We start from the raw sequence: 56223 nt of genomic DNA on the forward strand, positions 1-56223 counted from the left end.
GGCTGCGGCAGCGCCGGCTGCCAGGCCGGCGGCTGCACCGGCACCGGCGGCGCCCACGACGGGCAGCGCGGACGTCGCCGACGTCGACTTGTCCTCCGCGGCGCTGGAGCCAATGACGCTGGTGGCCGCTGTGGGGACGTCGACGGGGGCCGTGATGGGCCCGGTGGCTGCCTCGAAAAGCAGCATGCCCGGTACGGCTGCGTGTGCGGCGGCGATATCACCGTTGCGGATGGCCTCGGCCGCCTCGGACAGCTTGATGGCGTCGGCCGGGCGGTTCTTCGGATCCTTGGCCAGCATGGACATCAGCAGGGCGCGGACGGGCCTGGGCAGTGTGTCCGGCAGCGGCGGAGGCGCGTCGTTGACCTGGGCCAGCGCGATGGCGATCTGGGATTCCCCGGAGAACGGCCGGTGGCCCGTGAGGCACTCGTAGCCGATCACGCCGAGGGAGTAGATGTCCGAGGCTCCAGTGGCAGTCTGCCCCGTGGCCTGTTCGGGTGCCAGGTACTGGGCGGTGCCCATCACCTGGCCGGTCTGGGTCAGCGGAACCTGGTCGGCCAGGCGGGCGATGCCGAAGTCGGTGACCTTGACGCGGCCGTCGGGGGTGATGAGCAGGTTCCCCGGCTTGACGTCGCGGTGCACGAGGCCCTGCGCGTGCGCGACGGCCAGGGCCCGCGCCGTCTGCGCGATCATCGAAAGCGTGCGGTCCGGGGACAGCACCTGTTCGTGCTCGATGATGCTGCTCAGCGGCTGCCCCGGAACCAGTTCCATGACCAGGTAGGCGGAACCCTCTTCCTCGCCGTAATCGAAAACGTTGGCGATGCCCACGTGGTTCAGCAGGGCGGTATGGCGTGCCTCGGCGCGGAAGCGCTGCAGGAATCCGGGGTCGCCCGTGTATTCCTCCTTGAGCACCTTGATGGCGACGATGCGGCCAAGGATCAGGTCTTTGGCTTTCCAGACTTCTCCCATGCCGCCGATCGCAATGCGCGTGGTCAGCTGGAATCTGCCGCCGAGGGTGATTCCCGAAGTAGGCCTCACTTATTCAACACCGCCTCAAAAATCTTCTTCGCGTTCGGACTGGTTAGATTTGCGCCAGTGGTGATGTCTACGCCTTCCATGACGATGGTGACGGCCACTTGCGGGTCATTTGCCGGGGCGAACCCGGTAAACCAAGAATTGTTCAGGCCGTTGCCGAGTTCTGCGGTACCGGTCTTGCCGGCCACCTGGACACCGGGCACGGCCGCACGGTGTGCGATGCCGTCGTCGACGACGCTGACCATCCACTCGTTGACCTGCCGTGCGATCTCCGGACTCGTGGCGGTGCGCAGGGCCTGGGGTTTCGGTTCGCTGATCGTCCGCAGGTCAGGGGCGCGTACGGCCTTGATCAGGTTCGGCTGCATCTGTACTCCGTCGTTGGCGATCGCCGCCGTCATGGTGTTGATCTGCAGCGGTGTGGCGCGGACGTCGCGCTGGCCGATCGAGGACTGCGCCAGCCCGGCGTCGTCCAGCGGTTCGCTCGGGAAGAAGCTTGGGGCGCTGTCCAGCTTGAGCTGGTCGCCGAAGTCCTGGCCGAAGCCGAATTTCTCCGCCTCGTCCCCGATGGCCTTCTGCCCCAGGTCCAGTGCGATACTGGCGAACGGTGTGTTGCAGGACTGCTGCAGGGCAAACGCGAACGACGCCGTCGTGCGCGTGTAGCAGTTGCCGCCCGCGTAGTTGGGCAGCTTGTAGTCGATGCCCGGGAAGGACATCTCGGCCGGGTTGGGCAGGTCGCTGTCCTTGTTGTACTTGCCCGATTTCAGCGCCGCAGATGTGTCAATGAGCTTGAACACCGATCCCGGTGCCAGCAACTCGCCCGTGGGTCCAGAGACGTTCTGGTTCAGGTTGATCCCGGGGACCTGGTTCAGCTCGGTGTAATTGGCCTGTTCGGCGGCCGGGTCCTGGGTGGCAATCAGGTTGGGGTCATAGGACGGTTTGGACACCATGGCCAGGACCGCGCCGGTCTTCGGGTTGGTGACCACGATGTGCCCGCGAATGCCGTCCGGGATGAGGTCGTAGGCAAGCTTCTGGAGTTTGGGGTCCAGGGTCAGCTCCACGGACGCGCCCTTGGGCTGGTTGCCGAGGAACAACTGGCCCACCCGGTCCAGGAACTGCTGGTCCGAACTGCCGGCCAGGACATCGTTCATCGACTTCTCGAGTCCGGTGAGGCCGTAGTTCTTGGAGAAGTAGCCGGTGACGCCCGCGTAGAGCTCGGGCTGGGAGTAGGTCCGCTGGAATTTGCAGCTCTCCGTGGCGGGCACGGACTCTGCCACCGGGGTGCCGCCGACAATGATCGCACCGCGGTCGTTGCAGTAGTTCTGCAGGATGGCGCGCCTGTTCCAGGCGTTGGCCTTAAGCTCGTCGGCGCCAACCACCTGCACATAGCTGAGCGCGCCGAAGACCAGCACGAACATCGCGATGGCGGCAATCCATGAATTGCGGATGGCCTGGTTCACAGCTGTTTCACCGCCTCGGTGGGTGCGTCGGGACTGTTTCGGGGATCCGGCGCCGGTTTGGCAGGCAGCACGGGGAAGTTCTTGCGCGCACCGGGTTCCTGGCCGGGCGGCAGTGGCGTTGTATCCACCGGGCCGCGCGCGGAGTGCGAAATCATGAGCAGCAGACCCACAATGATCCAGTTCGCCAGGAGCGAGGACCCGCCGGCGGCGAGGAACGGCGTCGTAAGTCCGGTCAGCGGGATCAGGCGCGTCACGCCGCCGATCACCACAAAGCACTGCAGCGCGATCGCGAAGGAGAGCCCGGTGGCGAGCAGTTTGCCGAACGCGTCGCGGGTGCCCAGCGCGGCGCGGAAGCCCCGGGTGAACAGCAGCAGGTACATCAGGACGATCGCGAAGACGCCGATCAGGCCCAGCTCCTCACCAAAGGAGGCAATGATCATGTCGCTGTTGGCGAAGGGGACGAGGTTGGGCCGGCCCTGGCCGAGGCCGGTGCCGACCAGTCCGCCGTTGGCCATGCCGAACAAGCCCTCGACAATTTGAAGGCTGCCGCCGAACTGCCGGCCGTAGACCTCATCGGTGAACGCGTTGAGCCAGCCGTCGATCCGCAGGGCCACGTGCGAGAACACGCGGGCAGCGACGAAGCCGCCGACGGCAATCAACACAAGGCCGATGATCACCCAGCTGATGCGGCTCGTGGCGACGTAGATCATGACGAGGAACAGGCCGAAGAACAGGATCGAGGATCCGAGGTCACGCTGGAAGACCAGCACGCCGATGCTCACGAGCCAGGCGGTGATCATGGGGCCCATGTCCTTGAACCGTGGGAACTGCACCGGGCCGATCTTGCGGCCAGCCAGCAGGATCAGGTCCCGGTTCGACGACAGATAGCCGGCAAAGAAGATGGCCAGCGTGATCTTGGCGATTTCACCCGGCTGGAAGGTCATGGAACCGATCTTGATCCAGACGCTGGCACCCAGGACCTCTCCGGCGGAGATGCCGGGAACCAGCGGCAGGATGAGGAGCACGGCGCTGATGGCCAGGGAGATATAGGTGAAGCGGCGCAGGATCCGGTGGTCCTTGAGGAACCAAATGACCGCGATCGCGACCGCCATGGCCACCAGGGTCCAGCGCAGCTGGTTGTTGCCGGTGTCTTCGCCTACCCTGTCCAGCCGGTGGATCATGGCCAGGCCCAGCCCGTTAAGGGCGACCACGAGCGGAAGTATTACCGGGTCGGCATATTTTGCGCGGAGCCGCAGCACCACATGGAAGGCGAGGGCGGCCAACGCCAGGAGTCCGGACTGAAACCAGAAGTCGGTGTCGAACGCTTTTTGCCGGTCCACGCCCACGAGCGCCTGGGCACCAATCCCTACGGCGAGGGCGAGGACCAGGAGGACCAGCTCCACGTTTCGTCGTGGCCTGGGCACGGGGTCGATGGGTGTCATTTGGCCCCCTCGCAATTCGTAGTCGGGGTGGCGGATGGCGACGGCTTGGCCGCTCCAGGGGAGGCTGTGGCACTTGGCGACGCCGTGGAGCCCGGCTTGGCCGTGTTGCCGGGGGAGGGGGTGGCGCCGGCGGCCGTCGCTGCGGGGGACGGGGTGAGGCATTCATCGGCCGGGGCGGTCGTGCCGGTGCGTTCCAGGTTTTTGACGATTCGCTGCGCGTCGTAGAGGTCGCGGGCGGGCACAGTCAGGCGCACCCGCTGCTGCGAAAATTCGGGAAGGTCGGACATCTTGATATCGGTTACCGCTTCGAGAGTGGAAAGCTGGATGGGCCCGAGACGCTGGGAGACGCCGTTGAAGATGGCCACATGCTGATCGTGTTCGCCGATGTAGTAGCGCGTCTGGGTCCAGGCGTAGCCAAGCCAGAGTCCGACGGCGAGCAGCGCGACGATCGCGGYGGCAATGGATACGGTGAGCCACCGGCGCGGCCGTCCGGCGGGCCTGAAGTCGTCGGCCTCCTCGCGGTCCTGTTCGGACTTGTGCGTGAGGACCGTGGCCGCGCGGCGGGCCACGGTGCGTCCGGCGATGGAAGGAATGGAACCTGATTCCGCCGCTGCGGCGGCGGCCCCGACAAGTTCGTGCGGGCGCATGGAGAGTTCTTCCCGCAGGACTTCGGCCGAGAGATGTTCACCCAGATGCGGGTCGGTGGTGGTCTCGGGCTCCTTGCCCTCGGCAGCCTTCTGTGCGGCGGCGCCCGGCGGCTTGCCGTCGGCCGGGGACCCTGGGGCGGGGTCGGCCGGCGGCGGCCCTGAGGCTCCTGCCGCGGTGGCCAGCGCGGCGGACCCGGTGTCTTGGGCGGAGTTGTCCTTCTTTACGGACCCGCCGGGGGTTTTCGCGGCACCAACGGTGCTGCCGGCCAGGGACCCGGCCAGGGTTCCGGCCGGGGCCGCGGGCGCTGACGTCCCGGCGGCCGCTGCGGGCGCGGGCACGACGTCGACGGCGGCGGTCCGGACGTCATCACGGGTCGGCTCGGCAATGTCGAGTACCACCACGGTCACGTTGTCCGGGGCGCCGGCCTCCAGCGTGAGTTCAACCAGCAGTTCGGCGCATTCGCCCAGGTCCTTCGTCTCCCGGACGGTGCGCTCCACGACGTGGCCGGCCACATAGTTCAGGCCGTCCGAGCAGAGCAGCCATCGTTCCCCGGCCTGGACAGCCAGTGTGTCAAGATCCAGCTCCGGGCTGGCATCGACGTCCCCCAGCACGCGCATGAGGACGTTCTTGTGCGGATGCGTTTCGGCCTCTTCGGGGCGGAGCCGGCCCTCATCGATGAGCCGCTGGACAAAGGTGTGGTCGACGCTGACCTGTTCGAACTCGCCGTCACGCAGCCGGTAGGCCCGGGAGTCGCCGATGTGGGCGAAGTGGAGCTTTCCTTCGGCGAGGAGCAGGGCCGTGACCGTGGTACCCATCCCGGCAAGCTTGGGATTCATGTGGACCAGTTCGGACAGCAGGGAGTTGGCCGTCTGGATTTCGTCGGCGAGGACGGTGCCGGGGTCGCCGTCGTAGTCGTCATGGTCCAGATGGATCATGTCCAGGACGGTCGCGGCAGAGGCGACGTCGCCGCCGGCATGGCCACCCATGCCGTCGGCAACGACGGCGAGGTGCCGGCCGACGTAGGCGGAGTCGTCATTCTTGGCGCGTATGCGGCCGACGTCTGAGCGCGCGGCGTAGCGCATGATCAGCGGCCGCTTCGGGGCAGTTGTCTTGCCTTCGGCCCTGTCTGCGGGAAATTCCGGGGCAGCCACGGCTACGGCCTCAATTCGATGACCGTCTTGCCGATTCTCACGGGGACGCCCAGCTCCACCGGGAGGGCCCGGGTCAGCTGCTGGTCTGCCAGATACGTGCCATTAGTGGAGCCGAGGTCCTCGATGAACCAGCGGCTGCCCTGCGGGAACAGGCGGGCATGGCGGCCCGAGGCGTAGTCGTCCTCCAGGACCAGGGTGGCTTCCTGTGCCCGGCCCAGGAGGATGGGGCTCGCCGCGAGGGCGATGGTGGTGCCCTTCAACGGTCCCTCGGTCACGATCAGCTGGCGGGCCTGCTGTTTGACGGGGGCCGGCGGCGGTTCGGCAAGGGAAGGATTCTTGCGCACCTGGCGTGCCGTGGGGGCACCGGCCGCCGCCTTGCGGCCGATCATCAGGTCGCGGCGCATGGCCGAGACAATACTGAAGATCAGCACCCACAGGAGGATGAGGAACCCGAAACGCAGGGCCGTGATGGTCAATTCGCTCATGCGCGGCCGCCTGGGTGGGCGGGCAGTAGGCGGAAGATGATTTTGGTTCGTCCCATCATGATCGTGGCGCCGTCAGCAAGCTCCGAACTGCCTACGATCTTTTGGCCGTTGACGTAGCTGCCGTTCGTGGAGCCGAGATCGATCGCCTGAGCCGTGCCAGGCCCAGTCCGGATTTCCAGGTGGCGGCGCGAAACGCCGGTGTCGTCAATAAGGATGTCTGCTTCGGAGGACCGTCCGAGGACGATTGAGGGCGCGTTCAGCGAATAGCGCTGGCCGTCGATGTCCAGTACAGGCTGAAGCTGTGCAGGCTGGCGTGTCGGAGCCGCGGGTACATTGCCGTGAATGCCCGGCTGAGCCGGGACGGAAGGGGCGGAGGCTTTCTCGGTCCGCGAGGTGATGTCGAAATTCCCGGCGCGGTGCTCCTCATCGCGGCGGAAACTGATCCGGACCGGGCCCTGGAGGGTGTACCCCTGGCTGCGGACATGGTTGATGACGACGTCGCACAGCTCCTCCGCGAGCGGTGTGCCCCATTCCTGGGCGCGCTGGAAGTCATCGCTGCTGAGGAGTACGTCAAAAACGTTAGGGGCCAGGGTGCGTCCCGCGGCAATCGTGATGGCCTTGTTGTCCACCTCGGTGCGGAGGCGGCTCGCGATCTCGACAGGCTCAACCTGGGCGCGGGAACCGGTGGAGAAGACTCCGCGGACGGCCTTTTCGATGCCGCGCTCGACTTTGTCCAGCAATCCCATGGTCCTTCTCCTTTCCTGGTGGCTGCGGGGCAGCGTTCGTTCCGGAACTCGGTTTCCAACTTTTGCGAGCCCGCGCTCAGCGGACACTCCTACATCAGATACTACTGGGCGTGTCTGGGAATGGCCTCAACGGACGCCGCCGGGGCGACGTCAAAATGAGTGCCCGCCGCGCCCTGACGTGCGCGGACACCGCCGCCGGGACGGCCGCGGCGGGGTCCCCGCGTGACGCCCGGCGGCGGGGCAAACGTGGCCGGCAAACGACCCCAATCAGTGGGCTCTGGGGCTCGATTGGTGTTTTCCGGCAGTTGTCCGTTATGCTTGATCTCGCTGCTTTTGCGAGGTTGGCGGTCCGGGAAACCGGCCCTATCCGAGTGGAAGAAGTTGCGCGCGAGTGGCGGAACGGCAGACGCGCTGGCTTCAGGTGCCAGTGTCCGAAAGGGCGTGGGGGTTCAAATCCCCCCTCGCGCACGCAATCGAAAGAACCCCGGTCTTGGACCGGGGTTCTTTTGTTTAACCCACGCGGGAGAACCGGTGTCGGGGTTTTCCGGTTTCCCCACATTCGAAGGCTTCCTCCGGCGTGTTGCGCCGACCCGCCGGTGTGGTGCGGCGCCGGTCTGTCAAAAGTGGGGAAACTCCGCGGTGGACTACTGCTGCTGGACCGCTAGGCTGCCCGCAGCGCCCCGAGCCCGGCGAGAAGTGCCTCAAGTCCCAGCCGGAAAGCGACGTCGGCCGGTTTCTCATGGCCTTCCCCGGCCAGCCGCTGGACGGCGGCGGTGAAATGCGGTGTCGACGCGGCCATGGTGCCGGAATCGAAGATGTCCGCGGGTGCCGTGACGTCGTAGGCGGAGCCAAAGATGAACGATTCGATCGCGACAATGGCCGGGACAATGCGCTCCTGCGGAAAGCCTGCGCGGCTGAAACCGGCACTGACGGCCTCGTACATGGCCAGTGTCTTGGGCGCGTCGGTCACGGGCAGTACGGCAATGACGGGAATCAGCGGGGTGTGCTTGGAAAATACATCGCGGTAGCTCCAGGCCCAATCCCTCACGGCCTGTTCCCAGTCCCCGGCCTCGAAGGCGGTGACGTCCACGAACGAGGTCAAGTGGTCCTGGACGAGGACCAGCACGTCCCGTTTGGACGAGACATGGTTGTACAGCGCCGAGGGAGCCACGTTGAGGGTCCGCGCCAGGGCAGCCATGGTGAACCCGTCGTAGCCGCTCTTGCCAATCAGCTCCAGGGCCGCCACGGTGATGCCGTGCTGGTCCAGCACGGCCGCGGCGGGCCGTCCCGCGCGGCGGCGGGGCCCGGCGGTGGGGCCGTGCGCATCGGCGGGGGCGCTGGTTGCTGCCGTCATTCCGGCCCTTTCTTCTCTGCTTGGCTTCTCGGTTTGGCTGGCGGGTTGGGGGTGAGCCCGTTCTGCCCCTACTTTACGGGCGAAATTCATTAGGCGGAGGGTCTTCCCCGAAGCGTGTGGACCGTCTATCATTCTAAATGAACGTCATTCATTTTGTGGTCCGCATCACTCTAGCGGCCACGGGGAGGAACATCATGCTGGAACTTGACCGCGACGTCGTCATCGTAGGAGCCGGCCCGTCAGGCTTGACCGCCGCCCGCGAGCTGAAAAAGGCCGGACTCAGTGTGGCGGTGCTCGAGGCGCGGGACCGCGTGGGCGGCCGGACCTGGACCGACACGGTTGACGGGGCCATCCTCGAGATCGGCGGCCAGTGGGTCTCGCCGGACCAGACCGGGCTCCTGGGGCTCCTGGATGAGCTCGGACTGCAGACCTATTCCCGCTACCGCGACGGCGAATCCGTCTACATTGGCGCGGACGGCAAGCGCACCCTGTACACCGGTGACACCTTCCCGGTCAGCGAAACCACCGCCGTCGAAATGGACAAGCTCACGGCATTGCTGGACTCCCTGGCCGCGGAGATGGCTCCCGAGGAGCCGTGGGCCCACCCCCAGGCCCGCGAGCTGGACACCATCTCCTTTCACCACTGGCTGCGGCAGAACTCAACAGATGAGGAAGCCTGCAACAACATCGGCCTGTTCATCGCCGGCGGCATGCTGACCAAACCGGCCCACGCCTTCTCCGCCCTGCAGGCCGTCCTCATGGCTGCCTCGGCGGGGTCCTTCACCAACCTCACGGATGAGGACTTCATCCTGGACAAGCGGGTTGTCGGCGGGATGCAGCAGGTTTCGCTGCTGCAGGCCGCGGAACTGGGCGACGACGTCGTCCTCGGCAGCCCGGTCCGCACCATCAACTGGGCCGATGACGCGAGCGGCGGCTACCGTGTCACTGCTGTCTCCGACCGGGCCACGGTGAACGCACGTTTCGTCATCATGGCCGTGCCGCCGAACCTCTACACCCGGGTGTCCTTCAACCCGCCGTTGCCCCGCCGCCAGCACCAGATGCACCAGCACCAGTCACTTGGCCTGGTCATCAAGGTCCACGCCGTCTACAGCAGCCCGTTCTGGCGCGAAGACGGCCTGTCCGGAACCGCCTTCGGCGCCGGCGCCATTGTGCAGGAGGTCTACGACAACACCAACCACGAGGACCCGCGCGGCACGCTGGTGGGCTTTGTCTCGGATGAGAAGGCCGACGCCATGTTCGAGCTCAGCGCGGAGGACCGCCGTCGCGCCATCCTCGAGTCGATTGCGTCCTTCCTCGGCGAAAAGGCCCTGGAACCCGAGGTCTACTACGAGTCCGACTGGGGTTCGGAGGAATGGACCCGGGGGGCTTACGCCGCCAGCTACGACCTTGGCGGACTGCACCGCTACGGCAAGGACCAGCTGACGCCGGTCGGGCCGATCTACTGGTCCTGCTCGGATCTTGCGGCCGAGGGCTACCAGCATGTTGACGGCGCCGTCCGGATGGGGCAGCTCACGGCGGCCCGGATCGTCGCTGCTGCGGACCGCGCGTCCGTCGCCTCTTAGAAAATCCCAACAATTCAGTTGAATGCAGTCCAGATCAGTTAGGAGAGCGGCCAGATGCGTTACGTAGTGGGGTATTCAGCCAATGCCAGGGGCCATGATGCGGTCAATCTGGCCGTCTCCCTGGCGCTCGGGCGTGGAGCGAGCCTGGACCTTGTGCTGGTGGTGCCCGAAGTGCAGCAGTCCGGGCACGCCCTCGCACCGAAGGCGGGCTTCGAAAATCTGCTCACCGAGCAGGCCCAGGAGTGGCTCGACCAGGCCCTGGCGCTGGTTCCATCCAGTGTCCCGGCGCAGGCCCACATCCGCAGCCATGATTCCGACGCGCACGCACTGATCGAGGCGGCCGAGGAACTGGGCGCGGACATGCTCATCATCGGGGCCACCAGCACCGGGCTCTTCAAACGGTTCACGATCGGGTCGGTGGCCAGTGCACTGCTCCACGCCTCGCCCGTTCCGGTGGCCCTGGCACCGCACGGCTACCACCGCCAGGAGGCCTTGACCCGGATCAGCTGCGGGCTCGGAACCCGGGCCGGCGCGGAGAAGCTGCTCGAATTCGCCCTGGGCATGGCGGCGAACCGGGACGTGCCGCTGCGCGTGGTGTCGCTTCTGGCTCTCGACGGCGATGCGGCCGATTCAGCCGACGCGGCCCGGGAGTATGCGGCCAAGTGCCTTGCCGACGCACTGGCTGCCGGCGGGCCGGCAGTCCCGGGGGAGGCGAAGGCAGAGGTCCCGGGGGAGGCCAAGACGGAAGCGCAGGTAGAGGCGAAGACGGAAATCGTCGTCGCCCACGGGCGCAGCATCGAGGAAGCCGTGGACCGCCTGGACTGGGAAGACGGCGAGGTCCTGTTGATCGGATCCAGCCGGCTTGCCAAGGGCCGCTCCATCTTCCTCGGCAGCACAGCGGGCCGCATTCTGCGCGCCCTGCCGGTGCCGATGATCGTGGTCCCCAGCGACTATGAACTCAAGCACCTCAATCATTCAGCGTCGAGTGACACCCCCCGAGAGGCACAACAATGAGCGCAGACCATGCGATGTCCAAGCCGTCGCAGACAGGACAGCAGACAGGACAGCACACCGGATCGCAGACCGAACAGCAGCACGGACTGAGTGAAAAGGGCCTGAAAGCCGGATCGGTGGGGCTCATTGGCGCCGTCGTCATCGGCATTTCCTGTATCGCCCCGGCATACACCCTCACGGCCGCCCTGGGTCCCACCGTGGCCGAGGTCGGCGTGCAACTGCCGGCGATCTTCCTGGTGGGCTTTGTCCCCATGCTGCTGGTGGCCTTCGGCTACCGGGAGCTGAACAACGCAATGCCCGACGCCGGGACCTCCTTCACCTGGGCCTCGCGTGCGTTCGGACCCTGGATTGGCTGGATGGGCGGCTGGGGACTCATCGCCGCCACCATCATCGTGCTCTCGAACCTGGCCGCCGTCGCGGTGGACTTCTTCTACCTCATGCTGGCGCAGATCTTCGGCAATCCCGAACTCGCCGACCTCACTACCAACCTGCCGCTGAATATCGCGACCACGCTGGTGTTTATCGCCCTCGCGTGCTGGATCTCCTACCGCGGCATGGAAACCACCAAGACCGTCCAGTACGTTCTCGTGGGATTTCAGTTGCTGGTCCTCGCCTGGTTCTCGGTCTCAGCGTTCAGCCATGTCGCCAACGGAACCGCCTTTGACGCCACGGCCATCTCCCCGGACTGGTTTAACCCGTTCGCCGTGGGATCCTTCTCCGCCTTCGCCGCCGGCGTTTCGCTGTCCATCTTCATCTACTGGGGCTGGGACGTCACGCTGACCATGAACGAGGAGACCAAGAACCCGGAGAAAACGCCGGGACGTGCCGCCACCATCACCGTGCTGGTCATCGTGATCATCTACATGACGGTTGCACTGGCCACGCTGAGCTACGCCGGCGTCGGCGACACGGGGCTGGGCGCCGGAAATCCGGAGAACCAGGGCAGTATCTTCGCCGTCCTGGCGGGACCGGTGATGGGCCCGTTCGCCATCCTGATGTCCCTGGCCATCCTGAGCAGCTCCGCCGCGTCCCTGCAGTCCACATTTGTCTCGCCGGCGCGCACCCTGCTGTCCATGGGCCATTACCGGGCGCTGCCGCAGAAGTTCGGCAGGATCAGCCCCACATACAAGTCGCCGAGCTATGCCACGATCGCCTCGGCCGTCGCGGCCGCCGCGTTCTATGTCATCACCCGGACCACGTCGGAAAACGCACTGTGGGACACCATCACGGCCCTGGGCATGATGATCTGCTTCTACTACGGCATCACCGCGTTGGCCTGTGTCTGGTTTTTCCGCGCCGAGGCGTTCAGCGGAGCGAGGGCCTTCTTCTTCAAGTTCCTCGCGCCACTCCTGGGCGGCGTCATCCTGCTGGTCATGTTCGTCAAGACCGCCTACGACTCCATGGATCCCGCGTACGGATCAGGGTCGTCGATCGGCGGTGTGGGGCTGGTCTTCATCCTGGGCATGGGCGTCATCCTGCTGGGCGTGGTGCTCATGCTGGTCATGGCCAAGCTCCGCCCCGAGTTCTTCAGGGGCCAGGTCCTGACCCGCGGGCACTGAGCCCACTGCCGGTTCAGGGAAGATCCCGGGAAGGTCTCCGGCCGGCAGCCATTGGAAAGTAAGCACACTTACCAATAGGCTGTCCGGAGGGGGACCTTCCTCCGTCGGAACCAGAACGAGGTGAGAGCATGTCGGATGCCGAAAGCATCAGCAAGGTCACGGACATCATCAACGATTCGCACATCGGAATGTTCACCACCATCAATGAGGCAGGCGCGCTCGTCAGCCGGCCACTGGCCGTCCAGGAGGTCAAGGACGACGGCGACATGTGGTTTTTCACGTCGGCGACCACCTCTCAGGTGGCCCACATCCGCGCCAACCCGGCGGTAAACGTCTCCTTCGGCAAGCGCACCGAGTGGGTTTCGGTGGCCGGGACCGCTGAAGTGGTCACTGACCGGCAACTGATCCACGACATGTGGAATCAGGTGGTGGAGGCCTGGTTCCCGGACGGCCCGGACACCCCTGAGGTGGTCCTGCTCCACGTCGACTCGGACTCCGCCGAGTACTGGACCAGCCCGGGCGGCACGGCGGCGACCGTGTTGCAGTGGATCAAGTCCAAGGTGACCAACAGCCGGATGAGCGTCGGCGACAGCGGCACGGTCGAGCTGTAGCGCGCTGAACCGCGCCACCGTCCGGTCTCACCGGTGGATATAGCCGCTTGATATCACCGCTCCGTATGATCGCTCAGTATCACCGCTCTGGGCCGATGACGGCCGGTCGGGACCGGACTGCTCCTAGTCAGTGATTTTCAGGCCGGTGCCCCAGTTAAAGGTTGGATACGCAGGGCTAACCTGCAGCGCCATGACCAGCAGCATGAAGCCCTCGAGTTCGCGGGCGTGGCGCAGTCCGCCCACCTGGAGCGGACGCAGCCCGGCGGCTTCGGCGAAGACCGCAACCTCGTTGCGGGCCTCTTCGGAGTCCGAGGCGATGAAGACATCCATCGGCTGGCCACCGGCTTCCCCGGACCCGAGCGGGCCGGCGAAGGTGGTGTTGAAGGCTTTCACCACCCGTGCGCCCGGGAGCAGTGCGGCGATTTCCTCCGCCGCCGACGTCCCCGGGTCGACCACCAGCGAGTCGAAGGTTTCGGTGTCAATCGGATTGCTGATGTCCACCACCGTCTTGCCGCTGAGCGTGTCGCCGAAATGCGTGGCAACTTCCTTGGCCGGGCCGAAGTACAGCGCGAGGATGACGATGTCGCCCTCGGGAACCTCGCTCAGGCCGCCGGAGTTGGGGGTGCCGCCAAGTTCAGCAGCGAGCTTGGCGGCATTCTCCGGCGTCCGGTCCAGGATCTGGACGGAGCGCCCGGCGGCGACAGCCCGGGTCCCGATCGCCCGTGCCATGTTGCCGCTGCCGATGATCGTGATGTCAGTCATGATGGAACCTTTCCAAGGTGGCCGCGAACTGCCGGATCGGCAATTCCGGGGAATCAGCCGTGCGCGTGGTCCGGGCCACGCGGCCCGGCGGCGCTGACGCCGGCCGCGCGTTCGGCGGCAGCCAGGGCATGTTCCAGCCGTTCCACGGCCGGGGCGTAGGCGGCATCGGTGCAGGCGCGGTCCGTACGGCCGCCGAGGCCCTCGGCGGCCTTGATCGCCCGGATCAGTGCCGCGGTTTCCGGTTGCCGGGTATCGCTCATCGCGGGATAGTCAATCGAGAATCCCGGATCCAGTTCGTACCGCTGCCACCGGGCGAGGGCGCTCCGGTGCCGTGCGGCGGCCGCCTCGTTCAAGAGCCGGGTTTCCCGGCTGGCCCGGCGGGTTTCCTGCCGGCGGAGCAGCCGGGGTGCCGCAGCCACGGCCGCCAGGGCAGCTCCCGCGGCCAGCATCCCGAGGGCCAGTCCGGCCCAGGGCCATGTGGAGGAGGCCAGGACGATGGCGGGGACAATGACGGCGAGTCCGGCGAATGCGTCCCAAAACGCGCCGTCCGCGCCTTCGGAAGGCCCGTCGTCGGCCGCCAGGTGCTTGCGGGCGAAATAGACCGCGGCGAACGCTGCCCCGGCAACCAAAATGGCGAGGGCCAGGAACTGCCAGGCCGCGAGGGCGCCGGATAGTGAAAGCGTCATTGCACACCTCCCCGGAACGGTCCCGGGCGGGCGCTGTTCCGCTAGTTCCATTGGAATCCCTGGCGGCGGGGCCGTCAATGCCTGCCGGGCCGGGGCAATGCCCGGCGCCAGCGTGGACGCAAACCCGGGCGCCAAGGCCCCGTGCGGAGGCCGCGTCGCGGTTCCTACGCCGAGCCTCCCGGCGTAGCCTAGGGGCCATGCGACTGAAAATGTGCAGTATCCACGTCAAGGATCCAGCCTCGGCCCATGAGTTCTACACCGGCACGCTGGGCTTCGAAACGCTGATGGCCATGCCGGAGCACAACCTCTACATCATCAAGGATCCGGATGGTGACGGAGGCGCCGGACTGCTGCTGGAACCCAGTGACAACCCGATCGGAGCGGCCTACATGAACGGTCTTCACGACGCCGGAATTCCCGCAATCGTCTTTGGCGTGCCGGACGTGCGCGTCGAATACGACCGGCTGGCGGCCAAGGGCGTGATGTTCCAGGGGGAACCGTCCGAAGGGCCCGGCGGAACCAGTGTGGTGTTGGATGACGGCTGCGGGAACTTCGTGCAGCTGCACCAGGACTAGATGCCGGACCACCGCGCCCTGACTCTGCCTAACGGCTCGTCTTGTCCTTGTCCGGGTGCTCGTCGCCGATATGGCCCGGCGCGTTGGCGGCCAGGACCCGCGCCACGAAGGAGGCATACTCCTCCATGTAGTGGCGCAGCAACCCGGCCGTAGCCTCGTCCTTGACCTCGCCGTCCTCGCCGTAGGCCTCCGGGACGAAGCGGATGTACGCCTCCGGCGCATTCAGCTGCGGCGCGTCGAGGAAGCTCAGCACGCTGCGGAACGAGGACTGCATCACGGCCGTCCCAATGCCGCCGGGGGAGGCGCCGATGATCCCGGTGGGCTTGCGGGCGAAGGAGTTGGTGCCCCAGGGCCGGGATCCCCAGTCGATGGCGTTTTTGAGCGCTCCGGGGATGGACCGGTTGTATTCGGGCGAGACGAACAGGATGCCGTCGGAAGCCGAGATGGCATCTTTGAGGGCCTGCCCAACRGGTGGGAARGCGGCATCAAAATCCGGGCTGTACAACGGCARATCCCTGATGGGGATCTCCGTGAACTCCARTTCCGCAGGYGCAAGCCGRATCAGCGCCCTGGACAAAGTGCGGTTGATCGAATTGCTCGAGAGGCTCCCGACAAAATATCCGATCTTGAAGSCCACTGCCTTGTTCCTTCCCGATACGCCGCCGGTGGCAGGTGAATTGGGATACGGAGGGGATCGGACCGGCGGCCCCGACCCATTCCGCGAGCGTAGTCCTGTGTCCGCGGGATGAAAAGTGGCGCCGGGAGAAAGCGCGTGCCGCTATTCGGCCTTGGCGCGGGCTTTCTTGGCGTCCTTCTTGGCGGCCTCGTCCTTGACCCGCTGGGCCTCGGCGCGGACGGCGGCGTGGGTGGCGCGCTCGGCCACCAGCCAGGCCGGGGGAGCCTGGAGCAGTGCGGTGATTTCCGCCGTCGTCAGCGCTTCCTCAACACCACCGCGGGCCAGGCCGGCGATGGAGACGTTGAGCTTCTGCGCCACCACGGGGCGCGGGTGCGGGCCGTTGCGGCGCAGTTCCGCGAGCCACTCCGGCGGGTTGGCCTGGAGATCGGCAAAATCAGCGCGGGTGATGGTTGAATCCTGGAACTCCTGGGGTGTCGCCGGCAGGTAGATGCCAAGCTTCTTGGCAACGGTGGCCGGTTTCATGGACTGGGAGTTTGCAGAGGTCATAGTCCAAGGGTATCTGCCGGGATGCCCGCAGGGCACCAACCCAGTACCAACTCAGTACCAACCCAGCACGGTGCCGCCATCGCGGCGGACCGCCGCGCCACCCCGGGCGGTACTGTGAACATGTGTCCGCAGCAGAAGAACCATCCCAGACCCCCGACGAAACCGCCGTCGTCCCAGCCGTTGCAGTCGGGCGGGAGCTGCGCTTCGCGTACGTGGCCGGTGTGACACCGGGCAAATGGATCCGCCGCTGGGAGGAACGGATGCCCGAGGTTCCGCTGCACTCCTTTATGTCCGACGACGGCGCGCAGCTGTCCGTGCTCCGCGACGGTACCGCGGACCTGAGTTTCGTCCGGCTCCCGGTGGAACGCGAGGGCCTCAGCGTGATCCCGCTCTACGAGGAGCAGCCGGTGGTGGTGGCACCGAAGGGGCACGAGGTCTCCTTGTTTGAAGAAGTGGACCTGGCGGACCTGTCTGCCGAGACGTTTCTCGATGTGCAGGAGCTCGGCGGACCCGCGATGGCCCTGCAAGTGGTGGCCTCCGGTGCCGGGCTGGTGATCCTGCCGATGTCCGTGGCCCGGCACTTCAACGTCAAGGACACCGTGGCGCGGAAGCTCACGGGCGCGCCCGGCACGGAGATTGCCCTGGCCTGGCCGAGCGACGCCACGGACGAGGTCATCGAGGAATTCATCGGTATTGTCCGCGGACGCACCGCGGCGAGCTCGCGCCAGCCCTCGGCGCAGCAGGAGAAACCCAAACGCGAGCCCAAGCCGGACCGGCGCGGCACCGGAGCCGCCAAGAAGCCCAAGGTGGCGCAGCGTTATGCGCCCAACCCGGACAAAGGCCGCGGCAAGGGATCCCGGAAAAAGGGCAAACGCTAGGCACGTGGAGTCGGACGCTCCTGGCGGCGTTCTGTGATCGCTGGGTGTCTCCTTCCGGGAGGACGCGCCGAGCGGCTGGTTGGTGAGTGGTGGTGGATGTACTTCCCCGACCGCGCGGAGGAATCGCGCTCAGCCCCTCGTCTCGTACCTGGTCAGGACCACGCCGCCGGGAAACGTCCGCGTCTCCACCAGGTTCAGGTTCACCCAGCTGTCCAGCGAGGTGAAGAACGGAGTGCCGCCGCCCACCAGGACCGGATGGGTGACTAGCGCGTATTCGTCGATCAGCCCGGCCCGCATGGCCGCCCCGGCGAGCGTTGCGCCGCCGACGCTCATCGGGCCGCCGTCGCCGGCCTTGAGCCGGGTGATCTCGGCGATCGCGTCGCCGGTGACCAGGCGGGTGTTCCAGTCGACGTTGTCGACCGTCGAGGAGAACACCACCTTTGGCGTGTCCCGCCAGTTCCGCGCGAACTCGATCTCCGCCGGGGTGGCGTTGGGCTGGTGGTCGCCGGTCGGCCAGTAGGAGCTCATTGTCTCCCAGAGCTTGCGGCCGTACAGTGACAGGCTGCTAGCCCGCTCCTGGTCGAGCCACCACTGGAACAGTTCGTCGCTCGGCGCGCTCCAGCCGATGTCGTCGCCGGCTGCGGCGATGTAGCCGTCCAGGGTCAGATTCATGCCGTAGATCAGTTTTCGCACGGCGCCAGCCTTCCGTTTTGTCGTGGTCGAGGGGCGTCATTGAACTCTGTCGTCCCGCATATGATCGGCAGCATCCTGTCCCTCATGGAGCCACCGTAACTGCCCATGATCTGGTTGCCATAGCCTTCGGTCCGCGATTCAACTGAGCTGCCCGGTGAAGGATCCCCTATCGGACTGCTAGGAAGCGTCCTGGGCCTCGGCTGGCAGCCCTGGCTACTGATTCCCTGGGCCACCGTTGGCGCAGCGGCAGCCATCGCGCGTTGGGCAATCCGCAATGACGTCCTTGCCTCGAATTCTGCAGCTGACCCGACCTGACCGCCCGCTGCACGATCGGTTTGCGGCTACTTTCTGTCTCCTCGTTTGCCGGGGCAGGCACCCCATGTGAGGCGGCCCTAAACCGGTATCAGGTCGATGTGAATCAGAGCTGTCCCCTGGCCTTCCGTACCAGCTCCGCGATGAGTCAAGGCACAGTGTCCGACGGCTCAGGCCCCACTCATCCTTAGACGCGGGGGCTGGCCTGTGGGCTGGCAGGTGCCGCCGCACTGGTCCTTATAGCCAGACGGAGCAGTCGTTCGAGAGCTGCCGAGGATCTCGCAACTTCAATTACACCGGCGGAGGATCTCGAATGAATTCGAGTCCTCTCGGATCAACAGCAGGGCTGAGAGTTCTGCGAATGAAGGGCTGCCGCGGTGGGGGATATCTCAGGGCACGCGAATTGAGTCCTCAGTCCTGATTCTCGGGAAACGGAGGAGGGCCGACGATTTCGATGCCACCGTTTATCCGCCCTGATTCGCGAATGCGCTCAAAGTCCACAACGCCCGGCTTATTGCTCGAGCCGAGGGGTTCGCTGGCGCCGTCGTAGAACGCCTGCGCGCTGCCGGGGGTGTGGAGGCACAAAACACGGGTCCCGTCCTGAAGGACTTTGAACGCGTGGGGGACGCCGCGTGGTGCGATGGTTACCCCGCCCGTAGTGACCCGGTGCTCCTCTCCGTCAATGTTCATCAAGATCTCTCCGGCCAGGATGTACATGGTTTCATCCGAGTCCGGATGGGTGTGCATCGGTGTTACCTTGTCGAGAGCCATCTCGTCCTCAAACATGAGGAACGCTCCGCCGGTTTCGTCTTCCGTCGCCTTCCATGTGTGTATCCCTCCACCGAAGAACCAGCGCCTGGCCCCTTCCCCGGGTTGCAGGACGAGTGCTGATGCGGTCTTATTCGTCTCCATGGTGCTCGCCTCGATGAGTGGTAGGAAGACTTATGGGACACCTGTCCCATAACAAGACTCATGTATCATGAAGATCATGTCAAGGGCTTACGCGGACGTTGGTCGGATCGGGCAGAAGCGCCGCACGCTGGACGCTTTGATCGGGGCGGCGCGCTCTTTGGTCGCGTCCGGCGTTTCGCCGACGGTGGATGATGCGGCGCAGGCTGCGGGCATAGCGCGGAGTACTGCCTACAGGTATTTCCCCGGCCAGCGGGAGCTACTGGCGGCCGCCCACCCGGAAACGGCACGCATGTCGCTGCTGCCGGAGTCTCCGCCTCCGGGTGCGGCAGAGCGGCTGGACGCTGTGGTGGCCGAGTTCACCAGGATCATTGTTGATACCGAAGCCCAGCAGCGCACCATGCTGCGGCTTTCGCTGGAGCAGGCAGGCGGTGAAGTACGTGGCCTTCCCCTCCGGCAGGGACGGGCGATTGCTTGGATCGCTGAGGCGCTTGCGCCACTGCAGGGACAAATGACGGATCAGGACATTCATCAACTGGCCCTTGCCATCCGAAGTGCCATAGGGATCGAGTCCCTGGCATGGCTGACAGACGTTGGAGGTCTCAGTCGGGAAGAGGCCATCGACTCCATGCGATGGACGGCCCGGGCCCTTTTGGCCCACGCTCTGACGGCCGGACTTCCAACCCGCGAATAGGTTCCCGCCTTGCCAAGTCCGTTTCAGCCGTCATTGTCCGAGTTATCCGTTCGCCCGGTGGTGGCCTCGAAACCTATGCCATGCAAGACGGCACCTGCCGCCGGAAACTGCGACCTCGAGCGATCACAGTTCGCCGCCACATAGCGCCGGACTCCACACGCTGGGCCGCAACCCGCTCCCAGCGTGGTCTGCTACTTGGCGCAGGCGTCCTGAAGGGCCTTGACGGATTCGGCCGGAACCTGGTCGCCGGAGTCGGCGATCTGGCGCAGCGGGGTGGTGATCTCTGCGGGTGCACCCGCGGCTTCCGCGCTGCTGACAAGACCGCCCAGCAGTTCCTTGTCGCTGGCGCTGACCAGGCCGTTCTTCACGATGGTGCAGGCCTGCTTCTTAACTTCATTGCCGGCCGCCGTCGCAGCCTGTGACGCCCCGTCGTTGACGGCCTTTTCGGTAGCGTCCTGCACTTGCCCACAGCCGGTAAGCCCGATCAAGAGGGCGGCAGCGGCAAGGGCGGCGAGACGTCGTTTCATCCACCCACCCTAACAAGCGCGGCTTGTGCCGGCCTGAGGAAAAAGGGCAAACGCCGGGCCGTAGCCCTGTGGGCACCGGCGCGCATAGGCTCGGTGAGTGGACATCGTCGAGTTCCTGACCGCACGCATTAGAGAAGACGAAGCCGCCGCCCTGAAGCTGCTCGGCGACCCCACACTTGCTGTCTCCGGCGAGTGGTATGAACGCCGCCTGCTCCGTGAGTGCGAGGCCAAGCGCCAGCTCATCGGCATCATTGAATCCGCACGCCAGTCCGTGCTGGCCACGTTGGTCAGCCAGGAACCCGCCGACGCCGGATGGGTGCCGGACGTCATCGAATGGACCACGCTCTCCCTGCACACCCTCGCGCTGCCGTATGCGGACCACCCCGAATTCCAGGCTCACTGGCGGATCGCCGGATAGTCCCGTCAGCGGTTAGCTCCTGAGATGATGACGGGTCCCGGAAACCTGCAGGAAATCTCCGCGGCCTACTCTGGTCACACCGCGGCTTCTGCGGTCCGCCAGCCGGTTCGGTTCTTGAAGGGATACCGTCATGCACCTCTTGCCCCGTGAGCAGGAAAAGCTCATGATCGTGGTCGCGGCGGATCTCGCCCGCCGCCGCCAGGCACGCGGACTGAAGCTGAACTTCCCCGAGGCCGTCGCGGTGATCAGCTACGAACTGATCGAGGGCGCCCGGGACGGCCGGACCGTTCCGGAGCTCATGAGCTACGGAACCACCATCCTTGGCCGCGACGACGTGATGGAGGGCGTGCCGGAAATGATCCACGACGTCCAGATCGAAGCAACCTTCCCGGACGGCACCAAGCTCGTCACCGTCCACGACCCGATCCGTTAGGAGCTTCGATGATTCCGGGAGAATACGTTCTCAGTTCCGCTCCGCTGGTCATCAACGCCGGCCGTGAGGCGGTGGACGTCGCGGTGACCAACACCGGAGACCGGCCCGTCCAGGTGGGCTCGCATTATCACTTTGCCGAAGCCAACTCCGCGCTGCAGTTTGACCGGGCGGCCGCCTACGGCCGCCGGCTGGACATCCCGGCCGGCACGGCCGCGCGGTTCGAACCCGGGGACAGCAGGACCGTCCGGCTGATCGAGCTCGCGGGCAGCCGGGAAGTGTACGGCCTCAGCAACGCCGTCAACGGCACACTCCGCAAGACCGAACTCCCTGTTTCCGGACTCCACGTTCCCGAAGGGGAAGGTGACGCACAGTGAGTTTCGAGCTATCCCGCAGGCAGTATGCGGACCTCTACGGCCCGACGACGGGCGACGCCATCCGCCTGGCCGACACGGATCTGTTTCTTGAGATCGAGAAGGATCTCACCGTTTACGGCGAGGAAGTGGTGTTCGGCGGCGGCAAGGTGATCCGCGACGGCATGGGCCAGAACGGCCAACTGACCCGTGATGCGGACATTCCGGACACCGTGATCACCAACGTCGTGGTGCTGGACTACACCGGCATCTACAAGGCCGACGTCGCGCTCCGGGACGGCCACATCTTCCGGATCGGCAAGGCCGGCAACCCGCAGATCACCGACGGCGTGGACATCGTGATCGGCGCGAGCACCGAGATCATTGCGGGCGAGCGGAAAATCCTGACCGCCGGCGGGGTGGACTCGCACATCCACTTCATCTCCCCGGACCAGGTCCCCGCCGCCCTGTGCAGCGGCGTGACCACGATGATCGGCGGCGGCACCGGTCCCGCCGAAGGCACCAAGGCCACCACGGTCACCCCCGGAAAATGGCACATCCAGCGGATGCTGCAGGCCGCCGAGGGGCTGCCCATCAACATCGGCCTGTTCGGCAAGGGCCACGCGTCCGCCGTCGAACCCCTGGCCGAGCAGATCCGCGCCGGCGCGATCGGGCTGAAAGTCCATGAGGACTGGGGCTCCACCACGTCCTCGATCGACACGTCGCTGCAGGTAGCGGACCAGTACGACGTCCAGGTGGCCATCCACACCGACACCCTGAACGAGTGCGGCTTCGTGGAGGACACCATCCGGGCCATCGACGGCCGCGTGATCCACACCTTCCACACCGAAGGCGCCGGCGGCGGCCACGCCCCGGACATCATCAAAATCGCCGGGTTGCCCAATGTCCTGCCGGCGTCGACCAACCCGACCCTGCCGTACACTCGCAACACCATCGAAGAGCACCTGGACATGCTCATGGTCTGCCACCATCTGAACCCGGACATCCCGGAGGACGTGGCATTCGCGGACTCCCGCATCCGCGCCGAGACCATCGCCGCCGAGGACGTCCTGCAGGACCTGGGCATCTTCGCGATCACGTCCTCGGACTCCCAGGCCATGGGCCGGGTGGGCGAGGTGATCATCCGCACCTGGCAGGTGGCGGACAAGATGAAGAAACAGCGCGGCGTCCTCAAAGACCCCCAGAGGGACGACACAGGGGATAGCGCAGCCGGCAACCACGGCGCCCCTTCCGGCCTCGGCGCGGAGAGCGACAACTTCCGGATCAAGCGCTACGTGGCGAAATACACCATCAACCCCGCCATCGCGCAGGGCATGGCCGACTCCATCGGCTCCGTGGAGGTCGGCAAATTCGCAGACCTGGTGCTCTGGGATCCCGCGTTCTTCGGGGTGAAGCCGGACCTTGTGCTCAAGGGCGGCCAGATCGCCTACGCCCTCATGGGTGACGCCAACGCCTCCATTCCCACCCCGCAGCCGCGCACCATGCGGCCGATGTTCGCCGCCTATGGCAAGGCGCTGCAGCAGTCCTCCATCACCTTCCTCTCCCAGGCCGCCATCGACGCCGGGGTCCCGGCGGAGCTCGGACTGGAGAAGGTCATCCGGCCAGTGTCCGGAATCAGGAACCTCACCAAGGCGGACCTCAAGCACAACGGCGCCACCCCTGATATCGAGGTGGACCCGGAAACGTATCAGGTGAGCGTCGACGGCGAGGACGTCACCTGCGAGCCCTCAGACGTGCTGCCMATGGCGCAGCGCTACTTCCTTTTCTAGGCTTCCAGAGGAGACCACCATGATCATCGAAAAGGTCCTCGGCAACACCCACGACCTCCCTCCCGGTCCGGACCCCTACTTTGGGCTCCACCGCGAGAAGGTGGTGCTGCCCAGCGCCCAGCTGGTCAAACGCATCCAGCGCGTTACCACCGACCACGGGAAGGAACTCGGCATCCGCCTCCCCGCCGGTTCCGGGGACCTGCGCGACGGCGACATCCTGCACGTGGCCGACACCAACATGATCGTAGTGTCGGTGCTGCCCACCGACGTCCTGGTGATCGCCCCGCGCTCCATCCATGAGATGGGGATGGTGGCCCACTCCCTGGGCAACCGGCACCTGCAGGCCCAGTTCTTCGACGCTTCCTCGGAGTACGGGGCGGAGGTGATGGTCTGCCAGTACGACCACACCGTGGAGGACTATCTCAAACACGTCGGAGCGCCCTACGACCGCCAGGAGCGCGTGATGCCCGTACCCTTCCGCCATGCCGAACACTCGCACTAGTTTTCTCTTCCGCGGCTGGGGCGCCGCCAGCGCTGCGGCGGGTGATAGGGGTCGTGCCCGCTTCGCGGTGCCCGCCACGCCGCGACCCCTATCACCCGCCTTCGCAGGTTCGACTGCTTGCCTTGCGTCGTGGAGCCCGTTATGACTTACCAGTTGGCGTTGCAGCAGCTGACGGATTCCGCTTTGCCTACCGGGGCGTTTGCTCACTCGCTGGGGTTTGAGACGTATGTGGAGCGCGGGCTGGTGCACGATGAGGAGTCCTTTGGGGTGTGGCTGGCGGCGTTCATTTCGCAGCAGCTGACGTACTCGGACGCCCTGGCAATCCGGTTCCTCTATGAGGACGTTCCGGTTGCCGAACTGGATGCGTTGTTGACCGCCCAGTTGTTGCCCCGGCAGTTGCGCGAGGCCAGTACCAAGATGGGCGGACGTCTACTGGAGATCGGCGCCGAGATCTTTCCGTCCGCAGATCTGGCGGAGTACCGGAAGCTGGTGGGTTCCGGCCGTGCCGCCGGGCATCAGCCGCTGGCGTTCGCCGTCGTCGCACGGTCCCTGAACGTACCGCTCCCCGAGGCCCTTGCCGCTTACCTGTTCGCCGCGGGGACGTCGTTGACGCAGAACGCCGTCCGGGCGATCCCGCTGGGGCAGAACGCCGGCCAGCGGATCCTGCGGAAGGCCGCCGACGGCGTCGCCGCCGCTATCGAGCGGATCAGTCACCTCACGCCTGATGACTTTGGGGCCGTCAGCCCGGGGCTGGAAATTTCGCAAATGCGGCACGAACGCCAGCGCGCCCGCATGTTCATGAGTTAACCGAGCTACACACGAAATATGTCTGGAGAAGAATATGTCTGAGCCCGTCAAGATCGGCATCGGCGGCCCGGTGGGTGCCGGCAAGACCCAGCTCGTGGAGCGGCTCACCCGTCACATGAGCCGGGCGATCTCCATGGCGGCCATCACCAACGACATCTACACCATCGAGGACGCCAAGATTCTCGCCGCCAACGGGATCCTGCCGATCGACCGGATCATCGGCGTTGAAACCGGCGGCTGCCCGCACACCGCCATCCGCGAAGACACGTCCATGAATACCGCCGCCATCGAGGAACTGAAGCAGCGGCACCCTGACCTGCAGGTGATCTTCGTGGAATCCGGCGGCGACAACCTCTCCGCAACGTTCAGCCCCGAACTGGTGGACTTTTCCATCTACATCATCGACGTGGCCCAGGGTGAGAAGATCCCGCGCAAGGCCGGCCAGGGCATGATCAAGTCCGATCTGTTCATCATCAACAAGACCGACCTCGCCCCCCACGTGGGCGCGGACCTGGCCGTCATGGAGCGGGACTCCAAGGAATTCCGGGGCGAGAAGCCGTTCTGCTTCACCAACCTCAAGACCGACGAGGGGCTGGACCGCGTCATCGACTGGGTGCGGCGGGACGTCCTAATGCTCGACCTGGCGCCGTGAGTGCTCCCGGGGTCAGTCCCGGCGAGCTAACCGCTGAGGCGGCGAGGCCGGATTTTGGGGCCGCGGCGTGGCGGGCACCGCGAAGCGGGCACGGCCCCAAATCCGGCGAAGCCGCTGGAGCCAACCAGAGCGCCCGGGAACCGATGGGTCAGCTCGAACTCGTGGTGGCCGAGCGTGGGCGACGTTCTGTCGCCACGCACCAGTTCCATCGGGGGGCTTTGAGGGTTTTGCGGCCGCATTACTTGGATGGCAGCGGGCAGGTTTGTTATGTGCTCGTCAATCCGGGCGGGGCGTATTTGGGGGCTGACCTGTATGTGATTGACGTGGAGGTGGCCGATGGGGCGAAGCTGCTGCTCGCCACGCAGTCGGCCACCAAGATCTACAGAACTCCGGGATCCTTTGCCGAACAGCGGATGCGGTTGCGGCTCGGGGAGGGGGCTCGGCTGGAGCTCGCCCCGGATCAGGTGATCGCCTACCGGGAGGCCAGCTACCGGCAGAATACGCACGTGACGGTGCGGCCGTCGTCGAGCCTCGTCATGGCCGAAATTGTGACCCCGGGGTGGTCGCCGGACGGGGCCTCGTTCCGGTACGAGGAGCTGCGGTTGCGGACCGAGATCCGGGTCGAGTCGGAGGCGTCCGTCGGGGAGGCGGGCGGGCTGCTGGCCCTGGACAACGTGCTCATCCGGCCGCCCCTGGGCGATGTAACGGGCCTGGCGTTCATGGAGGGCTTCAGCCATCTGGGGTCGCTGATCGTCGTGGACCCGCGGGTGGACCAAGCCCTTGCCGACGAACTCCACGAGATCACGGCCGGGCTCGGCGCCCATACCGGCATCTCGCTCACCGCCGCCGTGCTGGGAACGGCCGGGCTGGTGCTGAGGTCCCTCTCGAACAGCACGGAGGAGCTGCGGCGTGTTCTGGGAGCCGCCACCGCCCTGCTGCGCAAGCGCTGGTACGGCCAGGACCCGCTGGATCTGAGGAAGTACTGATGGCCGGGACCCAGCAGAGAGCCGCGCAGCCCCGGCTTCGGCCGCTGACCACCCGCCGGCGGCCTGATCACAGCCGGCGCGCCCCCTCTGCCGGCAGGACGGCGAAGACATCGGGTGCCTGCAGCCCCCGGACGGCGAAGCCGGCCAGGACCGCGGACCGGACCTGATCGGCGTCGTCCACTGGAACCAGGGCGATGGCGGAGCCGCCGAACCCGCCGCCGGTCATCCGGGCCCCGATGGCCCCGTTGGCGCGCGCGGTGTCAACGGCCAGGTTCAGTTCCGGGCAGGAGATTTCGAAGTCGTCCCGCATGGAGCGGTGGCTGGCGTCCAGCAGGTCTCCGATTGCCAGCGGCCCATGGGTCGTGAGCAGTTCCGCGGTCCGGGCGACCCGTTCGTTCTCGGTGACGATGTGCCGGACCCGGCGGAACGTCACGTCGTCGAGGATGCGCGCGGCCCGCGGCAGATCGGCGGCGTCGAGGTCGCGGAGGGCGCCGACGCCCAGGACCCGGGCGCCCCGGACGCAGGAGGCCCGGCGTTCGGCGTACCCGCCGGTGGCATGGGCGTGCGAGACCTTGGTGTCGATCACAAGGCAGAGAAGCCCGGACTCCGCCAGGCCGAGCGGCACCGGGTGCGAGCTGAGGTCGCGGCAGTCCAGGTAGACGGCGCAATCCCGGGTGCCGAGCATCGACGCGGACTGGTCCATGATCCCGGTGGGGGCGCCGACGACGTTGTTTTCGGCCCGCCGCCCGATGTCCGCCAGTTCGGCTCGGTCCAGGCCCGCTCCGGTGAGGTCGGACAGGGCCAACGCGACGGCGCATTCCAGGGCGGCGGAGGAGGACAGCCCGGCGCCGACCGGGACATCGGAGGTCACGTACAGGTCAAAGCCCGGCACCGTGATGCCGGCCCTTTCCAGCTCCCAGGCCACGCCGGCCGGGTACGCGGACCAGCCGGCCGCCTGGTCCGGAGCGAAGGTATCGAGATCGAATTCGACCGGGTCAGCGGCCGCGAACGCCGAGGCCAGCCGCACGGTGCGGTCCGCCCGGGCCGACACGGCCACGGTGGTGGAGCGGTTGATGGCGAACGGCAGGACAAGGCCGTCGTTGTAGTCCGTGTGCTCGCCGATCAGGTTGACCCGTCCCGGCGCCTGCCACACGCCGTCGGCGTCATGGCCGAAGTGGCCGGCGAAGGCGCGGGTCAGCGTGTCCGCCAGGGCCGTTCCTGCGGTGTCGGTGGTGGTCATGCCGTTCCTGTCCTGGCGTCCCGGAGCCGGGCCGCGACCTCTTCGGGAGTGGTGTCGTTGATGAAGGCGCCCATGGCGGCCTCGGAGCCGGCCAGGAACTTGAGTTTGTCCGCGGCCCGCCGGGGGGAGGTGAGCTGCAGGTGCAGGTACCCGGACCGGCGCAGCACCGGGTCAAGGGGGGCCTGGTGCCAGGCGCTGATATACGGCGTCGGGCTGCCGTAGAGCCTGTCGAGGCGGCCCAGCAGGTCCGGATAGAGGACGGCGAGCTCGTCACGCTCGGCGCCGGTCAGCGCGGCGAGGTCCGGAACCTGGCGGTGCGGGACCAGATGGATTTCCAGCGGCCAGCGTGCCGCGAACGGCACGTAGGCGCTGAAGAATTCGCCCTCGAGCACCATCCGGGCGCCGTCGGCACGTTCGCTCGCCAAAATCGCCCCGGTCAGGGTGGCCGTCCCGCCCGCCGCCTCATGGAACTGCCGGGCGGCCGCGGCCATCACCGCGCTCCTCGGCGTGACGTAGGGGTAGGCGTAGATCTGGCCGTGCGGATGGTGCAGTGTCACGCCGATGTCCTGGCCGCGGTTCTCGAAACAGAACACCTGCGCCACGCCGGGCAGCGTGCTCAGGGCCTCGGTGCGGTGCGCCCAGGCGTCGATCACGGTGCGCACCCGCCGGGTGCTGAGGGCGGCGAACGTCCCGGTGTGCTCGGGCGTGAAGGCTACGACCTCGCACCGGCCGCCGGCGGTCCCGCGGGTACCCCAGCCCGGCGCTGCCGGGGCGGCGGCGAGATCCGGACCGAGCGAGGGGAAGCGGTTTTCAAACACGGCGACGTCGTAATCCGCCGGGATCTCCGAGGGCCGCGCGTCGGTGCTCGGGCACAGCGGGCACTCGTCCGCTGGCGGAAGATGCGTCCTGTGTTGCCGGTGCGCGGCGACCGCCACCCATTCCCCGGTCAGCGCGTCGTACCGGATTTCCCCGGACGGGCCACGCTCGGGAAGGTCGCGGCGGTCCCTCGACGGGCGCTGCAGGGGATGGGAAGTATCGTCGAAATACAGGAGTTCACGCCCGTCGGCGAGGCGCGTACTGGTCACCGCGGACACCGACGCCGGGGCGTCGCTGCGGCTGATGATGCTGGTCATGGGGTTCCTTCGAAAGTGAGGGGACGTGCGGCGCCCGACCCGGAAGCAGGGGGCGGGACCGGACGGTCAGAGGGCCTGGACGTGGAGGAGCAGGGCGTGCTCCGGGTTCAGGACCGGCAGGGGCAGGCCGACGTGCTGCAGGAAGGCCCCGGTGGCAACCGCCCCGTCGTCCAGCCAGGCCGGCGGCCGGATCTGGGAGAAGGTGTGCGCGTAGTCACCGTCGAGAAGGGTAGGCAGTTCGGCCCGGACGCGGTAGTTCCGCTTCGGGTCAAGGCCCGGCAGTGAGGCCAGTCCGGGGACCTCAGCCGGGGCGGAGGCCAGGGACACGGCAGCGAACAGGGCCTCGCCGGCGTCGTGCGCAACTACACCGTGGACGCTCAGGGTGGGCTCGGCGGTGTCCGCGTTGACGCGCTTGCCGGAGTGGAGCAGTGCGCGGTGGCGCTTATAGAGCGCGATGGCGCGGCGCAGCGTGGCCCGTTCCTCGTCCGTGGCTGCGCGGATGTCCCACTCCATGCCGAAATGGCCAAAGAGGGCGGTGATGGCGCGGAAGGAGATGTCGTGGGTGCGGGCCGTGGTGTGGCTCGTGGTGGGGCCGACATGTGATCCGACGAGTTCGGGTGGGAGGACGGCCTGGGTCCAGCGCTGGATTGTCTGGCGCTCCAGGGCATCGTTGCAGTCCGAGGCCCACACCCGGTCGGTTCGCTGCAGGATGCCGAGGTCCACGCGGGCCCCGCCGGAGGAGCAGCTTTCAATCTCCACGTCCGGGTGGGCTGCCTTGAGCGCGTCGAAGAGACGGTACGCGGCCAGCGTCTGCTCGTGGACGGACGGCCGGCCGCCGCGGCCGTGCTCGGTTAGATCGCGGTTCTGGTCCCATTTGAGGTAGGCGATGTTGTTCTCGCGCAACAGGGCATCGAGGCGTCCGTAGATGTATTGCCAGGCCTCCGGGTTGGCGAGGTCCAGGACGTGCTGATGGCGCCAGGCGTGCGGAAGCCGGCCGCCGTCCTTGTGGGAAAGCAGCGACGGGCCCACGATCCAGTCCGGGTGCTCGCGGGCGACGTCGGAGTCCAGGTTGACCATTTCGGGTTCGACCCAGAGTCCGAATTCCATGCCGTGGCCGGTGACCGCGTCGATCAGCGGCGTGAGGCCCTCGGGCCACAGACCCTCGTCGACGTACCAGTCGCCAAGGCCCGCGTGATCGTCGCGGCGGCCGCGGAACCAGCCGTCGTCGAGGACAAAGCGTTCCACGCCGAGCCCGGCGGCCGCTTCGGCGAGTTCGAGCAGGGGCTCGAGGCTGTGGTCGAAGTAGACGGCCTCCCAGGTGTTCAGCACCACCGGGCGGACCCGGCCGGAGGTGGTGTCCACATGCTGCGGCCGGGCACGGAACCAGTGGTAGAAGGCCTCGGTGATGCCGTCCAGGCCGCGGCCGGAGTAGGCGGCGTAGAGCGACGGCGTCCGGTAGCTGCCGCCGGGGCGCAGCACCACTTCGGCGGAGCCGAGCAGCTCGGCGGCACCGAGCATGCGCCGGCCGTCCGCGAGGCTGTCGAGGTACTGCTCGTGGTTGCCGCTCCAGCCCAGGTGCGTGGCCCAGACCTGGCCTGTGCGGTTGGCGAAGCCGGCGGTCCCGGCTGCCACCAGCAGGGACGAGTCGTGGCCGGTCCGGCCGTGCCGGCCGGTGCGGACCCAGGTGCCCTGCTGGACGGCGTGCCGCTGCGGGTGGTTTTCGCGGCACCAGCGTCCGGTGAGATCGAGCAGTTCTGTGGCGTCCCGCGGCACCGGCAGCACCGTGGCGAGTTCGTCGAGCTGGTATTCGGCCGTGCCGCTGTTGGTCAGCGTGTGAGCCAGCTCCAGGAGGCCGCCGGGGTGCAGGGTGAGTTCGGAACTGACCTCGAGTCCGGCCTCGGAGTCCCGGTGGATGATCACCACCGTGCGCCCGCCGTCCTGCATCTGGGCGGCAACCACCCGCAGGGCCGGCGAGAAGTCCAGGCCGGGGCCGCCGTCGGCGTTCCGGTGCCCGCGCAGGCCCGGCCGCCCGGCCCAGCCGGAGGAGGCCTGCGGGAGCAGTCCGGCGGCGACGGGGATGTCGAGGGCGGAGTGCGGGACTGGCCCGCGGAGGATCGCCAGATCGGGGAGGTGTTCGCCGAGGTCGGCGCCCCAGTGGACGATCTCGGCCTCGCCGGAGTCGAAGGCCAGCAGGACGCTGGTGCCGGCAGAACGCAGGTGCACGGGGTGCATGGGGATTCGCTTTCGGTAGTGCGGAAGTCAGGTGCTGGTGCGCGGGATTCCGGCTCGGGGATCCCGCGCACCGGGCGCCGCCGTGGCGGGCGGCTGTGGCTTCGAACGCTTACTTGTTGAAGAGGGCGTTGACCTGGTTGTTGGCTTCGGTGAGGGAGCTGGCAGGCTTCTTGCCGGAGAGGACGGCGTCCATGGCCGGCTTCATGATGCCGTCCACCTTGGCTGCCTTATCCGCGATCGGGAACAGGAACGTGGTTCCTTCCTTGACGTGGGTGGTGAAGGCGGAGACGTCGGTGCCCTTGGCCTTGAATGCTTCGGCTGCCTTGTCGGAGGAGCTGGTGAGAGCCGGGAACACGACGCCCTTGGAGGCTACGACGTCCTGGCAGGCGGTGGAGGCGAGGTATTCGACCCACTTGATCGAGGCTGCCGGGTTCTTGGTGCCGGCCCAGACGGAATCGGCCAGGCCGTTGAACATGCTGGCGCGTTTGCCTTCGGGGCCCTTCGGGGTGGGGGCGAACGCGGTCTTCACGCCCTTGTAGCTCTTGTACTGGCCGATCAGCCAGTCACCCGTGGTGTTGATGGCAGCCTTGCCGGCGCCGAAGTTGTCCGCCAGGCTGGCGCCGACGGTGGTCTCGAGCTTGGGCATGTAGCCCTTCTCGGTCAGTCCGGCCCACCAGGCGATGGTCTCCTGGAACTTGGGGTCGTCGTAGTTGAACTTGGTGCCCCAGGGGTTCTTGTCCGTGGCGCTCCAGCCGGTGGTGGCGCTGAGGAAGCTCCACTCGGTCTGGCCCTGCCCGGAGCCGCTGCCGGCCAGGCCGAGTCCGTAGACGGCCACCTTGTTCTTGTCGAAACCTGCCTCGTCGCCGCGCACGCCGTTTTTGTCCACGGTCAGGTGCGCGATTGCCTTCTCATAGCTGCCGCCGTCCTGCGGGTTCCATTCCAGGTTGGCCATCTGCTCGGCGGTCAGGCCGGCGGAGTCCGTCATGGCCGTGTTGTAGAAGAGGCCCACGGTGTCCCAGTCCTTGGGCAGTCCGTAGCGCTTGCCGTCCTGGCCCACCCAGAGCTCGGCGAGTCCCTTGGTGTAGCTCTCCAGCTTGATGCCGTCCTTGGCCACCGCCTCGTCGAGGGAGAGCAGCTGCTTTTTCGCGGCGTATTCGGGGTACTTCGAGAGGTGGTTGGTGAAGACGTCGGGGGCGGTGCCGGCGACGAAGCCGTTGGTCAGTGTGGTCCAGTAGTCATCCCAGCCGCGCTGGGTGATCTTGACCTTGATGTCTGGGTTGGCCTTGTGGAAGTCATCGGCGCACTGTTGGTAGGCCGGGAGCTGGTTGGCGTCCCACAGCCAGTAGTTGATGTCGCCCTTGGCCTCGGTGGAGGCCGGGGCGGACCCCCCGCAGGCGGAGAGGGAGATGGCGATGGCTGCAGCGGCAGCGACGGCGCCGAGGGTCTTCTTCATGGTGGACCTTTCATGGAAGTGCTTCTTTGAGGGGAATGCTTGTTGACGGGCAGTGCTTTGAAGGGCACTGCGGGTTGGGCCGGGGTTACTTGATGCCGGAGAAGCCGATGGAGTTGACCACCCGCTTGCCGAAGGCGATGAAGAGCAGGAGGACGGGCAGGGCCGCGATCAGGGTGGCGGCCATCAGGCCGGACCAGTCGGGGGCGCCCTGCGGAGACTGGGACTTGAAGACGCCCAGGCCCACGGTGAGGACGCGGACGCTTTCGTCCTGGCCCACCAGCAGCGGCCAGAAGTACTCGTTCCACTGGCCGATGAAGGTCAGCAGCGCCAGGGTGGCCAGGGGGGCCGCGGCGTTCGGGAGCACGATCTGGAAGAAGATCCGCACGTGTTTGGCGCCGTCGAGCATGGCGGCCTCTTCCACCTCGCGGGACATGGAGAGGAAGAACTGGCGCAGGAAGAAGATGGCGAAGGGGGTCATGAACAGTAACGGCAGGGCCAGGCCGGCGAAGGTGTTGAGCAGGCCGAGGTTCTTGATCATCAGGAAGTTGGGCAGGGCTGTGAAGATCGGCGGAACCATCATGGTGGCCAGGAACAGGCCGAACACCACGTTCCGGCCCGGCCAGCGCAGCCGGGAGAAGGCGTAGGCGGCCATCGCGCTGAAGAAGACCTGCCCGGCGGTGGTGACGGTGGCGAAGATGACGGAGTTCCGCAGATACAGCCAGAAATTGATGGCGGCGCCGGAGCCGCCCTCGGCGATTGCTTCCTCGGGGCTCTGCAGCCCCAGGACCCGCTTGAAGGCGCCGAGGCTGAAGTCGGCCGGCAGCAGGTTGCTGGCGTTCGAGGCCAGGGAGGCATTGCTGGACAGTGCGGTGCGGAGCATCCAGAGGAACGGCGCGATCGTCACGACGACGGCGATGGCGACGAGGGTCCAGGCACCGACGCGGCGCCAGTTGACCGGTTTCCTGGGAGGGGGGACGCTGGAGACGGGCTTCTTACGGGAAGGGGCGGACGTAGTCATGGCTGGGGTTCCTTAGTCCAGATCCGATTCGTTGCCCTTGAGGAACTTCATCTGGACGAAGGCCACAAGAGCGAGAATGACGAAGAGAATGACGGACAGGGCCGAGGCGTAGCCGAAGTCGGATTCACCGAAGGCCTTCTGGTAGATGTACATCTGGATCACGCGGGAAGCATTGATCGGGCCGCCGCCCGTGGTCACAGCCACGGTGTCGAAGACCTGGAAGGAGCCGATCACGGTGACCACCAGGACCAGCACCAGCACTGGGCGCAGGAGCGGCATCGTTATGCTCCAGAAAGTCCGGGTCGGGGAGGCGCCGTCGAGCGAGGCGACCTCGTACACGTGGTTGGGAATGGACTGCAGGCCGGCGAAGATCAGCAGGGCGGTGTAGCCCATGTGGCGCCAGACGTTGACGCCGGCGATGGTGGGGATGGCCCATTGCTCGCTGCCGAAGAAGGCGATGCGCGGCAGGCCCATCCAGTTGATGATTTCGTTGACGATACCGAGTTGGTAGTCGAGCATCCAGAACCACAACAGCGCGACGATCACGTTCGCCACAAGGAAGGGCAGCAGCAGGGCGCCGCGGATAAGCGTGGACTTGGCGACGTTGTGCATCAGCAGGGCAAGTCCGAGCGCGATGGCGGTCTGGAAGCCGATGTTCAGTGCCACGTACTGGACCGTCACGGCCATGGCGTTCCAGAAGAGATCGTCCGCGAAGATCGCTGTGTAGTTTTTGGTGCCGATCCAGGTGGGATCCCCCAAGACGCTGTACTCGGTGAAGCTGAGGTAGACGCCGCGGATGCTCGGCACCAGGTAGAAGGCAACGAAGCCGAGCAAGGCCGGGGCGATGAAGAAGAGGGCGACCCTCAGGTCGCTCCGGGGTCGGCGCCGGCGGCGGGGGGCAGCGTTGCCCGTTCCCGGGCCGGTCGCCTTGCGGGCCAGGGCGGCTCCGCGGGCAGTTGTGGTGGTCATTGGTGGTTCCTCCGCAGTTACGTGGATGCTGTGACGTGGATTACAACTGAGGCTTGAATCTACACGAGTAACTTTCCAATGCGCAACCGTTTCTTTCATGTTTCCGGGCGGAAAATTTCTGCTCATTGCCTGCTATTGACTCGAGTAGAAACTGGTGTGAAACTTGCGTGCATGACTTTCTCACTAGGCATCGTCGGCGCCGGACAGTTTGCAGGCGCCTTCGCCAAACTCTTCGACGCCCATCCCGCGATTTCAGAAGTCCATGTCACCGACGTCCTGCCGGAACGGGCCGAGGCCCTCCGTGAGCGGCTCGGCCTGGCGGGGACCTATCCCAGCTTTGAGGCCATGCTCGACGGCGGCCTCGACGCTGTGGCGATCTTCACCCAGCGCTGGACGCACGGCCCGCTGGTGCTGCAGGCGCTCCGGGCGGGCAAGCATGTGTATTCGGCAGTGCCGATGGCCATCAGCGAGGACGAGATCGCCCGGATCATCGAGGCCGTCCGGGAGACGGGCCTGACCTACATGATGGGCGAGACAAGCTACTACAACCCCGCCACCGTCTATGCCCGCAAGCGCAAGGCTGAAGGCGCCTTTGGCCGCATCTTCTACGCCGAGGGCGACTACGTCCACGACATGGATCTCGGCTTCTACGAGGCCTACCAGTACAGCGGCGGGGAGGACTGGAAGAGCACCGCCAGCTACCCGCCCATGCTGTACCCGACCCACTCCACCGGCGGGGTGCTGGGCGCGATCGGCGGCCATGCCGTCAGCGTCAGCTGCATTGGCGTCCCCGACGAGCGCGGAGACGGTGTGTTCGACAAGGACGTCAGCATGTTCGGCAACGACTTCTCCAATGCCACCGCGCTGTTCGAGCTTTCAACCGGCGGGTCCATGCGCATCAATGAGATGCGCCGCGTCGGCTACCCCTCCCACCTGCGCGAAAGCCGCTTCCGTTTCTTCGGCACCGAAGCCAGCTTCGAGCAGCTGGCCCTGGTCAGTGTGTGGCAGGACAAGGAGTCCGTGACCGATGTCAGCGAGGAACTGGCCACCCGGGCCACGCTCGCCGCGGACGATCCGGCGCTGGCCGGCGTCGCACCGGCCCTGCGCGACGCCTTCAGCTCCGGGCTGGCCGCCGTGCACGACGCCGGCCGGCTTCCGGCCGAGTTCCGCGGACTTCACAACGGGCACGAGGGCAGCCACCACTTCCTGGTGGACGACTTCGCCACGGCCGTCGACACGGGAACGCTCCCGCCCGTCAACGCCTGGGAAGCCGCCCGCTACACGCTGCCGGGGATCGTGGCGCACGAGTCCGCCCTCCGCGGCGGGGAGCGGTTGCCCGTGCCGGACCACGGCGACGCCCCCGTTCGGCTGCCTGCGCAGGGAATCAATGAGGAAGGCTTTGCCCGGGAACTCCGGCGGTAGCATGGTCACTGTGCCACACTCGCCCGCCTCCGCCAGGCCCACGATCACCCGAAAAGACGTGGCCAGGCTGGCGGGCGTCAGCACCGCCGTCGTCAGCTATGTGGTGAACGGCGGCCCCAAGCGGGTCTCCCCGGTGACTGCTGCGAAAGTCCGCGAGGCCATCAGCGCCCTGGGGTACCGTCCGAACGCCGCGGCGAGGGCACTGAAACTTGGCTCCAGCGAGATGCTCGGCATGGTGGTCCCGGACACCACCAACCCCTTCTTCGCCACTTTGGCCCGCGCCGTGGAGGAAGCCGCGGCGGCGCGCGGCTATGCCCTGCTGCTGGCGAACTCGGGCGGATCGGCGGCCAATGAGCGCCGCCAGGTCAGGAACCTCGCGAGCCGCCGCGTTGACGGGGTCTTCCTCTCCAGCGTGCTGTTCGAACCCGACCTGACCGAGCTGGAGCATTCGGAGATCCCCGCCGTGCTGCTCAACCACAGCACCGAGGTGCCGGGCTTCAACTCGGTCGGCGTGGAGCTGCTGGAAGGCTCCCGGCGTGCCGTCGAGCACCTGGTGGGCCACGGCCACCGCAACATCGCACTGGTCATGGGCATGAACGCCGGCAATGATCTCGATGCCCGCGAGGTCGGGTGGCAGCAGGGGCTCGCGGAGGCCGGTCTCCCGGAGGGACCCATCCTGCGCTGTGACTTCGACCGGCAGGGCGGCTACCGGGCCGGGCAGCGGCTGCTTGCGGCCGCGGACCGACCCACCGCCGTGTTCGTCAGTTCCGACCTGCAGGCCGTCGGCCTGCTGCGCGCCGTGTCCGAGGCCGGGCTTCGGGTCCCCGAGGACCTGGCGGTCTTCTCCTTCGACGGCTCGGCTGAGGCGGAGTTCAGCTGGCCGCCGTTGAGCACGGTCGCGCAGCCCGTCCAGGCCATGGCCGAGGCCGCCGTCGAAGCGCTCATTGGCTTTGACGGCGTGTCTCCCACCCGGAACAGGATCTTCCCCGTGGACCTGGTCCTGCGCGCGTCCTGCGGCTGCTCGCCGGTACCCGCCGCGCCCGGGCCCGCCGCGCCGGTAGCGGCCCAGCCGGGCACGTAAGTTCCCCGCCGCGCACGTCGTTGCGGTTCCCGGCGTCGTTCCCTGCGGGCGTCACACCAGGGTCCAAATGGACTATGGTTAGCGCTAACAGGAGCCGGGGGGCGGCCGACCAGCGGGCGCCCCGTGCCCTCCTATCGTTTGATTTCACAATTTGATTCAAGCCGGTGGACGGCATCGGAGCGAAAGGGGCCTCGCATGGGGAACAACAATGACCGGCGGCAGCCGCGGCTCGAAGACGTCGCAGCGCTGGCCAAGGTTTCCCACCAGACCGTCTCACGGGTGATCAACAACCACCCGAATGTCAGCACGGGAACAAAGTCCCGGGTCGAGGCGGCGATTGCCGAACTCGGCTACCGGCGCAACACGGCCGCCCGGAGCCTGGTGACCCGGCGCACCCAGACCATCGGTGTCCTCGCCTCCGAGCTCGGGCAATACGGCCCGGCGAATACCCTGCTGGGGGTCCAGCAAGCCGCCAGGGAAGCAGGGTATTTCGTGAGTATTGCCGCGATTAAGGGGGCCGCGGCGAAGGCCATTTGCGATGCGGTGCGGCACCTGACGGACCAGGGCGCGGACGGATTGATTGTGATCGTGCCGCACGACGGGACACTTCAGGTGCTCGAGGACCTGAACCTGGATCTCCCGGTGATCGTCGTCGGCGGAGCCGGAGAAGGGCGGTTGAGCGGCGCGATGGTCGACCAGAAGCTCGGCGCGCGGCTGGCCGTCGCCCATCTGATCAGCCTTGGCCACGAGCGGATCGGCCATGTCTCCGGACCGCTCGACTGGGTGGACGGCAAAGCCCGGGTTGACGGATGGCGCGAGGAGTTGGCGGAAGCCGGCCTCTCCGACGAGCTTCTGGTCGAGGGGGACTGGAGTGCGGACAGCGGGTACCGGATCGGGCAGCAGCTGGCAGAACAGCGCAGCGCCACCGCAGTGTTCGTCAGCAACGACCAGATGGCGCTCGGGCTGCTGCGGGCGTTTGGCGAGAAGGGCATCCGGGTTCCGGAAGACGTCTCCGTGGTTGGCTTTGACGACCAGCCCGAATCCGCCTACTTCATGCCGCCGCTGACCACTGTGCGACAGGACTTCGAGGAACTCGGAAAGCGCTGTATGGACCTGATACGCGCCCAGGTCGAGGGTGATGCCGCCAGTGGCGCCCTGGTGGTCAAACCTGCGCTCGTGGTGCGCGCCAGCACCGCACCCCGTCCCCGTCTCTCCTAAGGGCCGAAGCCCTCCGTTCCGGCAATACGTGCCAGGCTTCTTGACAGCACGTTTGTTAGCGCTAACAATAGGGGGGTTCGCAATGTTGCGGAACCTATTGGAGGATTTGATGGACTTCTCAGTGGACGGAACCGAAAACTTTGTCATCGGCGTGGACTACGGCACGCTTTCCGGGCGGGCCGTCGTCGTCCGGGTCCGGGACGGCAAGGAACTGGGCAGCGGGGTCTTTGAGTACCCGCATGCCGTGGTCACCGGCGAGCTTCCGAAAGACACGGCTGGGGTCGCCGGCATCCGGCTTCCGGGCGAATGGGCCCTGCAGGTGCCCAACGACTACCGCGACGTGCTCCGCCGGGCTGTGCCCGCGGCCGTCGCCGACGCCGGGATCGACCCGGCCGCCGTGGTGGGCATCGCCACCGACTTCACGGCCTGCACCATGGTCCCCGTCAAGGGCGACGGCACACCGCTGAACGAACTTCCCGGATTCGCCAACCGCCCGCACGCCTACGTGAAGCTGTGGCGCCACCATGCCGCCCAGCCGCAGGCGGACCGCATCAACGCCCTGGCTGCGGAACTCGGCGAAAACTGGCTGCCGCGCTACGGCGGACTCATCTCCTCCGAATGGGAGTTCGCCAAGGGCCTGCAGTTGCTGGAGGAGGACCCGGAAAGCTACGCCGCGATGGACCGCTGGGTGGAAGCGGCTGACTGGATCGTCTGGCAGCTGTGCGGTAACTACGTCCGCAACGCCTGCACGGCCGGCTACAAAGGGATCTACCAGGACGGCCGCTACCCATCCAAGGAATTCCTGTCCGCCCTGAACCCGGACTTCAAGGATTTCGTCAGCGCCAAGCTGGCGCACACCATCGGCCGGCTCGGCGATGCAGCCGGCTATCTGACGGCCGAGGCCGCCGCCTGGACCGGACTGCCGGAAGGCATCGCCGTCGCAGTGGGCAACGTGGACGCCCACGTCACGGCGCCCGCAGCGAAGGCAGTTGAGCCCGGGCAGCTGGTGGCCATCATGGGAACCTCCACCTGCCACGTTATGAACGGTGCCGAACTGCGGGAAGTCCCGGGCATGTGCGGCGTGGTGGACGGCGGAATCGTCGACGGACTTTGGGGCTACGAAGCTGGCCAAAGCGGAGTGGGCGACATCTTCGGCTGGTTCACGAACAATGGCGTCCCGCCCGAGTACCACCAGGCAGCGGAAGCGGCAGGCCTGGGCATCCACGAATACCTCACGGAACTGGCCTCCCGCCAAGCCATCGGCGAACACGGCCTCATTGCCCTGGACTGGCACTCCGGCAACCGTTCCGTGCTGGTGGACCACGAACTCTCCGGCGTCGTGGTGGGTCAGACCCTCGCCACCAGGCCCGAAGACACCTACCGGGCCTTGCTGGAAGCCACGGCCTTCGGCACGCGCACCATCGTGGACGCCTTCCGCGACTCGGGAGTGCCGGTCAGGGAATTCATCGTGGCCGGCGGCCTGCTGAAGAACAAGCTGCTCATGCAGATCTACGCGGATATCACCGGCTTGCCGCTCTCCACCATCGGCTCAACCCAGGGGCCCGCCCTGGGGTCGGCCATCCACGCCGCCGTGGCCGCAGGTGAATACGCGGATATCCGTGCCGCTGCGGCTGCCATGGGATCGGAGCCCGGCAGCATCTATATTCCCATTCCGGAAAATGTTGCCGCCTACGAAAAACTCTTCCAGGAGTACCGGACGCTGCACGACTATTTCGGCCGCGGCACCAACAGCGTGATGCACCGCCTCAAGGCGATCCAGCGTGCGGCCAGGCCCTCGTTTGCTGCCACTGCGGGCGCTCCGCAGCAGAACGCCGTCCCCGCCGTCCCCGCCGGCCCGGTCGCAGAGGAAGTGTCCGCATGAGCAACCTGCTGGAAAGCATCGCGGAGGTCCGTCGCGAGGTCTGCGAACTGCACGCCGAACTCACGCGCTACGAACTGGTGGTGTGGACGGCCGGCAACGTCTCCGCCCGCGTCCCCGGCCATGACCTGATGGTCATCAAGCCGTCCGGAGTCTCCTACGCGGACCTCACGCCCGGGAGCATGGTTGTCACGGACCTCTACGGCACGCCCGCGGAGGGCGACTGGAGCAACCCCGCGCTGTCACCGTCCTCGGACACCGCGGCGCACGCCTACGTTTACCGGCACATGCCGGAGGTCGGCGGCGTGGTGCACACGCATTCGACCTACGCCACGGCCTGGGCCGCGCGCGGAGAGGAGATCCCCTGCGTGCTGACCATGATGGGTGACGAGTTCGGTGGGACGATCCCGGTGGGCCCGTTCGCGCTGATCGGGGATGACTCGATCGGCCGCGGCATCGTGGACACCCTGGCCCAATCCAGCTCGCCGGCCGTGCTGATGCAGAACCACGGGCCCTTCACCGTGGGCAAGGATGCCCGCTCGGCGGTCAAAGCCGCCGTCATGTGCGAGGAAGTGGCACGGACCGTCCATATTTCCCGGCAACTCGGTGAACCACTGCCGATCGACCCGGCCCAGATCGACTCGCTTTATGCCCGCTACCAGAACGTCTACGGCCGCTAGGCCCACAACCAGGCCGCTAGGCCCACAACCAGGCCCCGAAGCCGCGTCGCCCCCAAACCATCCGCAGGAGAAAACATGTCCAACGCCAACAACACGTCCCTTGAGCAGTACGAGGTCTGGTTCCTTACCGGCAGCCAGCACCTCTATGGCGAGGACGTCCTCAAGCAGGTCGCCGCCCAGTCCCAAGACATCGCTGACGCGCTGAACGCCTCCGCCGACGTCCCGGTGAAAATCGTCTGGAAGCCCGTGCTCACGGACTCGGACGCCATCCGCCGCACCGCCCTGGATGCCAACTCGGACGACGCCGTGATCGGCGTGACCGCGTGGATGCACACCTTCTCCCCGGCCAAGATGTGGATCCAGGGCCTGGACCTGCTCCGGAAGCCGCTCCTGCACTTGCACACCCAGGCCAACGTCGAACTGCCGTGGGCGGACATCGACTTCGACTTCATGAACCTGAACCAGGCCGCGCATGGCGACCGCGAGTTCGGCTACATCCAGTCCCGCCTCGGCATCCCGCGCAAAACCGTCGTCGGCCACGTGTCCAACCCCGAGGTGTCCCGCCAGGTCGGATCCTGGCAGCGCGCCTCGGCGGGTTGGGCGGCCGTCCGGACCCTCAAGCTGACCCGTTTCGGCGACAACATGCGCAATGTCGCCGTCACCGAAGGGGACAAGACCGAGGCCGAGTTGCGCTTCGGCGTCTCGGTCAACTCTTGGTCCGTCAATGAACTCGCCGACGCCGTGCACGTCGCGGCAGAGTCCGACGTCGACTCCCTCGTCGCCGAATACGAGCGACTTTACGACGTGGCCCCCGAACTCCGCGCCGGCGGCCCGCGCCACGAGTCGCTGCGCTACAGCGCCCGGATCGAGCTGGGGCTCCGCAGCTTCCTGGAGGCCAACGGCTCGGCCGCCTTCACCACGTCCTTCGAAGACCTCGGCGCACTGCGCCAGCTGCCGGGCATGGCCGTCCAGCGCCTCATGGCCGACGGTTACGGATTCGGCGCCGAGGGTGACTGGAAGACTGCCATCCTGGTCCGGGCAGCCAAAGTCATGGGCGCCGGGCTCCCCGGCGGCGCCTCGCTCATGGAGGACTACACCTACCACCTCGTCCCGGGCCAGGAGAAAATCCTGGGCGCGCACATGCTGGAGGTCTGCCCGTCCCTGACCGCCGCCAAGCCGCGCGTGGAAATCCACCCGCTGGGCATCGGCGGCAAGGAAGATCCCGTCCGCATGGTCTTCGACACCGATGCCGGCCCCGGCGTCGTGGTGGCGCTGTCCGACATGCGCGACCGCTTCCGCCTCGTGGCCAACGCCGTCGACGTCGTGGACCTTGAACAGCCGCTGCCCAACCTGCCGGTGGCCCGTGCCCTCTGGTCGCCCAAGCCGGACTTCGCCACCTCCGCTGCTGCCTGGCTGACCGCCGGAGCCGCCCACCACACTGTGCTTTCCACCGCCGTCGGCATGGACGTCTTCGAGGACTTCGCCGAGATCGCCCAAACCGAACTGTTGACCATTGACGACGGCACCACCATCAGGGGCTTCAAGAAGGAACTCGCCTGGAACGCCGCCTACTACAAGCTTGCCGGCGGTCTGTGACCGGGGACGAATACGGGCTCCGGCACGGGGAGTACACCGCCGTCGTCGCCGCCCGCGGTGCAGCGGTGCGGACGCTGCAGTTCCGCGGGCGGGACCTGATCGTCCCGTTCCCGGCCGGCGGGCCCAACCCGGACTTCCGCGGCGTCATCGTGGCACCCTGGCCGAACCGGATTCCCGACGGGACGTACACCTTTGGCGGTGCGGACTACGAGCTCCCGGTCAACGAACCCGACCGGCAATGCGCCCTGCACGGCTTCACCCCGGGGCTGGAGTGGAGGCTGGAGTCCCGGACGGATTCCGCCGTGGAGTTCTCCTGCGCCATCGGGCCGGTGCCGGGCTACCCCTTCGCCTTGTCGATCACCGCCAGCTACCGGCTGGCCAGCGGGGGCCTGCACACTGACGTCACAGCAGCCAATGTGGGGCAGCGGTCCGCACCCTACGGGGTCTGTCCCCACCCGTATCTGCTGGCCGGGCCGGCGCCGCTGGACCAATGGAGCCTGGAGGTGCCGGCACGGACGTTCCTCGAGGTCACGCCGGACCGGCTGCTGCCGATCGCCACCCGGTCCGTTGAAGGACACGGATATGACTTCCGCGCGGCCCGCGTCATCGGTTCTACCAAGATCGACCATGCCTTCACCGACATGGTGTTCGACGGTGACGGGCAGGCACACGTCGTGGTCCGGGACCCGGGCGGGACCGGCGTCGGCATGGCCTGGGACCGCAGCTGCGCCTGGCTGCAGCTCTACACCGGGGATGCTGAACCGCCGCTGCCCGGCCGGCTCGGACTCGCCGTGGAACCCATGACCTGTCCGCCGGATGCCTTCAACACCGGCACGGACCTCGTGCGGCTCGGACCCGGAGCCTCGCACCGCGCGGCCTGGCGCATCTTCGCCGTGTGAGGGTCCGGCGGCGGTCCGAAGGAGATTGGCGCCGAATGTGCGTTGACTCACATGTTTCAAGAAGCTATCTTTGACCATATTGTTAGCGATAACAATCAGCCGCAGTTCCCTTGGTGGCTGAACCCCCGTTCCATTCAGACCTCCGCAATCCTCCCGCTGTTACCGCCCCGCAGGGGCACGATGACGTGCAGGACTGCGATCAGGAGCAACTTCGCGGACTATGGGTCCGCGGAAGGAGAAAATTGTGAAGATCAGGAAACTCCTGGGCGCCGTCGCGGTTGTCCTCGCTGTGACCGTAGGGGCCACAGGCTGCGGCAGCAGGCCCGGCACGGCCGCACCGGCCGCCAGCGCCGACGCCGCCGGTTCCCTCGTCGGTATCTCGATGCCGACGCAGACCTCGGAGCGGTGGATCGCCGACGGCAAGAACGTCTCGGAATCCTTGACGAAGCTCGGCTACAAAGCCGACCTGCAGTACGCCAATGATGACATCCCCACCCAGGTGTCCCAGATCGAGAACATGCTCACCAAGGGTGCCAAAGCCCTCATCGTCGCGGCCATCGACGGCACCACGCTGACCGATGTCCTCGCCAAGGCGAAGGAGCAGAACGTCAAGGTTATCGCGTACGACCGGCTCATCAACGGCACGCCGAACGTCGACTTCTACACCACCTTCGACAACTACACGGTGGGCGTCCAGCAGGCCACGTCGTTGCTGACCGGCCTGGGCCTTGTTGACGCCAGCGGCAAAAAGGTCGAAGGCAAGGGCCCGTTCAATGTGGAGCTCTTCGCCGGCAGCCCGGATGACAACAACGCCAACTTCTTCTGGACCGGCGCCATGGACACCCTCAAACCGTACCTGGACGCCGGAACCCTGAAGGTGCCCAGCGGCCAGACCAAGTTTGAGCAGGCTGCGATCCTGCGCTGGCAGGCCCCCGTGGCCCAGAAGCGCATGGAGGACATCCTCACGGCCGCCTACAGTTCCGGCACCAAGCTCAATGGCGTCCTCTCCCCGTATGACGGCCTCTCCATCGGCATCATTTCGGCCCTGACGAGCACCGGCGGCTACGCCAAGGGAAGCCTGCCGATCGTCACCGGCCAGGATGCCGAAAAGGGTTCGGTGAAGTCCATCACCGCCGGCGAGCAGTACTCCACGATCTTCAAGGACACCCGCCAGCTGGGAGCCCAGGCTGTGAAGATGGTCGACGGCCTCCTGAAGGGTCAGGAACCCGAGGTCAACGACACCAAGACCTACAACAACAAGGTCAAGGTCGTCCCTGCGTACCTGCTCAAGTCCGTCATCATCACGAATGAGAACTACAAGAAGGAACTCATCGACTCCGGTTACTACACGGCGGCCGACGTCAAGTAGCCACGTCGAAGGGTGGCGGGCCGCCGTCGAGTCCGGGCCGCCACCCTTTCCCGCAGACTCCTGCAGCCGCAGGACGTCTCAGGTACTACCAGTCAGTGAGAATTGGCGATGAACACACCCATTCTTCAAATGCGAGGAATCACCAAGACCTTCCCGGGCGTGAAGGCCCTCCAGGACGTCACTCTGCAGGTGAACCGCGGCGAAGTCCACGCCATCTGCGGTGAAAACGGCGCAGGGAAATCCACCCTGATGAAGGTCCTGTCCGGCGTCTACCCGCACAGCTCCTTCGACGGCGACATCCTCTTCGAAAACGAACCCTGCAACTTCTCCAGCATCAGCGACAGCGAGAAGCGCGGAATCGTGATCATCCACCAGGAGCTGGCACTGAGCCCTTACCTGTCCATCGCCGAGAACATCTACCTCGGCAATGAACAGGCCAACCGCGGCTGGGTGAACTGGCGCAAGACCAACCTGGAGGCCGCGAAACTCCTGGCCCGGGTGGGCCTGAGCGAAAACCCGGTCACCCCCGTCCAGCACATCAGCGTGGGCAAGCAGCAGCTCGTGGAAATCGCCAAGGCACTCTCGAAGGAGGTCAAGCTCCTTATCCTCGATGAACCGACGGCGGCCCTCAACGACGAGGACTCGAGCCACCTGCTGGACTTGATCCTGCACCTGAAGGGCCAGGGTGTCACCAGCATCATCATCAGCCACAAGCTCAACGAAATCCGCAAGGTTGCGGACGCCGTCACCATCATCCGCGACGGCAAGACGATCGAGACCCTCCGCCTGGGCGACGGCGAGATCACTCAGGAACGCATTATCCGCGGAATGGTGGGCCGGGACCTGGAAAGCCTGTATCCGGACCGGCAACCACAGATTGGCGAGGAAGTCCTGCGGATCGAGGACTGGTCCGTCCGGCACCCGCAGGACTACAGCCGGGTGGTGGTCAACAACGCCAGCCTCAACGTGCGCAAGGGGGAAGTGGTGGGGCTGGCAGGACTGATGGGTGCCGGCAGGACGGAGCTGGCCATGAGCGTCTTTGGACGGAGCTACGGCACCGCCACCTCGGGGAAGGTGTTCAAACACGGCACGGAAATCAACACTTCCACCGTCTCCGACGCCATCAGGCACGGCATCGCCTACGCCACTGAGGACCGCAAGCTCTACGGTTTGAACCTCATCGAGGACATCAAGCGGAACGTATCCATGGCGGCGCTGCGCAAGCTGGTCAAGGGCGGCTGGGTGGACAAGAACCAGGAAACCGTGGTGGCCAACGACTACCGGAAGAGCATGAATATCAAGGCCCCCTCGGTTGCCGCCGTCACGGGCAAGTTGTCCGGCGGCAACCAGCAGAAAGTGGTGCTGAGCAAGTGGATGTACTCCGATCCGGACGTGCTGATCCTCGACGAACCCACCCGCGGCATCGACGTCGGCGCGAAGTTTGAGATCTACACGATCATCGCGAAGCTGGCCGCGGAAGGAAAGGCGGTCATTGTGATCTCCTCCGAACTTCCCGAACTGCTGGGCATCTGCGACAGGATCTACACCCTCTCTGCCGGGCACATCACCGGCGAGGTCCCGATCGCCGAAGCATCACAGGAAACCCTCATGCACTACATGACCAAAGAGAAGGAATAGCGAACATGTCCGCCCTCCGAGAATCCCTGGGCTTCCTGACAAGCCGCCTCCGCCAGGTTGGCATCTTTGTCGCCCTGATCCTGATCGTCCTGCTGTTCCAGATCCTGACGGACGGGATCCTGCTGGAGCCGCAGAACGTCACCAACCTGGTGGTCCAGAACAGCTATATCCTGATCCTGGCCATCGGCATGGTGATGGTGATCATCGCCGGCCACATCGACCTGTCCGTCGGTTCGGTCGCCGGCTTCATCGGCGCCTGTGCCGGTGTCATGATCGTGCACTGGGGCTGGGAGTGGTGGCTTGCTATTCCGGCCTGCCTGCTGATCGGCGCGCTGGTGGGTGCCTGGCAGGGCTACTGGATCGCGTACGTCGGCATTCCCGCCTTCATCGTCACCCTCGCCGGGATGCTGATTTTCCGCGGCCTGACACTGATCGTTCTCAAAAACCAGCAGATCACGCCGTTCCCCGGCGAACTGCGGGCGCTGGGCGGCGGCTTCCTGCCGGACATTTCCGGCGGCACGTCGGTGCTGGAGTGGCTGACGGTCATCCTTGGCGTCGGCGCCACCCTGGCGCTGGTGATCCAGGCGGTCAAGGAACGCCGGATCCGCAAGAAGTTCGAACTCGAGAACGAACCGGTGGCCTGGTTCGCCACCAAGACCGCGTTCATTGCCCTGCTCATGCTGACCATCACCTTCCTGCTCGCCAGCTACCGGGGCACCCCAATCGTCCTGATCGTGCTGGCGGTCCTGGTGATCGTCTACACGGCCCTGATGAACAACAGCGTCTTCGGCCGGCACACCTACGCACTCGGCGGCAACCTGCACGCGGCTGAGCTGTCCGGCATCAAAACCAAGGTGGTCACCTTCCGGCTGTTCGTGAACATGGGCGTCCTTGCCGCACTGGCCGGCCTCGTGTTCACGGCCCGGCTGAACTCCGCCCAGCCGGCCGGCGGCACGGGCTTCGAACTGGACGCCATCGCGGCGGCGTTCATCGGCGGCGCCGCAGTCACAGGCGGCATCGGAACCGTGGCAGGGGCCATGATCGGCGGTCTCATCATGGGTGTCCTCAACAACGGCATGTCGATCCTGGGCCTCGGCACCGACTACCAGCAGCTCATCAAGGGCCTGGTGCTGCTCCTCGCCGTCGGCTTCGACATCTTCAACAAGAACCGCAGCGGCAAGGGCGGTGGGATCTCGATCATCGAGCGTCTCAAGCTGAAAACCCCGCCCGCGGCTGATGTTGACACCGGGAAGCCGGCGGCAGAGCATCCGGTCCCGGTAGCGGCCGGAAAGTAGCACGGGATACTCCAGACTGCTGCGACCGGGGCCGGCCCCCAAGAGGCCGGCCCCGGTCGGGCGTTTATTGCGGGTCTTTGCTGGGCCGCTACCGGGCCGCCGATTGCGCCGTCTGGTCCTCCGCGGCGGCGCCCGGTTCGCCGGCGATGATGGCGTCGACTTCAGCCTTCTCCTTGGCCCCCCAGGTTTCGCGGGTGTTCAGCCGGCGTGGTCGTTGCCGAGTGCGATTTTCATGGGTCTCCTTCGTGCGGGACTGAGTGCGGGACGTTCAGGCGGGGTGTTGCGGGTTTGGCTATGCCGGTACTTCATCGCGCCATGGAATCGATTCCATGGCGCCGGGGCGCGTCACGGCGACAGCGGAGGCATGGGTGGCGTGGAGCATTGCCGCAGGCAGCTCGCGGTCGCTGCCGGCGAGTGATGCGGCGAGGTAGCCCACGAACGTGTCGCCGGCTCCAGTGGTGTCCCTGGCGTCCACTTTCGTCGCCGGCACATGCACGGGACTGCCGTCAACGACGGTGAAGGATCCTTCCGCGCCGGCGGTGCACACGATGGCCGGCCTCAGGAAGGGCGGGAGCGACGTGACCAGGTCCGGTGGTTTCCTTGGATTCCGGCCAGGCCGGTGAGGCCGGCGAGAACCTGGATTTCCTGTTCGTTCACCACCAGGAGGTCGACGTCCTCGAGCAGCGCCTCGATCTGCCGGGGGGCCGGGGCGGCGTTGAGGATGACGAATGCCCCGCGATTCTTCGCGGTCCGAGCGGCCTGCCGGACCAGCGCGGTCGGGATTTCCAGCTGCAGGACCAGGACGTCGCCGGCCTGGACGGCGGCGAGTCCCGCTTCGACGTCGGCGGCGGTAAGCCCGGCGTTTGCACCCGGACTCACGATGATCTGGTTTTCGCCCTGGTCATCGACCGCGATGACCGCCGTTCCGGTGGCGGCGGTGCCGCTGACCCGAACGTGGCCGGCATCGATGCCAGCCTCGGCGAGGACCTCAAGAATCCGCCGGCCATGGGCGTCGTCGCCGACGGCGCCGGTGAACGTCACCGCGGCGCCGGCCCGGACAGGGGCGGAATTGAGGGGCGCTTCCGTCACGATGACGTTGGTCCCGGTGGAACGGAGCGCGCGCGCCTGGGCGTTGGGGTGGAAGTCCAGCTGGGTGACGGCGGCGGCCACCCTCTGGCGGGACTCGGCGGAGGTTGCCGGGTTTCCGGAGAGCACCCTGGACGCCGTGGCGGGGGAGGCGCCTGCCAGTGCCGCCACGTCCTTGATGGTGATGGATGGTCCCGTCACTGCTGCCGCCTCTCGCGCTCAAACCAAATCATGGAATCGATTCCATGGAATCGTTCACTCGCCGTGGACGGCGGCCTGGCGCTCCTCGGACCGGTTCAAATAGGCCAGCAGCAGCGCGCCGGCTTGGTCCAGGTCTCCGGCTTCCAGGGCGGTGCAGATTTCCTCGTTGTCCGGCAGGTAGCCCCGGTAGAAGTGCGCGTCCACGGTGGCCTTGTGGAAGAACAGCCGCATCTCGGCCAGCACCTGGGACATGATCGTGTCCAGCCGCCGGCTGCCTGCCAGGGCCACGATCGCGCCATGGAAATGCTGGTTGGCGCTGCCCAGGGCCTCCTCGTCATTGGCGGCGGCGGCGGCCTTGCCCTCTTCAACGGCAGCGCGGACCGCGGCCACGCGCTCCGGGCTCCCGCCGCCGCGGATCGCACTGACTTCAATGGCGCGGCGCACGGTGTAGACGTCGTGGATGTCGCCGGCCTCGAGTCTGGCCACGAAGACGCCGCGGTTGGGGTGCCGGACCACCAGGCGCTCGGCCGCCAGTTCGGCGAAGGCCTCGCGGACCGTGTTGCGGGAGACGCCCAGGTCTTCGGCGATGGTCGACTCCGTGAGCCGGGCTCCCGGCAGGAGCAGGCCCTCCGCCAGTTGCAGGCGCAGCTCGGCCGCCACCCGGTCCGCCACGGACGGGACGGCCACGCGCAGCCGCGCCGCAGCTGCGCCGAGGGCGGAGACGGCAGCTGCATCGGGAGTGGTCATAGTGCCGAATCTACACGATTGTCCCAATGTTGAATCGTCGGATTGTTGAACAATCCGTGAAATTGATGCATCCTAGTAGGGGGCTATCATGAGACGAGGATCACAAATGGCAACCATTGACCTGAACAGCGACGTTGGCGAGTCCTTCGGCCGCTGGACCCTGGGCGACGACTCGGCGATGTTCCGCTCGGTCTCCAGCGCCAACGTGGCGTGCGGATTCCATGCGGGCGACCCGAGCGTCATCCGCCGGACCTGCCGCGAGGCGATTGGCGCCGGCGTCGTGATCGGCGCCCACGTCGGCTACCGCGATCTCGCCGGCTTCGGCCGCCGCTTCCTGGACATCGACCCGATCGAACTGGCCGACGACGTCGTCTACCAGATCGGTGCCCTGCAGGCGCTGGCCGCCGTCGAGGGCGGCACGGTTAAGTACGTCAAGCCGCACGGCGGCCTCTACAACGCGATCGTCTCGCACACCGCCCAAGCGAAGGCCGTCGTCGACGCCGTGAAATCCGTTGACCCGAACCTGCCCATCCTGGGCCTGCCGGGCTCGGAAGTGCTGCGCCTGGCCGAGGCCGCCGGCCTCCGCGCGGTGACCGAAGCCTTCGCGGACCGGGCCTACAACCCGGACGGCACCCTCGTGTCCCGCACGCTCCCCGGAGCCGTGCTGGAGGACCCCGCTCTCGTCACTGAGCATGTCCTCCGGATGGCCACCGATTCCGCCATCCGCACCATCGACGGCTCCATCCTGAAAATCCGCGCCGAAAGCATCTGCGTGCACGGTGACTCCCCGGGGGCCGTCGCCATGGCCGCTGCCGTCCGCGAAGCGCTCAACGCCGCGGACATCACCATCGCCGCCTTCGTCTAGGCCGCAGCTTCACCGCTTCACACCCCGGTTCCGCCGGGACCACCCGCACTTAAACCCAAGCAACAGGCAGCACCCCGCACACCTGGAGGAAACCATGACTGCAGCACCGCATCAGGCCACCCCGGCCGCCGGCAAGAGGAAGCTCCCGCCCGGCGCCCTCAAGGCCTACGTCGCGAGCCTCACCGGCACCTCGCTGGAGTACTACGACTTCGCGATCTACTCCGTGGCCTCGGCCCTGGTGTTCCCCAAAGTCTTCTTCCCGGGCAACGACGAATTCGTCGGGCTGCTGCTGTCCTTCTCGACCTTTGCCGTGGGCTACCTCGCCCGTCCCATCGGTGGCGTGATCTTCGGACGGCTCGGTGACAAGATCGGCCGCAAGAACGTCCTCGTGACCACCCTGCTGCTCATCGGCATCGCAACCGTGCTGATCGGCGTGCTGCCCGGCTACGCCGCCATCGGCCTGGCCGCTCCCACCATCCTGGTGCTCCTGCGCCTGGCGCAGGGAATCGGCGTTGGCGGCGAATGGGGCGGAGCCGTGCTGCTCTCGAGCGAATTCGGCGACCCCCGCAAGCGCGGCTTCTGGTCCTCCGCCGCGCAGATCGGTCCGCCCGCCGGCAACCTGATGGCCAACGGCGTCCTTGCCGTGCTGGCCGCGACGCTCAGCAACGAAGACTTCCTCTCCTGGGGCTGGCGTGTAGCCTTCCTCGCCTCGGCCATCCTGGTGGTCTTCGGCCTGCTGATCCGGCTGAAGCTCGAGGAAACGCCCGTCTTCAAGGCCATCAAGGCCCACGGCGAACAGGCCAAGGCCCCCATCAAGGATGTCTTCACCAAGGAACCGCGCGCCCTCGTTTCGGCCGCCCTGTGCCGTGTCGGCCCGGACGTGCTGTACTCCCTGCTCACGGTCTTCATGGCCGTCTATGCCACCAAAGAGCTGGGCATGACCACCAGCAACGTCCTCAGCGCCATCCTGATCGGCTCCGCATTCCAGCTGGTCCTGATCCCGGCGGCGGGCGCCCTCACGGACCGCGTCAACCGCCGCCTCGTTTACGGCGTCGCCGCCGTCGGAACGGCCGCATACATCCCGCTGTTCTTCCTCATGATCCAGGGCAAGTCGGTCTTCATGCTGACCGTCGGCATTGTGATCGGACTGGCGTTCCACGCCTTCATGTACGGCCCGCAGGCTGCCTACATCACCGAACAGTTCCCGGCCCGGTTGCGCTATGCCGGCAGCTCGCTGGCCTACACCCTGGCCGGCGTGATCGGCGGCGCCGTCGCACCGCTGGTCTTCACCGCCCTCTTCGCCGTCAGCGGCAACTGGTTCCTGATCGCCGGCTACCTCGCGGTCGCCTCGATCGTGACGGTGATCGGACTGGCCATTGGGCGCAACCCGCAGCCCGAGGAAGAAGAGCGGCTCCTGCAAGATGCCCGCGCCTGAGCGGCGCGGATCCTGTTCACCGGCACAATGATTGAGGCAACTCGTGATTGAGACAGCAGGGGAACCCCTGAAGGTACAAGCCGCCGCAGCAGGCGAAACCGCAGTTCACAAGGTCCGCTCCGTGCGGGCCGTGGGGACGCGCGCGGTCCTCGCTGAGCTCTCCGGCACCCAGGACGTGCTCGCCCTGCAGGCACTGCTCCTCGAGAAGCCGCTGCCGGGCCAGCAGGACATCCTGGCCGCGGCCGAGACCGTCCTGGTCAAGGCCGAGTCCCCGGCCTCGGCCCGGCGCATCGCCGCCCGCCTGATGCAGCTCGACCTCACCGCACCCGTCCAGCGCGACGGCGAGCTGGTGGTCATCGACACCGTGTACGACGGCGAGGACCTCGCCGAAGTCGGACGGCTCACCGGCCTGGGAACCGACGGCGTGATCGCCGCCCACTCCGGGCAGATCTGGACCGTGGCCTTCGCCGGCTTCGCCCCCGGCTTCGGGTACATGATCGGGGAGAACCAGCAGCTGGAAGTGCCGCGCCGCAGCTCGCCCCGCACCGCAGTTCCCGCGGGGTCCGTGGCGCTGGCCGGCAACTACTCGGCCGTGTACCCGCGCCGTTCCCCGGGCGGCTGGCAGCTGATCGGGCGCACCAACGCCAAGATGTGGGACCTGGACCGGGAGCCGCCCGCCCTGGCCGCCCCCGGCCACCGGGTGCAGTTCCGTCCGGTCCGGGATGCACTCGCGCTCGCGGCCGAGCCAGTAGCGGAGCCCGCTGTCGAGCCGGCCGCGGCGCCTGCGGCCGAGGGCACCGCGCCGGAACCGGTTGCCGGGCAGGATGTCATGGCCGGGATCCGGATCGTTTCACCAGGCCTTCAGAGCCTGATCCAGGACCTCGGCCGGGACGGCCACTCCGGGCTGGGCGTCTCCGCCGCCGGCGCGCTGGACCGGGCCTCGCTGCGCCGGGCCAACCGCCTCGTCGGCAACGCCCCCGGCGCAGCCGGCATCGAGACCGTCGCGGGCGGACTCAAGGTCCAGGCCGTGGGGGACCAGGTCCTCGCCGTCGCCGGGGCGCCGTCGGAATTGAGTATCGCGTCCGCTCCGGACGATGCCGGCGATACGTGGAAGCGCACCGTGCCGGTGGCGACTCCCTTTGCGCTGCTCGACGGCGAAACGCTCAGCATCGGTGCGCCGCACAGCGGCTTCCGCAGCTACCTCGCGGTCCGCGGCGGGGTGGATGCCGCCCCGGTACTGGGCAGCCGCTCCACGGACACCATGTCCGGGATCGGTCCTGCGCCCCTGGCCGCCGGGCAGCAACTGGGCGCCGGCGGAGAAGCCGAGACGGGCGTCGTCGGAAATCCCGAACTGCAGCCGGACTACCCGGGCGCCGGGGTGACCGTCCTCGACGTCGTCCCCGGCCCCCGCGCCGACTGGTTCGATCAGGCGGCACTGGACTCCTTCACCGCCCAGGACTGGGCCGTGCTGCCGCAGTCCAACCGCGTCGGAATGCGGCTGGACGGTACGCCGCTGCAGCGCAGCCGCCAGGGCGAACTGCCCAGCGAAGGCACCGTCGCCGGCGCCCTGCAGGTCCCGCCGGAGGGCTTGCCCGTGCTCTTCCTGGCCGACCATCCGATCACCGGCGGCTACCCGGTGATCGCCGTGGTGGTCGACTCCCAGCTGGACCTCGCCGCCCAGGTCCCGATCGGCGGCAGGATCCGCTTCCGCTGGGCCGAATCCGCCACCACCGAACACCCCACCGAACACGGCACTACTGAACACGCCACCACCACAGAAGAAGCGAGTAACTGATGCGCAAGGTCCTGATCGCCAACCGTGGAGAAATCGCGGTCCGCATAGCCCGGGCCTGCGACGACGCGCAGCTGGCGTCCGTCGCTGTCTACGCCGACATCGACGCCGACGCCCTGCACGTCTCGGCCGCGGATGAGGCGTTCAGCCTGGACGGCAACTCGCCCGCGGACACGTACCTGAACATCCCCAAGCTCCTCGCCGTGGCGGCCCAGTCCGGTGCGGACGCCGTCCACCCCGGCTACGGCTTCCTCTCCGAGAACGCCGACTTTGCCCAGGCCGTCCTCGACGCCGGGCTGACCTGGATCGGTCCGACGCCGGACGCGATCCGGCTGCTCGGCAACAAGATCACGGCCCGCGACGCGGCCGTCCGGGCCGGCGCACCCCTGGTGGCCGGCAGCGACGGTCCCGTCGACACGGCGGCCGAGGCCCGCGCTTTCGCCGAAGAGCATGGCCTGCCGATCGCCATCAAGGCCGCCTTCGGCGGCGGCGGCCGCGGCATGAAGGTGGTCCGGGTCATCGACGAGGTCGAGGAAGCCTTCGACTCCGCCGTCCGGGAAGCCGTTGCCGCCTTCGGGCGGGGCGAGTGCTTCGTGGAGCGCTACCTGGACCGTCCGCGCCACGTCGAGGCGCAGGTCCTGGCGGACGCGCACGGCAACGTCGTGGTCGTCGGAACCCGCGACTGCTCCCTGCAGCGCCGGCACCAGAAGCTCCTGGAAGAGGCCCCCGCGCCGTTCCTGACCGACGAGCAGACCGCCCTGATCTACGACGCCGCCAAGGCCGTCTGCCGGGAAGCGGGCTACTCCGGCGCCGGCACGGTGGAATTCCTCGTCGCGGCGGACGGCACCGTGGCCTTCCTGGAGGTCAACACCCGGCTCCAGGTGGAGCACCCCATCACCGAGGAAACCACGGGGATCGACCTCGTCCAGGAACAGTTCCGGATCGCCGCGGGCGAGCCGCTGCGCCTGGTCGAAGACCCGGCACCGCGCGGACACGCCTTCGAGTTCCGGCTTAACGCCGAGGACGTGGGCCGCGGCTTCCTGCCCTCGCCCGGCACCATCGGCGAATTCGCCGGCCCCACCGGCCCGGGCATCCGCCTCGACACCGGCGTCCGCTCCGGGTCCTTCGTCGCGCCGCAGTTCGATTCCCTGCTCGCGAAGCTGATCGTCACCGGCGCGGACCGCCAGCAGGCCCTGCGCCGTGCCCGCCGGGCCCTCGCCGAAATGCGGATCACCGGCGTCGCCACCGTGCTGCCCTTCCACCGGGCCGTGCTGGAATCCCCGGACTTCACCTCCGAGGACGGCCTCGGGATCCACACCCGCTGGATCGAAACCGACTTCGCGGACAGCATCCCTGCCGATCCCGACTACAGCACCACCGCGCCCGACGGCGAACGCCGCACCATCACTGTCGACGTGGACGGCAGGCGCCTCGCCGTCGGCCTTCCGGCCGATCTGCTGGACGCCTGGGCCCGCTCGGGCAGTTCAGCGCCCGCCGGGGTGTCGGTAGCGTCCGACGGCGGTGCCGCCGCCGCCGGCGACCCGGGGGAGCTGCGCGCGGACATGGCAGGGACAGTCGTGAAATGGCTCGTCGAGCCGGGAGCCGAAGTCTCGGCCGGGGACCCGGTGGTGGTCCTTGAGGCCATGAAGATGGAAACCCAGGTCTCCGCGCACCGGGACGGCACCGTCACCGACGTCCGCACCAAAGCGGGCGGGGTTGTCACGGCCGGCGCGGTGCTCGCGCTGATCGGGTAGCCATTTTCCGGCAGTGTCGGGGCCGTTTCCGTCGGCGGAAGCGGCCCTTTTTCCCTGCGTGTTTGGCTATCTGCGGCGCGCTGCCAGGGCGGACGCCAGAGCGGTGGCGGAGCCGGGACTGCTGTCGATCCGCCAGTCTGTTTCCTTGTTGAAGTTGAACCAGACCACTGCTGTGACATCGGGCTGGGCAGTCAGATAGCTGATCAAGGCAGTGTTCCAGTCGGCTTTGGACCCGCCTTGTTCGGCAGATGAAGTCTCTGCCACGAGCACGTGTTTGCCTGGGGCAAGCCGTCTCAGTTCGGACAGGCCCGGGCCGAAGAGCTCCGATGGCCAAAGCCAGCTGCTCCAGGCTGCTGATGTACCCCAGTTGTAACCGTCGAGGGCCACTTCATCCACGTAAGCGGAGCCCGGATACAGCCCGTCGAGCGGGGTTGACCCCCAATACGGAACGTTGGGATTCCAGACCCAAGAGATGTTGGAGGCGCCGGTAGCAGCAACGACGTCATGGACGTGCCGCCACGCCGCAGCGTAATCGCCGGGTCCGTTTCCGTTGACTCCCTCAGACCAGGGGTACCAATTGCCGTTCATTTCGTGCCCGAAGCGCACCATCACTGGATGCCCCCAGGCTGCCAGCGCCTGGCCCCACTGCCGCAAGTAGGGGTCGAAGTTGCCGGCCGTAATGCGGTCCAGGGCATAGGCCGGCTGATCGGTTCCGCCGCCCCAAGCCCAGGGCTCCCAGGTCAGCAGGGCTACGGCGCCTCGGCTGCGAACAGCATCCAGCTCCGTGATGGGCGGGCCTTGATTGAAGTCCTTGTAGGACAGAATGACCGACGGCGCTTCCCCGGCGAGGGACGCGGCCCCGTCCAATTCCGCTTGGGCCAGCGGCCCGCCGGGGGTGCCGACGCCGAAGCGCAGCGGCGAGCTGCTGATGACGGGGGGCAAAGGTTCCGCCACCGGCGCGGCCGCCACGACCGTAAAGCCC

The 56223-nt window shown here is 67.0% G+C and carries 53 protein-coding genes and 1 tRNA gene (1 of these 54 only partly in view); 30 read left to right on the forward strand and 24 right to left on the reverse strand.

Features of this window, described 5'->3' with window-relative positions:
- The 6 genes from AC1D1S_RS00890 to AC1D1S_RS00915 form a co-directional block, all read right to left on the reverse strand.
- Positions 1-1035, reverse strand: a 1035-nt coding sequence (locus AC1D1S_RS00890) for a serine/threonine-protein kinase (RefSeq protein ID WP_476993516.1), incomplete at its 3' end; no start/stop codon positions are given.
- Complete coding sequence (locus tag AC1D1S_RS00895) at positions 1032-2489, reverse strand: peptidoglycan D,D-transpeptidase FtsI family protein (protein ID WP_243178167.1); 1458 nt, start codon at positions 2487-2489, stop codon at positions 1032-1034. The genes AC1D1S_RS00890 and AC1D1S_RS00895, both read right to left, overlap by 4 nt.
- Positions 2486-3931: an FtsW/RodA/SpoVE family cell cycle protein gene (locus AC1D1S_RS00900; RefSeq protein WP_028278228.1), complete on the reverse strand. Its 1446-nt coding sequence runs from the start codon at positions 3929-3931 to the stop codon at positions 2486-2488. Before AC1D1S_RS00900 ends, AC1D1S_RS00895 begins: the two co-directional genes overlap by 4 nt.
- Positions 3928-5730 (reverse strand): PP2C family protein-serine/threonine phosphatase, encoded by a 1803-nt coding sequence (locus tag AC1D1S_RS00905; RefSeq protein WP_476993517.1) that lies wholly within the window; start codon positions 5728-5730, stop codon positions 3928-3930. Before AC1D1S_RS00905 ends, AC1D1S_RS00900 begins: the two co-directional genes overlap by 4 nt.
- 2 nt (positions 5731-5732) lie before the next feature.
- Positions 5733-6215, reverse strand: coding sequence for an FHA domain-containing protein FhaB/FipA (locus AC1D1S_RS00910; protein ID WP_018775647.1), 483 nt, complete (start codon positions 6213-6215; stop codon positions 5733-5735).
- On the reverse strand, positions 6212-6961 hold the full coding sequence (locus tag AC1D1S_RS00915) for an FhaA domain-containing protein (RefSeq protein ID WP_243178169.1): 750 nt from the start codon (positions 6959-6961) through the stop codon (positions 6212-6214). Before AC1D1S_RS00915 ends, AC1D1S_RS00910 begins: the two co-directional genes overlap by 4 nt.
- A gap of 385 nt (positions 6962-7346) precedes the next feature.
- Here AC1D1S_RS00915 and AC1D1S_RS00920 point away from each other — a divergent pair.
- Positions 7347-7429, forward strand: a tRNA-Leu gene (locus AC1D1S_RS00920).
- A 193-nt stretch (positions 7430-7622) separates the two neighbouring features.
- On the opposite strand, the gene AC1D1S_RS00925 is transcribed toward AC1D1S_RS00920, so the two are convergent.
- Positions 7623-8315 (reverse strand): TetR/AcrR family transcriptional regulator, encoded by a 693-nt coding sequence (locus tag AC1D1S_RS00925; protein WP_476993518.1) that lies wholly within the window; start codon positions 8313-8315, stop codon positions 7623-7625.
- 194 nt (positions 8316-8509) lie between these two features.
- On the opposite strand from AC1D1S_RS00925, the gene AC1D1S_RS00930 reads away from it, so the two are divergent.
- From AC1D1S_RS00930 to AC1D1S_RS00945, 4 genes are all read left to right on the forward strand, one after another.
- Positions 8510-9898: a flavin monoamine oxidase family protein gene (locus AC1D1S_RS00930; RefSeq protein ID WP_476993563.1), complete on the forward strand. Its 1389-nt coding sequence runs from the start codon at positions 8510-8512 to the stop codon at positions 9896-9898.
- Positions 9899-9952: 54 nt separating this feature from the next.
- The gene (locus tag AC1D1S_RS00935) at positions 9953-10912 is read left to right on the forward strand and encodes a universal stress protein (protein WP_243178171.1); all 960 of its coding nucleotides are present in this window, start codon (positions 9953-9955) and stop codon (positions 10910-10912) included.
- A complete protein-coding gene (locus tag AC1D1S_RS00940) occupies positions 10909-12471 on the forward strand; it encodes an APC family permease (RefSeq protein ID WP_243178172.1) in 1563 nt (520 codons plus the stop codon). The genes AC1D1S_RS00935 and AC1D1S_RS00940 overlap by 4 nt, the downstream gene beginning before the upstream one ends.
- Positions 12472-12599: 128 nt before the next feature.
- A complete protein-coding gene (locus AC1D1S_RS00945) occupies positions 12600-13082 on the forward strand; it encodes a pyridoxamine 5'-phosphate oxidase family protein (RefSeq protein ID WP_018775641.1) in 483 nt (160 codons plus the stop codon).
- A 123-nt stretch (positions 13083-13205) separates the two neighbouring features.
- Here the strand turns inward: AC1D1S_RS00945 and AC1D1S_RS00950 are convergent, their stop codons facing one another.
- Complete coding sequence (locus tag AC1D1S_RS00950; RefSeq protein ID WP_243178173.1) at positions 13206-13844, reverse strand: NADPH-dependent F420 reductase; 639 nt, start codon at positions 13842-13844, stop codon at positions 13206-13208.
- 53 nt (positions 13845-13897) lie between these two features.
- Entirely contained in the window at positions 13898-14530 is a 633-nt protein-coding gene (locus AC1D1S_RS00955; protein ID WP_476993519.1) for a hypothetical protein, read from the reverse strand.
- A 197-nt stretch (positions 14531-14727) separates the two neighbouring features.
- On the opposite strand from AC1D1S_RS00955, the gene AC1D1S_RS00960 reads away from it, so the two are divergent.
- The gene (locus AC1D1S_RS00960) at positions 14728-15105 is read left to right on the forward strand and encodes a VOC family protein (RefSeq protein ID WP_243178175.1); all 378 of its coding nucleotides are present in this window, start codon (positions 14728-14730) and stop codon (positions 15103-15105) included.
- A 28-nt stretch (positions 15106-15133) separates the two neighbouring features.
- Here the strand turns inward: AC1D1S_RS00960 and AC1D1S_RS00965 are convergent, their stop codons facing one another.
- Positions 15134-15742: an NADPH-dependent FMN reductase gene (locus AC1D1S_RS00965; protein ID WP_476993520.1), complete on the reverse strand. Its 609-nt coding sequence runs from the start codon at positions 15740-15742 to the stop codon at positions 15134-15136.
- 141 nt (positions 15743-15883) lie between these two features.
- Positions 15884-16288, reverse strand: coding sequence for a DUF5997 family protein (locus tag AC1D1S_RS00970; RefSeq protein WP_018775636.1), 405 nt, complete (start codon positions 16286-16288; stop codon positions 15884-15886).
- Positions 16289-16410: 122 nt separating this feature from the next.
- Here AC1D1S_RS00970 and AC1D1S_RS00975 point away from each other — a divergent pair, with 122 nt between their 5' ends.
- A complete protein-coding gene (locus tag AC1D1S_RS00975) occupies positions 16411-17166 on the forward strand; it encodes a LysR family substrate-binding domain-containing protein (RefSeq protein WP_476942774.1) in 756 nt (251 codons plus the stop codon).
- A 129-nt stretch (positions 17167-17295) separates the two neighbouring features.
- Here the strand turns inward: AC1D1S_RS00975 and AC1D1S_RS00980 are convergent, their stop codons facing one another.
- The gene (locus AC1D1S_RS00980; protein ID WP_476993521.1) at positions 17296-17859 is read right to left on the reverse strand and encodes a dihydrofolate reductase family protein; all 564 of its coding nucleotides are present in this window, start codon (positions 17857-17859) and stop codon (positions 17296-17298) included.
- 723 nt (positions 17860-18582) lie between these two features.
- A complete protein-coding gene (locus AC1D1S_RS00985; protein ID WP_028278214.1) occupies positions 18583-19083 on the reverse strand; it encodes a cupin domain-containing protein in 501 nt (166 codons plus the stop codon).
- Between the two features lie 67 nt (positions 19084-19150).
- Here AC1D1S_RS00985 and AC1D1S_RS00990 point away from each other — a divergent pair, with 67 nt between their 5' ends.
- Positions 19151-19774 (forward strand): TetR/AcrR family transcriptional regulator, encoded by a 624-nt coding sequence (locus AC1D1S_RS00990; RefSeq protein WP_476993522.1) that lies wholly within the window; start codon positions 19151-19153, stop codon positions 19772-19774.
- Positions 19775-19965: 191 nt separating this feature from the next.
- Here the strand turns inward: AC1D1S_RS00990 and AC1D1S_RS00995 are convergent, their stop codons facing one another.
- Complete coding sequence (locus tag AC1D1S_RS00995) at positions 19966-20301, reverse strand: hypothetical protein (protein WP_476993523.1); 336 nt, start codon at positions 20299-20301, stop codon at positions 19966-19968.
- Between the two features lie 97 nt (positions 20302-20398).
- On the opposite strand from AC1D1S_RS00995, the gene AC1D1S_RS01000 reads away from it, so the two are divergent.
- From AC1D1S_RS01000 to AC1D1S_RS01035, 8 genes are all read left to right on the forward strand, one after another.
- Entirely contained in the window at positions 20399-20719 is a 321-nt protein-coding gene (locus AC1D1S_RS01000) for a DUF6221 family protein (RefSeq protein ID WP_028278211.1), read from the forward strand.
- Positions 20720-20849: 130 nt separating this feature from the next.
- Positions 20850-21152 carry an urease subunit gamma gene (locus AC1D1S_RS01005; RefSeq protein WP_079552648.1) on the forward strand — a complete coding sequence of 101 codons (303 nt, stop codon included), beginning with the start codon at positions 20850-20852 and terminating at the stop codon, positions 21150-21152.
- Between the two features lie 8 nt (positions 21153-21160).
- Complete coding sequence (locus AC1D1S_RS01010; protein ID WP_476942770.1) at positions 21161-21526, forward strand: urease subunit beta; 366 nt, start codon at positions 21161-21163, stop codon at positions 21524-21526.
- Positions 21523-23292 (forward strand): urease subunit alpha, encoded by a 1770-nt coding sequence (ureC, locus tag AC1D1S_RS01015; RefSeq protein ID WP_476993524.1) that lies wholly within the window; start codon positions 21523-21525, stop codon positions 23290-23292. The genes AC1D1S_RS01010 and ureC overlap by 4 nt, the downstream gene beginning before the upstream one ends.
- A gap of 19 nt (positions 23293-23311) precedes the next feature.
- Positions 23312-23794, forward strand: coding sequence for an urease accessory protein UreE (gene ureE / locus AC1D1S_RS01020; RefSeq protein WP_476993525.1), 483 nt, complete (start codon positions 23312-23314; stop codon positions 23792-23794).
- Positions 23795-23935: 141 nt separating this feature from the next.
- Positions 23936-24601 carry an urease accessory protein UreF gene (locus AC1D1S_RS01025; protein ID WP_476993526.1) on the forward strand — a complete coding sequence of 222 codons (666 nt, stop codon included), beginning with the start codon at positions 23936-23938 and terminating at the stop codon, positions 24599-24601.
- A 34-nt stretch (positions 24602-24635) separates the two neighbouring features.
- Positions 24636-25253: an urease accessory protein UreG gene (ureG, locus tag AC1D1S_RS01030; protein ID WP_243178184.1), complete on the forward strand. Its 618-nt coding sequence runs from the start codon at positions 24636-24638 to the stop codon at positions 25251-25253.
- Between the two features lie 269 nt (positions 25254-25522).
- Positions 25523-26239 carry an urease accessory protein UreD gene (locus AC1D1S_RS01035; RefSeq protein WP_476993527.1) on the forward strand — a complete coding sequence of 239 codons (717 nt, stop codon included), beginning with the start codon at positions 25523-25525 and terminating at the stop codon, positions 26237-26239.
- Positions 26240-26306: 67 nt separating this feature from the next.
- Here the strand turns inward: AC1D1S_RS01035 and galK are convergent, their stop codons facing one another.
- From galK to AC1D1S_RS01065, 6 genes are all read right to left on the reverse strand, one after another.
- A complete protein-coding gene (gene galK / locus AC1D1S_RS01040) occupies positions 26307-27479 on the reverse strand; it encodes a galactokinase (protein ID WP_476993528.1) in 1173 nt (390 codons plus the stop codon).
- Positions 27476-28612, reverse strand: coding sequence for a galactose-1-phosphate uridylyltransferase (gene galT, locus AC1D1S_RS01045; protein ID WP_476946258.1), 1137 nt, complete (start codon positions 28610-28612; stop codon positions 27476-27478). The genes galK and galT overlap by 4 nt, the downstream gene beginning before the upstream one ends.
- 66 nt (positions 28613-28678) lie before the next feature.
- Positions 28679-30844, reverse strand: coding sequence for an alpha-galactosidase (locus AC1D1S_RS01050; RefSeq protein WP_243178188.1), 2166 nt, complete (start codon positions 30842-30844; stop codon positions 28679-28681).
- Positions 30845-30953: 109 nt separating this feature from the next.
- Positions 30954-32297 carry an ABC transporter substrate-binding protein gene (locus AC1D1S_RS01055; RefSeq protein WP_243178189.1) on the reverse strand — a complete coding sequence of 448 codons (1344 nt, stop codon included), beginning with the start codon at positions 32295-32297 and terminating at the stop codon, positions 30954-30956.
- A gap of 85 nt (positions 32298-32382) precedes the next feature.
- A complete protein-coding gene (locus AC1D1S_RS01060; protein ID WP_476993529.1) occupies positions 32383-33315 on the reverse strand; it encodes a carbohydrate ABC transporter permease in 933 nt (310 codons plus the stop codon).
- A gap of 12 nt (positions 33316-33327) precedes the next feature.
- Positions 33328-34284 carry a carbohydrate ABC transporter permease gene (locus tag AC1D1S_RS01065; protein WP_243178191.1) on the reverse strand — a complete coding sequence of 319 codons (957 nt, stop codon included), beginning with the start codon at positions 34282-34284 and terminating at the stop codon, positions 33328-33330.
- Positions 34285-34455: 171 nt separating this feature from the next.
- Between AC1D1S_RS01065 and AC1D1S_RS01070 the strand changes: the two genes are divergently transcribed.
- The 10 genes from AC1D1S_RS01070 to mmsB all read left to right on the forward strand — a co-directional run bounded on the left by AC1D1S_RS01070 (position 34456) and on the right by mmsB (position 47361).
- Positions 34456-35706, forward strand: coding sequence for a Gfo/Idh/MocA family protein (locus tag AC1D1S_RS01070; protein WP_243178192.1), 1251 nt, complete (start codon positions 34456-34458; stop codon positions 35704-35706).
- Position 35707: 1 nt separating this feature from the next.
- Positions 35708-36787: a LacI family DNA-binding transcriptional regulator gene (locus AC1D1S_RS01075; RefSeq protein ID WP_243178193.1), complete on the forward strand. Its 1080-nt coding sequence runs from the start codon at positions 35708-35710 to the stop codon at positions 36785-36787.
- Between the two features lie 195 nt (positions 36788-36982).
- Positions 36983-38005: a LacI family DNA-binding transcriptional regulator gene (locus tag AC1D1S_RS01080; RefSeq protein WP_243178194.1), complete on the forward strand. Its 1023-nt coding sequence runs from the start codon at positions 36983-36985 to the stop codon at positions 38003-38005.
- Positions 38006-38114: 109 nt separating this feature from the next.
- Entirely contained in the window at positions 38115-39887 is a 1773-nt protein-coding gene (araB, locus tag AC1D1S_RS01085; RefSeq protein WP_243178195.1) for a ribulokinase, read from the forward strand.
- Entirely contained in the window at positions 39884-40564 is a 681-nt protein-coding gene (locus tag AC1D1S_RS01090) for an L-ribulose-5-phosphate 4-epimerase (protein ID WP_243178196.1), read from the forward strand. Before araB ends, AC1D1S_RS01090 begins: the two co-directional genes overlap by 4 nt.
- Positions 40565-40639: 75 nt before the next feature.
- Positions 40640-42160: an L-arabinose isomerase gene (gene araA, locus AC1D1S_RS01095; protein WP_476993530.1), complete on the forward strand. Its 1521-nt coding sequence runs from the start codon at positions 40640-40642 to the stop codon at positions 42158-42160.
- Complete coding sequence (locus AC1D1S_RS01100) at positions 42157-43059, forward strand: aldose 1-epimerase family protein (protein WP_476993531.1); 903 nt, start codon at positions 42157-42159, stop codon at positions 43057-43059. The genes araA and AC1D1S_RS01100 overlap by 4 nt, the downstream gene beginning before the upstream one ends.
- A gap of 244 nt (positions 43060-43303) precedes the next feature.
- A complete protein-coding gene (gene chvE, locus AC1D1S_RS01105) occupies positions 43304-44428 on the forward strand; it encodes a multiple monosaccharide ABC transporter substrate-binding protein (RefSeq protein ID WP_368859392.1) in 1125 nt (374 codons plus the stop codon).
- Positions 44429-44536: 108 nt separating this feature from the next.
- Positions 44537-46066, forward strand: a complete 1530-nt coding sequence (mmsA, locus tag AC1D1S_RS01110; protein ID WP_459383514.1) for a multiple monosaccharide ABC transporter ATP-binding protein — start codon at positions 44537-44539, stop codon at positions 46064-46066.
- Between the two features lie 5 nt (positions 46067-46071).
- Complete coding sequence (gene mmsB, locus AC1D1S_RS01115) at positions 46072-47361, forward strand: multiple monosaccharide ABC transporter permease (protein WP_243178201.1); 1290 nt, start codon at positions 46072-46074, stop codon at positions 47359-47361.
- A gap of 292 nt (positions 47362-47653) precedes the next feature.
- On the opposite strand, the gene AC1D1S_RS01120 is transcribed toward mmsB, so the two are convergent.
- From AC1D1S_RS01120 to AC1D1S_RS01130, 3 genes are read right to left on the reverse strand one after another with little or no spacing between them, the layout of a single operon-like run.
- Positions 47654-47908, reverse strand: a complete 255-nt coding sequence (locus AC1D1S_RS01120) for a PfkB family carbohydrate kinase (RefSeq protein ID WP_476993532.1) — start codon at positions 47906-47908, stop codon at positions 47654-47656.
- A gap of 11 nt (positions 47909-47919) precedes the next feature.
- A complete protein-coding gene (locus tag AC1D1S_RS01125) occupies positions 47920-48648 on the reverse strand; it encodes a PfkB family carbohydrate kinase (RefSeq protein ID WP_476993533.1) in 729 nt (242 codons plus the stop codon).
- A 54-nt stretch (positions 48649-48702) separates the two neighbouring features.
- Complete coding sequence (locus tag AC1D1S_RS01130) at positions 48703-49395, reverse strand: GntR family transcriptional regulator (RefSeq protein WP_476946246.1); 693 nt, start codon at positions 49393-49395, stop codon at positions 48703-48705.
- Between the two features lie 106 nt (positions 49396-49501).
- Here AC1D1S_RS01130 and AC1D1S_RS01135 point away from each other — a divergent pair, with 106 nt between their 5' ends.
- The 4 genes from AC1D1S_RS01135 (at position 49502) to AC1D1S_RS01150 (ending at position 55241) form a co-directional block, all read left to right on the forward strand.
- Positions 49502-50260 carry a LamB/YcsF family protein gene (locus tag AC1D1S_RS01135; RefSeq protein ID WP_476942756.1) on the forward strand — a complete coding sequence of 253 codons (759 nt, stop codon included), beginning with the start codon at positions 49502-49504 and terminating at the stop codon, positions 50258-50260.
- A 94-nt stretch (positions 50261-50354) separates the two neighbouring features.
- Complete coding sequence (locus AC1D1S_RS01140; RefSeq protein ID WP_243178206.1) at positions 50355-51695, forward strand: MFS transporter; 1341 nt, start codon at positions 50355-50357, stop codon at positions 51693-51695.
- A gap of 46 nt (positions 51696-51741) precedes the next feature.
- Positions 51742-53490 carry a 5-oxoprolinase subunit B/C family protein gene (locus AC1D1S_RS01145; RefSeq protein WP_476946334.1) on the forward strand — a complete coding sequence of 583 codons (1749 nt, stop codon included), beginning with the start codon at positions 51742-51744 and terminating at the stop codon, positions 53488-53490.
- Positions 53490-55241: an acetyl/propionyl/methylcrotonyl-CoA carboxylase subunit alpha gene (locus AC1D1S_RS01150; RefSeq protein ID WP_476993534.1), complete on the forward strand. Its 1752-nt coding sequence runs from the start codon at positions 53490-53492 to the stop codon at positions 55239-55241. Before AC1D1S_RS01145 ends, AC1D1S_RS01150 begins: the two co-directional genes overlap by 1 nt.
- 66 nt (positions 55242-55307) lie before the next feature.
- Here AC1D1S_RS01150 and AC1D1S_RS01155 read toward each other — a convergent pair whose 3' ends face one another.
- Positions 55308-56223, reverse strand: partial view of a glycosyl hydrolase gene (locus tag AC1D1S_RS01155; RefSeq protein WP_476993535.1) — the 3' portion only. The gene runs 311 nt beyond the window's last position; the window shows 916 of its 1227 coding nt (coding positions 312-1227); the start codon falls outside the window, past its right edge — the gene reads right to left on this strand; it ends in the stop codon at positions 55308-55310.

Source organism: Arthrobacter sp. P1_A5, assembly GCF_056406825.1.

What these genes read in the sequence shown, in the direction of transcription:
- araB (WP_243178195.1), top strand. Translation starts at nt 38,115, where the DNA reads ATGGACTTCTCAGTGGACGGAACCGAAAACTTTGTCATCGGCGTGGAC.
- AC1D1S_RS00930 (WP_476993563.1), top strand. Translation starts at nt 8,510, where the DNA reads ATGCTGGAACTTGACCGCGACGTCGTCATCGTAGGAGCCGGCCCGTCA.
- AC1D1S_RS01005 (WP_079552648.1), top strand. Translation starts at nt 20,850, where the DNA reads ATGCACCTCTTGCCCCGTGAGCAGGAAAAGCTCATGATCGTGGTCGCG.
- AC1D1S_RS00960 (WP_243178175.1), top strand. Translation starts at nt 14,728, where the DNA reads ATGCGACTGAAAATGTGCAGTATCCACGTCAAGGATCCAGCCTCGGCC.
- AC1D1S_RS00995 (WP_476993523.1), bottom strand. Translation starts at nt 20,301, where the DNA reads ATGAAACGACGTCTCGCCGCCCTTGCCGCTGCCGCCCTCTTGATCGGG.
- AC1D1S_RS01010 (WP_476942770.1), top strand. Translation starts at nt 21,161, where the DNA reads ATGATTCCGGGAGAATACGTTCTCAGTTCCGCTCCGCTGGTCATCAAC.
- AC1D1S_RS00915 (WP_243178169.1), bottom strand. Translation starts at nt 6,961, where the DNA reads ATGGGATTGCTGGACAAAGTCGAGCGCGGCATCGAAAAGGCCGTCCGC.
- araA (WP_476993530.1), top strand. Translation starts at nt 40,640, where the DNA reads ATGTCCAACGCCAACAACACGTCCCTTGAGCAGTACGAGGTCTGGTTC.
- AC1D1S_RS01130 (WP_476946246.1), bottom strand. Translation starts at nt 49,395, where the DNA reads ATGACCACTCCCGATGCAGCTGCCGTCTCCGCCCTCGGCGCAGCTGCG.
- AC1D1S_RS00990 (WP_476993522.1), top strand. Translation starts at nt 19,151, where the DNA reads ATGAAGATCATGTCAAGGGCTTACGCGGACGTTGGTCGGATCGGGCAG.
- AC1D1S_RS01050 (WP_243178188.1), bottom strand. Translation starts at nt 30,844, where the DNA reads ATGCACCCCGTGCACCTGCGTTCTGCCGGCACCAGCGTCCTGCTGGCC.
- galK (WP_476993528.1), bottom strand. Translation starts at nt 27,479, where the DNA reads ATGACCACCACCGACACCGCAGGAACGGCCCTGGCGGACACGCTGACC.
- ureE (WP_476993525.1), top strand. Translation starts at nt 23,312, where the DNA reads ATGATCATCGAAAAGGTCCTCGGCAACACCCACGACCTCCCTCCCGGT.
- AC1D1S_RS01150 (WP_476993534.1), top strand. Translation starts at nt 53,490, where the DNA reads ATGCGCAAGGTCCTGATCGCCAACCGTGGAGAAATCGCGGTCCGCATA.
- AC1D1S_RS00955 (WP_476993519.1), bottom strand. Translation starts at nt 14,530, where the DNA reads ATGACGCTTTCACTATCCGGCGCCCTCGCGGCCTGGCAGTTCCTGGCC.
- AC1D1S_RS01135 (WP_476942756.1), top strand. Translation starts at nt 49,502, where the DNA reads ATGGCAACCATTGACCTGAACAGCGACGTTGGCGAGTCCTTCGGCCGC.
- galT (WP_476946258.1), bottom strand. Translation starts at nt 28,612, where the DNA reads ATGACCAGCATCATCAGCCGCAGCGACGCCCCGGCGTCGGTGTCCGCG.
- AC1D1S_RS01075 (WP_243178193.1), top strand. Translation starts at nt 35,708, where the DNA reads ATGGTCACTGTGCCACACTCGCCCGCCTCCGCCAGGCCCACGATCACC.
- AC1D1S_RS00985 (WP_028278214.1), bottom strand. Translation starts at nt 19,083, where the DNA reads ATGGAGACGAATAAGACCGCATCAGCACTCGTCCTGCAACCCGGGGAA.
- AC1D1S_RS00970 (WP_018775636.1), bottom strand. Translation starts at nt 16,288, where the DNA reads ATGACCTCTGCAAACTCCCAGTCCATGAAACCGGCCACCGTTGCCAAG.
- AC1D1S_RS00910 (WP_018775647.1), bottom strand. Translation starts at nt 6,215, where the DNA reads ATGAGCGAATTGACCATCACGGCCCTGCGTTTCGGGTTCCTCATCCTC.
- AC1D1S_RS01070 (WP_243178192.1), top strand. Translation starts at nt 34,456, where the DNA reads ATGACTTTCTCACTAGGCATCGTCGGCGCCGGACAGTTTGCAGGCGCC.
- ureG (WP_243178184.1), top strand. Translation starts at nt 24,636, where the DNA reads ATGTCTGAGCCCGTCAAGATCGGCATCGGCGGCCCGGTGGGTGCCGGC.
- AC1D1S_RS00935 (WP_243178171.1), top strand. Translation starts at nt 9,953, where the DNA reads ATGCGTTACGTAGTGGGGTATTCAGCCAATGCCAGGGGCCATGATGCG.
- mmsB (WP_243178201.1), top strand. Translation starts at nt 46,072, where the DNA reads ATGTCCGCCCTCCGAGAATCCCTGGGCTTCCTGACAAGCCGCCTCCGC.
- AC1D1S_RS00925 (WP_476993518.1), bottom strand. Translation starts at nt 8,315, where the DNA reads ATGACGGCAGCAACCAGCGCCCCCGCCGATGCGCACGGCCCCACCGCC.
- AC1D1S_RS00900 (WP_028278228.1), bottom strand. Translation starts at nt 3,931, where the DNA reads ATGACACCCATCGACCCCGTGCCCAGGCCACGACGAAACGTGGAGCTG.
- AC1D1S_RS01080 (WP_243178194.1), top strand. Translation starts at nt 36,983, where the DNA reads ATGGGGAACAACAATGACCGGCGGCAGCCGCGGCTCGAAGACGTCGCA.
- AC1D1S_RS01140 (WP_243178206.1), top strand. Translation starts at nt 50,355, where the DNA reads ATGACTGCAGCACCGCATCAGGCCACCCCGGCCGCCGGCAAGAGGAAG.
- AC1D1S_RS01055 (WP_243178189.1), bottom strand. Translation starts at nt 32,297, where the DNA reads ATGAAGAAGACCCTCGGCGCCGTCGCTGCCGCTGCAGCCATCGCCATC.
- AC1D1S_RS01060 (WP_476993529.1), bottom strand. Translation starts at nt 33,315, where the DNA reads ATGACTACGTCCGCCCCTTCCCGTAAGAAGCCCGTCTCCAGCGTCCCC.
- AC1D1S_RS00950 (WP_243178173.1), bottom strand. Translation starts at nt 13,844, where the DNA reads ATGACTGACATCACGATCATCGGCAGCGGCAACATGGCACGGGCGATC.
- AC1D1S_RS01025 (WP_476993526.1), top strand. Translation starts at nt 23,936, where the DNA reads ATGACTTACCAGTTGGCGTTGCAGCAGCTGACGGATTCCGCTTTGCCT.
- AC1D1S_RS00940 (WP_243178172.1), top strand. Translation starts at nt 10,909, where the DNA reads ATGAGCGCAGACCATGCGATGTCCAAGCCGTCGCAGACAGGACAGCAG.
- mmsA (WP_459383514.1), top strand. Translation starts at nt 44,537, where the DNA reads ATGAACACACCCATTCTTCAAATGCGAGGAATCACCAAGACCTTCCCG.
- AC1D1S_RS01090 (WP_243178196.1), top strand. Translation starts at nt 39,884, where the DNA reads ATGAGCAACCTGCTGGAAAGCATCGCGGAGGTCCGTCGCGAGGTCTGC.
- AC1D1S_RS01065 (WP_243178191.1), bottom strand. Translation starts at nt 34,284, where the DNA reads ATGACCACCACAACTGCCCGCGGAGCCGCCCTGGCCCGCAAGGCGACC.
- AC1D1S_RS00945 (WP_018775641.1), top strand. Translation starts at nt 12,600, where the DNA reads ATGTCGGATGCCGAAAGCATCAGCAAGGTCACGGACATCATCAACGAT.